This is a genomic window from Brachybacterium sp. SGAir0954, assembly GCF_005490785.1.
Lineage (GTDB): Bacteria > Actinomycetota > Actinomycetes > Actinomycetales > Dermabacteraceae > Brachybacterium > Brachybacterium rhamnosum.
The window spans coordinates 3109705-3164885 of sequence record NZ_CP027295.1 but is presented as its reverse complement, the minus strand read 5'-3'; the positions used below and the strand labels follow the sequence as shown (position 1 = coordinate 3164885).

At 73.3% G+C, this 55181-nt stretch carries 53 protein-coding genes and 3 tRNA genes (2 of these 56 only partly in view); 29 read left to right on the top strand and 27 right to left on the bottom strand.

Annotated features, from left to right (window positions below; translation table 11 throughout):
- A protein-coding gene (locus tag C1N80_RS14250) for a GuaB1 family IMP dehydrogenase-related protein (RefSeq protein WP_137771381.1) crosses the window boundary here: on the top strand, positions 1-42 show its end. The gene continues 1419 nt to the left of window position 1, outside the view; 42 of the gene's 1461 nt are visible here — the last part of the coding sequence; the start codon falls outside the window, past its left edge; the stop codon is at positions 40-42.
- Positions 43-101: 59 nt separating this feature from the next.
- Entirely contained in the window at positions 102-1079 is a 978-nt protein-coding gene (gene galE, locus C1N80_RS14245; RefSeq protein ID WP_137771380.1) for a UDP-glucose 4-epimerase GalE, read from the top strand.
- 85 nt (positions 1080-1164) lie between these two features.
- On the opposite strand, the gene ilvA is transcribed toward galE, so the two are convergent.
- The 3 genes from ilvA to C1N80_RS14230 are packed head-to-tail and all read right to left on the bottom strand — an operon-like array spanning position 1165 to position 3385.
- The gene (gene ilvA, locus C1N80_RS14240; protein WP_137771379.1) at positions 1165-2490 is read right to left on the bottom strand and encodes a threonine ammonia-lyase IlvA; all 1326 of its coding nucleotides are present in this window, start codon (positions 2488-2490) and stop codon (positions 1165-1167) included.
- Positions 2487-3092: a 2-C-methyl-D-erythritol 2,4-cyclodiphosphate synthase gene (gene ispF / locus C1N80_RS14235; protein WP_137771378.1), complete on the bottom strand. Its 606-nt coding sequence runs from the start codon at positions 3090-3092 to the stop codon at positions 2487-2489. The genes ilvA and ispF overlap by 4 nt, the downstream gene beginning before the upstream one ends.
- Entirely contained in the window at positions 3089-3385 is a 297-nt protein-coding gene (locus C1N80_RS14230; protein ID WP_137771377.1) for a PTS sugar transporter subunit IIB, read from the bottom strand. The genes ispF and C1N80_RS14230 overlap by 4 nt, the downstream gene beginning before the upstream one ends.
- Before the next feature lie 112 nt (positions 3386-3497).
- On the opposite strand from C1N80_RS14230, the gene C1N80_RS14225 reads away from it, so the two are divergent.
- Positions 3498-4250 (top strand): 2-C-methyl-D-erythritol 4-phosphate cytidylyltransferase, encoded by a 753-nt coding sequence (locus C1N80_RS14225; RefSeq protein ID WP_137771376.1) that lies wholly within the window; start codon positions 3498-3500, stop codon positions 4248-4250.
- Between the two features lie 10 nt (positions 4251-4260).
- Complete coding sequence (locus tag C1N80_RS14220; protein WP_137771375.1) at positions 4261-4572, top strand: hypothetical protein; 312 nt, start codon at positions 4261-4263, stop codon at positions 4570-4572.
- Between the two features lie 34 nt (positions 4573-4606).
- On the opposite strand, the gene C1N80_RS14215 is transcribed toward C1N80_RS14220, so the two are convergent.
- Both C1N80_RS14215 and C1N80_RS14210 read right to left on the bottom strand, forming a co-directional pair.
- Complete coding sequence (locus C1N80_RS14215; protein ID WP_137771374.1) at positions 4607-5338, bottom strand: 2-C-methyl-D-erythritol 4-phosphate cytidylyltransferase; 732 nt, start codon at positions 5336-5338, stop codon at positions 4607-4609.
- Between the two features lie 28 nt (positions 5339-5366).
- Positions 5367-5849, bottom strand: coding sequence for a CarD family transcriptional regulator (locus C1N80_RS14210; RefSeq protein ID WP_137771373.1), 483 nt, complete (start codon positions 5847-5849; stop codon positions 5367-5369).
- Between the two features lie 221 nt (positions 5850-6070).
- On the opposite strand from C1N80_RS14210, the gene C1N80_RS14205 reads away from it, so the two are divergent.
- Positions 6071-6622 carry a hypothetical protein gene (locus C1N80_RS14205; RefSeq protein WP_137771372.1) on the top strand — a complete coding sequence of 184 codons (552 nt, stop codon included), beginning with the start codon at positions 6071-6073 and terminating at the stop codon, positions 6620-6622.
- Between the two features lie 102 nt (positions 6623-6724).
- Here the strand turns inward: C1N80_RS14205 and C1N80_RS14200 are convergent, their stop codons facing one another.
- Together C1N80_RS14200 and C1N80_RS14195 are read right to left on the bottom strand one after the other, a co-directional pair.
- A complete protein-coding gene (locus tag C1N80_RS14200) occupies positions 6725-7417 on the bottom strand; it encodes a response regulator transcription factor (protein WP_137771371.1) in 693 nt (230 codons plus the stop codon).
- A 1-nt stretch (position 7418) separates the two neighbouring features.
- Positions 7419-8639 carry a cell wall metabolism sensor histidine kinase WalK gene (locus C1N80_RS14195; RefSeq protein ID WP_137771370.1) on the bottom strand — a complete coding sequence of 407 codons (1221 nt, stop codon included), beginning with the start codon at positions 8637-8639 and terminating at the stop codon, positions 7419-7421.
- Between the two features lie 194 nt (positions 8640-8833).
- Between C1N80_RS14195 and phoU the strand changes: the two genes are divergently transcribed.
- Positions 8834-9514, top strand: a complete 681-nt coding sequence (gene phoU / locus C1N80_RS14190) for a phosphate signaling complex protein PhoU (protein WP_137771369.1) — start codon at positions 8834-8836, stop codon at positions 9512-9514.
- 76 nt (positions 9515-9590) lie between these two features.
- On the opposite strand, the gene C1N80_RS14185 is transcribed toward phoU, so the two are convergent.
- The 8 genes from C1N80_RS14185 to C1N80_RS14150 form a co-directional block, all read right to left on the bottom strand.
- Entirely contained in the window at positions 9591-9956 is a 366-nt protein-coding gene (locus C1N80_RS14185; protein WP_137771368.1) for a DUF4235 domain-containing protein, read from the bottom strand.
- Positions 9957-9992: 36 nt separating this feature from the next.
- A complete protein-coding gene (locus C1N80_RS14180) occupies positions 9993-11036 on the bottom strand; it encodes an LCP family protein (RefSeq protein WP_137771367.1) in 1044 nt (347 codons plus the stop codon).
- Between the two features lie 109 nt (positions 11037-11145).
- Complete coding sequence (trmB, locus tag C1N80_RS14175) at positions 11146-11979, bottom strand: tRNA (guanosine(46)-N7)-methyltransferase TrmB (RefSeq protein ID WP_137771778.1); 834 nt, start codon at positions 11977-11979, stop codon at positions 11146-11148.
- 2 nt (positions 11980-11981) lie between these two features.
- A complete protein-coding gene (locus C1N80_RS14170; RefSeq protein WP_137771366.1) occupies positions 11982-12413 on the bottom strand; it encodes a ubiquinol-cytochrome c reductase iron-sulfur subunit in 432 nt (143 codons plus the stop codon).
- A gap of 38 nt (positions 12414-12451) precedes the next feature.
- Positions 12452-13018: a peptide deformylase gene (gene def, locus C1N80_RS14165; protein ID WP_137771365.1), complete on the bottom strand. Its 567-nt coding sequence runs from the start codon at positions 13016-13018 to the stop codon at positions 12452-12454.
- Positions 13015-14163: a YihY/virulence factor BrkB family protein gene (locus tag C1N80_RS14160; RefSeq protein ID WP_137771364.1), complete on the bottom strand. Its 1149-nt coding sequence runs from the start codon at positions 14161-14163 to the stop codon at positions 13015-13017. Before C1N80_RS14160 ends, def begins: the two co-directional genes overlap by 4 nt.
- Before the next feature lie 73 nt (positions 14164-14236).
- Positions 14237-16780, bottom strand: a complete 2544-nt coding sequence (locus tag C1N80_RS14155) for a glycoside hydrolase family 65 protein (RefSeq protein ID WP_137771363.1) — start codon at positions 16778-16780, stop codon at positions 14237-14239.
- On the bottom strand, positions 16777-17559 hold the full coding sequence (locus C1N80_RS14150; RefSeq protein WP_137771362.1) for an HAD family phosphatase: 783 nt from the start codon (positions 17557-17559) through the stop codon (positions 16777-16779). Before C1N80_RS14150 ends, C1N80_RS14155 begins: the two co-directional genes overlap by 4 nt.
- A 190-nt stretch (positions 17560-17749) precedes the next feature.
- Between C1N80_RS14150 and C1N80_RS14145 the strand changes: the two genes are divergently transcribed.
- From C1N80_RS14145 to C1N80_RS14120, 6 genes are all read left to right on the top strand, one after another.
- A complete protein-coding gene (locus tag C1N80_RS14145) occupies positions 17750-18523 on the top strand; it encodes an SRPBCC domain-containing protein (RefSeq protein ID WP_137771361.1) in 774 nt (257 codons plus the stop codon).
- Between the two features lie 79 nt (positions 18524-18602).
- The gene (locus C1N80_RS14140; RefSeq protein WP_137771360.1) at positions 18603-19943 is read left to right on the top strand and encodes an MFS transporter; all 1341 of its coding nucleotides are present in this window, start codon (positions 18603-18605) and stop codon (positions 19941-19943) included.
- 132 nt (positions 19944-20075) lie between these two features.
- Positions 20076-20561, top strand: a complete 486-nt coding sequence (locus C1N80_RS14135) for a VOC family protein (protein WP_137771359.1) — start codon at positions 20076-20078, stop codon at positions 20559-20561.
- 71 nt (positions 20562-20632) lie between these two features.
- Entirely contained in the window at positions 20633-21334 is a 702-nt protein-coding gene (locus C1N80_RS14130; RefSeq protein WP_137771358.1) for an ATP-binding cassette domain-containing protein, read from the top strand.
- Positions 21331-22842, top strand: coding sequence for a hypothetical protein (locus tag C1N80_RS14125; protein WP_137771357.1), 1512 nt, complete (start codon positions 21331-21333; stop codon positions 22840-22842). The genes C1N80_RS14130 and C1N80_RS14125 overlap by 4 nt, the downstream gene beginning before the upstream one ends.
- Positions 22839-23597 (top strand): bifunctional 2-polyprenyl-6-hydroxyphenol methylase/3-demethylubiquinol 3-O-methyltransferase UbiG, encoded by a 759-nt coding sequence (locus C1N80_RS14120; RefSeq protein ID WP_137771356.1) that lies wholly within the window; start codon positions 22839-22841, stop codon positions 23595-23597. The genes C1N80_RS14125 and C1N80_RS14120 overlap by 4 nt, the downstream gene beginning before the upstream one ends.
- 21 nt (positions 23598-23618) lie before the next feature.
- On the opposite strand, the gene C1N80_RS14115 is transcribed toward C1N80_RS14120, so the two are convergent.
- The gene (locus C1N80_RS14115; RefSeq protein WP_137771355.1) at positions 23619-24830 is read right to left on the bottom strand and encodes a PLP-dependent aminotransferase family protein; all 1212 of its coding nucleotides are present in this window, start codon (positions 24828-24830) and stop codon (positions 23619-23621) included.
- Between the two features lie 106 nt (positions 24831-24936).
- Positions 24937-25007 (bottom strand) — tRNA-Gly (locus tag C1N80_RS14110).
- Between the two features lie 216 nt (positions 25008-25223).
- Here C1N80_RS14110 and C1N80_RS14105 point away from each other — a divergent pair.
- The 3 genes from C1N80_RS14105 (at position 25224) to C1N80_RS14095 (ending at position 27664) form a co-directional block, all read left to right on the top strand.
- Positions 25224-25297: transfer RNA gene (locus C1N80_RS14105), tRNA-Pro, on the top strand.
- A gap of 91 nt (positions 25298-25388) precedes the next feature.
- The gene (gene tig / locus C1N80_RS14100) at positions 25389-26942 is read left to right on the top strand and encodes a trigger factor (RefSeq protein WP_137771354.1); all 1554 of its coding nucleotides are present in this window, start codon (positions 25389-25391) and stop codon (positions 26940-26942) included.
- A gap of 134 nt (positions 26943-27076) precedes the next feature.
- On the top strand, positions 27077-27664 hold the full coding sequence (locus tag C1N80_RS14095) for a dihydrofolate reductase family protein (RefSeq protein ID WP_137771353.1): 588 nt from the start codon (positions 27077-27079) through the stop codon (positions 27662-27664).
- Between the two features lie 154 nt (positions 27665-27818).
- On the opposite strand, the gene C1N80_RS14090 is transcribed toward C1N80_RS14095, so the two are convergent.
- Positions 27819-28637 carry a C40 family peptidase gene (locus tag C1N80_RS14090; RefSeq protein ID WP_137771352.1) on the bottom strand — a complete coding sequence of 273 codons (819 nt, stop codon included), beginning with the start codon at positions 28635-28637 and terminating at the stop codon, positions 27819-27821.
- A 376-nt stretch (positions 28638-29013) separates the two neighbouring features.
- Here C1N80_RS14090 and C1N80_RS14085 point away from each other — a divergent pair, with 376 nt between their 5' ends.
- From C1N80_RS14085 to nrfD, 7 genes are all read left to right on the top strand, one after another.
- Complete coding sequence (locus C1N80_RS14085; protein ID WP_137771351.1) at positions 29014-29643, top strand: ATP-dependent Clp protease proteolytic subunit; 630 nt, start codon at positions 29014-29016, stop codon at positions 29641-29643.
- A 115-nt stretch (positions 29644-29758) separates the two neighbouring features.
- On the top strand, positions 29759-30388 hold the full coding sequence (locus C1N80_RS14080; protein WP_137771777.1) for an ATP-dependent Clp protease proteolytic subunit: 630 nt from the start codon (positions 29759-29761) through the stop codon (positions 30386-30388).
- 162 nt (positions 30389-30550) lie between these two features.
- Positions 30551-31927 (top strand): ATP-dependent Clp protease ATP-binding subunit ClpX, encoded by a 1377-nt coding sequence (gene clpX / locus C1N80_RS14075; protein WP_137771350.1) that lies wholly within the window; start codon positions 30551-30553, stop codon positions 31925-31927.
- A complete protein-coding gene (locus C1N80_RS14070; RefSeq protein ID WP_137771349.1) occupies positions 31927-32286 on the top strand; it encodes a chorismate mutase in 360 nt (119 codons plus the stop codon). Before clpX ends, C1N80_RS14070 begins: the two co-directional genes overlap by 1 nt.
- Before the next feature lie 72 nt (positions 32287-32358).
- Positions 32359-35664: a formate dehydrogenase-N subunit alpha gene (fdnG, locus tag C1N80_RS14060; protein ID WP_205750648.1), complete on the top strand. Its 3306-nt coding sequence runs from the start codon at positions 32359-32361 to the stop codon at positions 35662-35664.
- On the top strand, positions 35661-36656 hold the full coding sequence (locus tag C1N80_RS14055; protein ID WP_137771346.1) for a 4Fe-4S dicluster domain-containing protein: 996 nt from the start codon (positions 35661-35663) through the stop codon (positions 36654-36656). Before fdnG ends, C1N80_RS14055 begins: the two co-directional genes overlap by 4 nt.
- Positions 36653-37831, top strand: a complete 1179-nt coding sequence (gene nrfD / locus C1N80_RS14050) for an NrfD/PsrC family molybdoenzyme membrane anchor subunit (RefSeq protein WP_137771345.1) — start codon at positions 36653-36655, stop codon at positions 37829-37831. Before C1N80_RS14055 ends, nrfD begins: the two co-directional genes overlap by 4 nt.
- A 37-nt stretch (positions 37832-37868) precedes the next feature.
- On the opposite strand, the gene selD is transcribed toward nrfD, so the two are convergent.
- Positions 37869-38825 (bottom strand): selenide, water dikinase SelD, encoded by a 957-nt coding sequence (gene selD / locus C1N80_RS14045; protein ID WP_240811317.1) that lies wholly within the window; start codon positions 38823-38825, stop codon positions 37869-37871.
- Positions 38826-39105: 280 nt separating this feature from the next.
- Between selD and C1N80_RS14040 the strand changes: the two genes are divergently transcribed.
- The 4 genes from C1N80_RS14040 to C1N80_RS14025 all read left to right on the top strand — a co-directional run bounded on the left by C1N80_RS14040 (position 39106) and on the right by C1N80_RS14025 (position 43651).
- On the top strand, positions 39106-40224 hold the full coding sequence (locus C1N80_RS14040) for an acyl-CoA desaturase (RefSeq protein ID WP_137771343.1): 1119 nt from the start codon (positions 39106-39108) through the stop codon (positions 40222-40224).
- Between the two features lie 99 nt (positions 40225-40323).
- Positions 40324-40418, top strand: a tRNA-Sec gene (locus C1N80_RS14035).
- Between the two features lie 60 nt (positions 40419-40478).
- The gene (gene selA, locus C1N80_RS14030; RefSeq protein ID WP_137771342.1) at positions 40479-41813 is read left to right on the top strand and encodes an L-seryl-tRNA(Sec) selenium transferase; all 1335 of its coding nucleotides are present in this window, start codon (positions 40479-40481) and stop codon (positions 41811-41813) included.
- Positions 41813-43651: a SelB C-terminal domain-containing protein gene (locus C1N80_RS14025; RefSeq protein ID WP_137771341.1), complete on the top strand. Its 1839-nt coding sequence runs from the start codon at positions 41813-41815 to the stop codon at positions 43649-43651. The genes selA and C1N80_RS14025 overlap by 1 nt, the downstream gene beginning before the upstream one ends.
- 28 nt (positions 43652-43679) lie before the next feature.
- Here the strand turns inward: C1N80_RS14025 and C1N80_RS14020 are convergent, their stop codons facing one another.
- The gene (locus tag C1N80_RS14020; protein ID WP_137771340.1) at positions 43680-44156 is read right to left on the bottom strand and encodes a hypothetical protein; all 477 of its coding nucleotides are present in this window, start codon (positions 44154-44156) and stop codon (positions 43680-43682) included.
- A gap of 122 nt (positions 44157-44278) precedes the next feature.
- On the opposite strand from C1N80_RS14020, the gene C1N80_RS14015 reads away from it, so the two are divergent.
- Positions 44279-44728: a hypothetical protein gene (locus C1N80_RS14015; RefSeq protein ID WP_137771339.1), complete on the top strand. Its 450-nt coding sequence runs from the start codon at positions 44279-44281 to the stop codon at positions 44726-44728.
- A gap of 14 nt (positions 44729-44742) precedes the next feature.
- Entirely contained in the window at positions 44743-45180 is a 438-nt protein-coding gene (locus C1N80_RS14010; protein WP_137771338.1) for a hypothetical protein, read from the top strand.
- A 45-nt stretch (positions 45181-45225) separates the two neighbouring features.
- On the opposite strand, the gene C1N80_RS14005 is transcribed toward C1N80_RS14010, so the two are convergent.
- The 3 genes from C1N80_RS14005 to C1N80_RS13995 all read right to left on the bottom strand — a co-directional run bounded on the left by C1N80_RS14005 (position 45226) and on the right by C1N80_RS13995 (position 49809).
- Positions 45226-45714: a PH domain-containing protein gene (locus C1N80_RS14005; protein WP_168198120.1), complete on the bottom strand. Its 489-nt coding sequence runs from the start codon at positions 45712-45714 to the stop codon at positions 45226-45228.
- A 97-nt stretch (positions 45715-45811) separates the two neighbouring features.
- Positions 45812-48478: a valine--tRNA ligase gene (gene valS / locus C1N80_RS14000; RefSeq protein ID WP_137771336.1), complete on the bottom strand. Its 2667-nt coding sequence runs from the start codon at positions 48476-48478 to the stop codon at positions 45812-45814.
- Positions 48479-48561: 83 nt separating this feature from the next.
- Positions 48562-49809, bottom strand: a complete 1248-nt coding sequence (locus C1N80_RS13995; RefSeq protein WP_137771335.1) for a hypothetical protein — start codon at positions 49807-49809, stop codon at positions 48562-48564.
- Between the two features lie 800 nt (positions 49810-50609).
- Between C1N80_RS13995 and C1N80_RS13990 the strand changes: the two genes are divergently transcribed.
- Complete coding sequence (locus C1N80_RS13990; RefSeq protein WP_137771334.1) at positions 50610-51374, top strand: metallophosphoesterase; 765 nt, start codon at positions 50610-50612, stop codon at positions 51372-51374.
- An 86-nt stretch (positions 51375-51460) separates the two neighbouring features.
- Here C1N80_RS13990 and C1N80_RS13985 read toward each other — a convergent pair whose 3' ends face one another.
- From C1N80_RS13985 to C1N80_RS13970, 4 genes are all read right to left on the bottom strand, one after another.
- On the bottom strand, positions 51461-52054 hold the full coding sequence (locus C1N80_RS13985) for a hypothetical protein (protein ID WP_137771333.1): 594 nt from the start codon (positions 52052-52054) through the stop codon (positions 51461-51463).
- Positions 52055-52124: 70 nt separating this feature from the next.
- Complete coding sequence (locus tag C1N80_RS13980; protein WP_137771332.1) at positions 52125-53210, bottom strand: lipoate--protein ligase family protein; 1086 nt, start codon at positions 53208-53210, stop codon at positions 52125-52127.
- A 65-nt stretch (positions 53211-53275) separates the two neighbouring features.
- Positions 53276-54631 carry a hypothetical protein gene (locus tag C1N80_RS13975; protein WP_137771331.1) on the bottom strand — a complete coding sequence of 452 codons (1356 nt, stop codon included), beginning with the start codon at positions 54629-54631 and terminating at the stop codon, positions 53276-53278.
- 61 nt (positions 54632-54692) lie between these two features.
- Positions 54693-55181, bottom strand: the end of a protein-coding gene (locus C1N80_RS13970; protein WP_137771330.1) for an ATP-binding cassette domain-containing protein. 588 nt of this gene lie beyond the right edge of the window; only the last 489 of its 1077 coding nucleotides appear in the window; its start codon lies off the right edge, out of view; its stop codon occupies positions 54693-54695.

Below are 55181 nucleotides of genomic sequence, written 5' to 3'. Positions count from 1 at the left end.
GGCTACGCCGAGGGCCGTCCGCTGTCCAGCTCCTGGACCTGAGGCGCGACCGGGGAGCGGCGGGACGACCGCTCCCCGGGTGACCCGGTAGGCTCGCGACCATGACGACTCTCGTGATCGGTGGTGCCGGGTACATCGGGTCGCACGTGGTGCGACTCCTCCTCGACAAGGGGGAGCGGGTGATCGTGGTCGACGACCTGTCGACCGGCTTCCGCTCCCGCACGGAGGGGGCCGAGCTGCTCGAGCTCGACGTGACCCTCCCCGACGCGGTCGAGAAGCTCGCCTTCGCCCTGCGCTCCTCGGGCGCCGACTCCGTGATCCACTTCGCCGCCCACAAGCAGGTCGGCGAGTCCGTCGAGAACCCGGAGATGTACTGGCACGACAACGTGGGCGGCCTCGCCAACGTGCTCGCCGCCTGCGCGAGCGCCGACGTGCGCGACGTGGTCTTCTCCTCCTCCGCGGCCGTCTACGGCGTGCCCGACGTCGACCTCGTCACCGAGGACCTCGCCCCGCAGCCCATCAACCCCTACGGCGCGACCAAGTACGTGGGGGAGTGGATGCTCGCCGACGCCGAGCGCGCCCACGACATGCGCACCGTCGCCCTGCGCTACTTCAACGTCGCCGGTGCCGGCTGGCCGGAGCTCGCGGACACCCAGGTCATGAACCTGGTGCCGATCATCCTCAACGCCCTCGAGAAGGGGCGCACGCCCACCGTCTTCGGCGACGACTACGACACCCCGGACGGCACCTGCATCCGCGACTACGTGCACGTGCTGGACCTCGCCCACGCCCACATCGCGGCGCTGGACTACCTGCGCGGCGAGGAGCGCCCGCACCGCGTCTTCAACGTCGGGACCGGCGAGGGCTCGAGCGTGCTCGAGGTGATCGATGCGGTCGCCCGCGTCAAGGGCATCGACATCACCCCGGAGATCGGCCCGCGCCGCGCCGGCGACCCCGCCCGCCTGATCTGCTCCGGCGACCGGATCGCGCAGCACCTGGGCTGGAAGTCCGAGCACGGGCTCGAGGACATCGTCCGCTCCGCGGTCGAGGCCCGCGCCCAGGCCGTCGACCCGTCCTGATCCCCGCACCCGCCGCACGACGACGGCGCCGGTCCCCTCGGGGACCGGCGCCGTCGTCCGTCCCGGGCGGGCCGGGTCGCGGTGATCAGGTGAGGTAGCGGTAGATCGGGTCGTGCGGGTCGATCCGCTCGATCTGCATCTGGGACGCGGCCATCCGCCCCATGAGCGGCTCGAGATCGGCGCGGGAGCCGATCTCGACGCCCACCAGGGCCGGTCCCTCCTCGCGGTTGTTGCGCTTGATGTAGTCGAACAGGACGATGTCGTCGTCCGGCCCGAGCACCCGGTCCAGGAAGCGCCGCAGCGCCCCCGGCTCCTGCGGGAAGGTCACGAGGAAGTAGTGCTTGAGACCCTCGTGGACGAGGGAGCGCTCGACGATCTCCGTGTACCGCGAGACGTCGTTGTTGCCGCCGGAGACGACGACGATGACGTCGCCCTCCCCGTCCTCGTCCGCGGCGAGGTCCCGGACCGCCCCGGTCGCGACGGCCGCGGCGGCGAGGGCCCCGGCCGGCTCGGTGATGATCCCGTCCACCTGGTAGAGCGAGAGCATCTCGGTGCACACGGCGCCCTCGTCGACGCTGAGCAGCTCCGGCTCGATCGCCTGGACCATGCGCAGCGGCCCCGCGCCCACGCGGCGCACGGCGGCGCCGTCCACGAAGCGGTCGAGCTCGCGCAGGGTCACCGGGTGGCCCGCGCGCACGGCGGCCGCCATGGACACGGCCCCGGCGGGCTCGACGCCGACGATGCGCATCGTCGGCGTGCGTTCCCGCAGCCAGGCCCCGCAGCCGCTTAGCAGACCGCCGCCGCCCACGGGCAGCACCATGGTCGACGCCTCGCGGCCGTGCTCGAGGCGCAGCTGCTCGACGGCCTCGAGGGCCACGGTGCCCTGGCCGGCCATGATCGTCGGATGGTCGAAGGGCGGCACCGTCACGGCGCCCGTCCGCTCGGCGTCGTCCGCCGCGGCGGAGGCGGCGTCGTCGAAGGTGTCCCCGGTGAGGACGAGCTCCACGAGGTCGCCGCCGATCGCGACGATCCGGTCCCGCTTCTGGCGCGGGGTCGTGCCGGGCACGTAGATGCGGCCGCGGATGCCGAGCTCGCGGCACGAGCGGGCGACGCCCTGCGCGTGGTTCCCGGCGCTCGCGGCGACCACGCCCGCGGCGCGGGACTCCTCGTCCAGCGCGGCCATGAACAGGTGGGCGCCGCGCAGCTTGTACGAGCGCACGGACTGCAGGTCCTCGCGCTTGAGCCACACGGGGACCCCGGCGATCTCGCTGAGCCGCTCCGAGCGGTGCAGGGGCGTGCGCCGCAGCACGGGGGCGAGGGTCGCCGCGGCGGCCTCGACGTCCTCCGCGGTGAGCGGGAGGGGACCGGTGGCCGGCGTGGCCTGCTGCTCGTGGGGGGAGGGCGTGCTCACGGACGGGGCTCCTCGGGGTCGGGTCGGTCCATGGTCGGCGGGGCCGCGTCGCCGGGGACGGCCGTCGCGGCCGTCGCGGCGTGCGCGGTGGACACGGGGGCGTCGGCGGTGCCCGGGAGCACGGGGACGACGAGCGCGGTCGCGATCGCCGCGACCCCCTCGCCGCGGCCGGTCAGACCCAGGCCGTCGGTCGTGGTGCCCGAGACGGAGACCGGCGCGCCGGCGGCGGCACCCATGGCCGCCTCCGCCTCCGCGCGACGACGGGAGATCGGGGGACGGTTGCCGATCACCTGGACGGAGACGTTGCCGATCCGGAAGCCGGCCTCGGTGACGAGCCGCGCGGCCTCCCTGAGCAGGGCCGTCCCCGCCGCTCCGGCCCACTCGGGCCGATCGGTGCCGAAGTGCGCGCCGAGGTCGCCGATGCCGGCGGCGGCGAACAGCGCGTCGCAGGCGGCGTGGCACGCGACGTCCGCGTCGGAGTGGCCGACGAGACCTCGCTCACCGTCCCACCGCAGCCCGGCGATCCACAGCTGCCGGCCGGAGCCCTCGGGCGCGAGGGCGTGGACGTCCGTGCCGGTGCCCACGCGGGGCAGCGCGGTCATCGCGGCGTGCTCTCGAGACGGTCGAGGAGCGCGTCGAGATCGGTGAAGGTCAGCGCGGGGTTCGTGCCGAGCAGCAGCGGCATCCCGTTGACACGGGGGATGCCGAGGGTCGAGGGGAGGTCCACGGTGGAGACCACGACATCGGCCGTGAACCGGGGGGAGAGCAGGTCGATCACGGTGGACTGGACCACCTCCGCGTCCCCGGCGCGGTGCGCGAGGTGGTCGCGCACCTGCTGGGCGATGAGGGCGGAGGTGGCGACCCCCGCCCCGCAGACGACGGCGATCGTGAGCATGCGTGCTCCTGGTGCTCGAAGGAGGGCGAGAGGTGCCCCGGGACGATCCTCGATTCTTCCATGCCGGGCGGGGTCGGTCCACGCGGCGCCGCTCGCCGTCTACGATGCCGGGGTGAGCCAGTCCCGCCGTCACCGCCCCTCCCGCCTGCGCGGGCGGGCCGCGGGCATCGTGCTCGCCGGGGGATCCGGGACGCGGGTGGGCGCCGGCATCAACAAGGCCTTCCTGCCGCTCGCGGGCCGCAGCATCGCCAGCTGGGGGCTCAACACGCTGGGATCGGTCGACGGGGTGGGGCTGCTGGTCTTCGTGGTCCGGCCCGACGATCTCGAGCACGCGCGCTTCGTCGCCTCGCGGGAGAGCGCGCACCACCTCGAGATCATCACCGGCGGCGACACCCGCCAGGAGTCCGAGCTGCTGGCCCTGCGCCATCTCGCGGACAGGATCGACCACGGCGTCATCGACACCGTGCTGATCCACGACGCCGCGCGACCGCTCGTCTCCCACGGCCTGGCCGCGGCGGTGCTGCACGCGGCCCGCGAGGCCGGGGGAGCGGTGCCGGGCATCCCGGCCGAGGGGGTCGCCCCGGTGGACGGCCCGGACGCCCTCGCGACGGGCGCCTTCTCCCCGGACTCCCTGCTGCGCGTGCAGACCCCGCAGGGCTTCGACGCGGCGACGATCCTGGACGCGTACGAGCAGGCGGCCCGGGACGGCTTCGTGGGCACGGACACGGCGTCCTGCGCCGAGGAGTACACGGACATCCCTGTCACCTGGGTGCGCGGCGAGGAGACCAACTTCAAGATCACCTATGCGCAGGATCTGCTCCTGGCCCAGGACGTCGTCACCGCGCTAGGTTTGAGATCCGTGTGAGGAGGGGATGATGGCCGTCGAGGAGAGCTTCCTGCGCTGCACCGCATGCGACCAGGAGGCGGAGCACGTGGTGATCTATGCCGGTCGCTTCGTCTCCGAGATCCAGTGCACCGGGTGCGGGGCCGTCACCCGTCTCGACGTGAGCGACGAGTACCTGCCGGACCTCCGCCAGCGGATCTCGAGCAAGCCCGGCCGGCTCCTGCGCCGCCTGCGCGCGGATCCCGGTGAGCTCGCGAGCACCCTGCCCGTGCGCACGCTCTCGAAGCCGGTGCGGATGGTGGAGGAGTTCCGGACGGTCTGGCGCTCGCGCCGACGGGGCTGACGGGACGCTCGCGCCGCAGCAGGTGCCGCCGCGCTCAGGCGCGACGGGCGAGACCCTGCCGCGAGGTGGTGTCGCGGGCGAGGCCCAGCGAGATCTGCGCCTGCCAGAGCGTCAGACGGTCCACGACCGCGAAGCCGTCGTGCGAGCCGTGCACGGTGCGCACGTCCCCGCCGCCGGCGAGCACGGCGAGGATCTCGTCCTCCGGGGCGTCGACACCGGTGCCGGCCGCTCCGGCCATGCGGGCCGTCGCCGCGCGGAGCGCCTCGCGGCGCAGCAGCCGGGGGCTCTGGAGGACGGCGAGGGTGCTGCGGTCGATGTTGCGCAGCCCCGCGCTCCCGGCTTCCTTGACGGAGTCCGTCATGGCGACGGTGGGCACGACGGCGTCCACGCCGTCGACGAGCGCCGCCATCACCTCCCGGTGCGCGGAGGCGGGGGTGAGGGCGCGCTCGGCGTCGTGCAGGAGCAGCGCCGGCTCGTCGCACGCGTCGAGCGCGGCGAGGATCCGATCACGGCGGGAGCCGTCGCGGGGGACGAGCACCGCTCCATGCGGGAGCGTGCCCTCGAGGCGGACGGCGATCGCCGAGGGTGCCACCACCACGGCGGGCGGCGGGCACACCTCGGCGAGTGTCCCCAGGAGCCGGTCCACGAGCCGGGAGCCGCCCAGGAGCTGCAGGGCGGGGGCAGTGGTCGCGCCCTGCTGCTCGGGGCCCGACGGGGCCACGAGGACGACGGGGCGCACCGCTGCTCCGGTGCGGGGGACGGGCACGGAGGGAGGCGGGTTCAGGGCCGCGCCTTCAGGAGGCGAGGACCTCGTCGAGGATCGACTCGGCGCTGGACTCGTCGGTCTTCTCGGCGAGGGCGAGCTCGGAGACGAGGATCTGACGGGCCTTGGCGAGCATGCGCTTCTCCCCGGCGGAGAGACCGCGGTCCTGGTCGCGGCGCCAGAGGTCGCGCACGACCTCGGCGACCTTCTTCACATCGCCGGAGGCCAGCTTCTCGACGTTCGCCTTGTAGCGGCGGGACCAGTTGGTGGGCTCCTCCGTGTACGGCAGGCGGAGGACCTCGAAGACCTCGTCGAGGCCCTTCTTGTCGACCACGTCGCGGACGCCGACCATGTCGACGTTGTCGGCCGGGACCTCGATGGTCAGGTCGCCCTGGGCGACCTTGAGCTTGAGGTAGGTGCGTTCCTCGCCCTTGATGGTGCGGGTCTTCACCTCCTCGATGAGGGCTGCACCGTGGTGCGGGTAGACGACGGTCTCGCCGACGACAAAGTTCATGTGTCTGGTCCCCTTTCCGCGGAACAGTCTATCACCGACCACCTGTGCTACTCTTCGCGCGCCCATGCCTGCGAGCAGGTGAGAGTGCCCTGCTCGCCACCCGGCCCAGCACCCGACCCGGCCGGCCCGGTGCCCGGAGGGGGTGCCCGAGTGCGGTACCCTGGCAGGGCTGTCCCTGCCCCTCCCCGTCGTGCCTGCAGTGCACCGAACAGGAGTTCCCCGTGCGTCGTCCCCGCCGACTCGTGCTCTCCGTCGCCGCCCTCGGCCTCGTCGCCGCGGCCTCCGGCTGCTCCTACTTCAACCCGGTGCAGACGCACGACTTCTACCAGGCGGCCGACGGCACGAACGCCAACCTCGAGCAGGACTCCGGCGCCCTCGCGGCGGGCGTCCGCAACGCGATCGTCGTCGTCGACGACTCCGGCAGTGCCGAGCTCCGCGGCTCCGCGGTCAACTACCTCGAGGACGACATCACCCTCGACCTCGAGGGCTCCGTCGACGGCGCCTCCGCCTTCACCGCGTCCGTCGCCGTCCCCGCCGGCGGCTCCGTCGAGCTGGGCCCGGGCGAGGGCGAGCAGGCCGTGGACATCACCGCGCTCGACGTCGCCCCCGGCGACATCATGCAGCTGACGGTCACGCTGGACGGCGAGTCCACCGAGATCTCGCTGCCCGTCACCGACACGACGCTCGCCTACTACCAGGACTCGAGCTCGGACCCAAACGGCGAGGGCGCGGCCTCGGACGGCGGCGGCGCCTCCGACGGCGGCGAGGGCTGACCATCCCCGCACCAGGCATGACGAAGGGCCCCCGGGTGATCCCGGGGGCCCTTCGTCGTCGTCGGCCCCGTCGGTCGGCAGTCGTGCGCCGTCCCTGCGCGGTCAGGCGCCGGTGGACTCGAACTTGTAGCCCAGGCCGCGCACGGTCACGAGGTGCACGGGGTTCTTCGGATCGTCCTCGATCTTCGCGCGCAGGCGCTTGACGTGCACGTCGAGGGTCTTCGTGTCGCCCACGTAGTTCGCCCCCCACACCCGGTCGATCAGCTGACCGCGGGTGAGGACCCGGTCGACGTTCCGCAGCAGCATCTCCAGCAGCTCGAACTCCTTCAGCGGGAGCGCGACGTCCGTGCCGTGCACCTGCACCACGTGCCGCTCCACGTCCATCATGATGTGGCCGGCGGTGAGCGTCGAGGACTCCTCGGACTCCGCGCCGTCGCTCCCGCGGCGCAGCACCGCCTTGATCCGGGCGAGCAGCTCGCGCGAGGAGTACGGCTTGGTGACGTAGTCGTCCGCGCCGAGCTCGAGGCCCAGCACCTTGTCGAACTCGTCGTCCTTCGCGGTGAGCATGATGACCGGCACGGAGGAGGTGCGGCGGATCTCGCGGCACACCTCGGTGCCGCTCATGCCCGGGAGCATGAGGTCCAGGAGCACCAGATCCGCGCCGTGCGCGGAGAAGATCCTCAGGCCGTCCGTGCCGTTGTCCGCCACGGCGACCTCGTACCCCTCCTTCCGGAGCGAGTACGAGAGGGGATCGGAGAACGACTCCTCGTCCTCGACGATCAGGATGCGCGTCATCTCAATGTCCCTTCCGTGGGTTCTGCTGGGGATCCGAGGGCCGTGACGGGGGCGTCGCCCCGCTGACGGTGACGGCGCCGGTGCGCCCCATCTCGGGGAGGCGGAGGGTGAAGGTGGAGCCCTGCCCGGCCATGGACCAGGCGGTCACCTCCCCGCCGTGGTCGGTCGCGATGTGCTTGACGATGGCCAGGCCCAGCCCGGAGCCGCCCGTCGCGCGGGACCGTGCCCGGTCCACGCGGAAGAAGCGCTCGAAGACGCGCTCCAGGTTCTCCTTGGAGATGCCCATGCCCTGGTCCTTCACCGACAGCTCGACCATGCCCTGGTCGCGCCGCACGGAGATCCCCACCCGGGTGTCCGGCTCGGAGTAGCTGATGGCGTTGGAGACGAGGTTCGACAGCGCGGTCGTGAGCATCGAGGCGGAGCCGAACACGCGCAGGCCGCCCGTGCCGCCCGTGACCACCTCGATGCGGGAGCCCAGGGCGAAGTTCCGGTTCAGCGCGACCGCCTCGGCGACGACGTCGTCGATCTCGACGGGCTCGGCGTCCGGCAGCGCGGAGGTGCCCTGCACGCGCGAGAGCTCGATGATCTCCTGGACCAGGTGGCCCAGCCGGCGGGACTCCGTCTGCATCCGCTCCGCGAAGCGGCGCACCGCATCCGGATCCTCCGCGGCGTCCTCCATCGTCTCGGCGAGCAGGGTGATCGCCCCGACCGGGGTCTTCAGCTCGTGGGACACGTTCGCCACGAAGTCGCGGCGGGTCTCCTCGACGCGCACGGCGCGGGTGAGGTCGTCGGCGAGCAGCAGCACGCCCGTCTCGCCGAGCGCACCGATGCGCACGTCGATCACGGCGTCGTCGTCCTCCTGGCCGGAGCGGCGCAGGGAGAGGCGCTCGTCGCGCCAGCCTCCCCCGCGGCCGACGTCGGCCGCGAGCTCGAGCAGCTCGGGGCTCGCGAGGCGCGGGTAGTCGTTCCCGGAGGCGCGGACGATGCCGTACGAGTAGGCCAGCGGCGAGGCGCGCAGCACGTCCCCGCTCGCGTCGAGCACGACGTACGCCGAGCGCAGGATCGTGAGGACCTCGGCGACCTGCTCCGGGAGTGTCCCGGGGGAGTCGGCCTCGGCGCGCTCGCGCTCGCGGCCCTCGGAGCGGTGCATCGCGTACATCGCGGCGCACCCGATCACGAGGCCGGTGAGACCGGCGAGCAGGAGGAGGACGGAGAGCGGCACCGGTACAGCCTATTGCCGATAGGGTGATGACTCGCTCCTGCCCCCGCACCTCGAGCGGGGCAGGGACCAGGAGTTCACCGGGACTCCGCCTCGAGTTCACCCCACGGTGATCGCTGTTCATCCGCCATTGCCAGACTCGACGGTCGGGGAACCCCCTACTTCCCGCTCGGAATCGGCATCAGGAGTGTGCACACATGCGCGAGGCGTACCAGAGCGACCTGCGTCATCTCGTCGACGATCTGCTCGACATGGCGTCCCTCGTCAGCTCCGCGCTCGAGGACGCCACCACGGCGCTGCTCGAGGGCGACCTCGGACTGGCGGAGCGCGTCATCGCCGCGGACCCCCACATCGATCAGCGCCAGTACGACCTCGACACCAAGATCGTCGAGCTGCTCGCGCGCCAGAACCCCGTGGCCGGCGACCTCCGCCTGCTCGTCTCCTCGCTGCGCATGAGCTCCTCGCTCGAGCGCATGGGCGACCTCTGCGGCCACATCGCGCTCACCGCGCGCCGCACCCATCCCGAGCCGGCCGTGCCCGAGCAGCACCACGCCCAGATCCGCGAGATGGCGCGGCTCGCCGGCGAGGCGCTCGCCAACGCCTCGACCGTGATCGCCGAGCGCGACCTCGCCCTCGCCGCACGGGTCGAGGAGGAGGACGAGAAGATCGACGCGCTCCTCCAGGAGGTCGCGCGCGAGCTCGCCAAGGGCGGCGAGGCGTACACCAACGCGCAGATCGCGGACATGACGCTGCTCATCCGGTTCTACGAGCGGATCGGCGATCACGCCGTCTCCCTCGTGCGCCGCATCGGCTTCCTCGTCACCGGCGACTCGATCGACACCCTCAGCGGCGGTGGGACCGAGGTCTCCGAGATCTGACCGCGCCGTCACCGCATGCGGGAGCGCCCGTCCCCGAGGGGACGGGCGCTCCTGCATGCGGGCGAGGTCGCCGGGATCAGCCCCGGTTCGCGCGGGGGCGACGGGAGACGACCCGCTCGGTGCCCTTCTTCGCGTACTGCTGCGCGAGCTGCTTGAAGCCCTGCAGCATGACGCCGGAGATCAGCGTCCACAGCATGACCTTCCAGACGGGCTGCTCGTCCATCGGGTCGCGGATCTCGTCGATCTCCGCCTTGCTCAGGCCGTCCTTCTTCGCCTGCTTGCGGCGGGCGGCGGTGTCCTTCTTCGAGGCGCGGTTCGCCTTGACGGTGGGGGCGTCCTCACCGAAGACCGCGCCCCACCCGGAGCGTGCGGCCCTCGATCCCACCTGCGCGGCGAGGATGCCGGCGATCGGGACGACGATCTTCACGAGCGGATTGGCCACGGGGATCCTCCTGCGGGGTCGGCGGGGTCGGCGGGGTCAGCCGTTGCTGACGTGGTCAGCGTAGTACGAGGACATGGTGTCCTCGCGCAGAGCGGTGCGGAGCAGGTCCATCGCCTCCTCGTCGGTGCCGACCACGCTCGCGCCGCCGCTGGTGGTGTAGGGGCCCGAGTTCGGCACGGCGAGGTAGTGGATGTCGCCGCTGCGGATCGAGCGCAGGGACAGGCCCAGCTCGATCATGGCGCCCGAGTCCAGGCCGTCGTCGGTCGTCATGTAGGGCGCGATCGTCGAGATCGTGTCGCGCAGCTTCGCCGGGTTGGTGAGGGTGTCCGCGCTGATGAGCTTCGAGATGATCCCCTGCAGGACCGCCTGCTGGTTGCGGTTGCGCTGGAAGTCGCCCTCGGAGAACTGCTTGCGGGCGCGCACGAAGGCGAGCGCCTCCTCGCCGTTGAGGTGCTGGGTGCCCTTGGTGTACTGGTGGCCGTCGGCCTCGAAGTCCTCGGGGACGGTCACGTCCACCCCGTCGAGGGTGTCGACGAGGCCCTGGATGCCCTCGAAGTCGATGAGCGCCACGTGGTCGATCGGCACGCCCGTGTAGTTCTCGACCGTGGTCACGGCCAGGCTCACGCCGCCGTAGGCGAGCGCGGAGTTGATGCGGCCCTTGCCGTGGCCCGGGATGTCCACGTACAGGTCGCGCGGGAAGGAGGTCACGTAGACCTCCTTGTTGTCCGCGGAGATGTGCACGAGCATCATCACGTCCGAGCGCTGGCCGCTCACGTTCTCCGCCTTCGCGTCCTCCTCGCTGCGCTTGTCCGAGCCCAGCAGCAGGAAGTTGCGGCCCTGGCCGTCCTCGGGGCGCTCGCCGTCCGAGGCGCCGCGGGAGATGGACACGGTGGTGACCTTCTCGTAGGCCGAGCGCAGCGAGTTGAGGTAGGCACCCACGGCGATGACCGCGCCGAGCACGAGCACACCGGCGAGGCCCAGCGCGATGAGCGCGAAGCGGCGGCTGCGACGGGCGCGGGGATCGGGCTCGGAGTCGTCCTCCCAGTCGGAGGGCAGCTGCAGGTCGTCGGGGGCGTTCATGAGGGCTCGCTCTCGTCCGGTGCCGAAGGGGGAGAAGATCGGATGCGGGTCGGTCCGACCTCGCAACGGCAGTCGGCGCGCTCCCTCGTCGTGGCCGCGGGATCCGCGCTCACGGCGCAGGGGTGTACGCCAGATCCCATACTAGGCGTCCGGCACGGGCGCCCTTGTTCTCGAAGCTGGTCTTCACACGACCCTCGAATCTGGGCGCCCAGCCCTTCACCGGGAGGTCCTCGGGCACGGGATCGGCGGCCTCCCCCTCGGGGCGCGGCCCGTCGGGGTGGAGGCTGCGCAGCCGGGGATCCGCGTCGAGCACCTGCCGCATGTGGTGCGCGTACTGGGCCCAGTCCGTCGCGAGGCGGAGCACGGCCCCGGGCGCCAGCAGCGGGATCATCGCGTCGAGGAACGGCGGGTTCACGAGGCGTCGCTTGTGGTGGCGGGACTTGTGCCACGGATCGGGGAAGAACACCCACAGCTCCTGCACCGACCCGGCGGGCAGCAGCGCGGGCAGCGACCGCTGGGCGTCCAGGGGGAGCAGGCGCACGTTGTCCGGCAGCCCCGCCCGCTCGATCCGGTCGAGGGTCTGGGCGAGCCCCGGCAGGTACACCTCGACCGCGAGGTGGTCCCGCTCCGGATGCGCCGACGCGGCCGCGGCGATGTTCTCGCCGAGCCCGCTGCCCACCTCGATCACGAGCGGCGCGCGCCGCCCGAAGGTCGCCTCGAGGTCGAGCGAGGCGCCCTCCTCCGGGAGCGTGTCCCGCTCCCCGCGCGGGAGGTCCAGCACGTAGCGCCCGGCGAGGCGGTCCCAGGCGTCCTGGCGGCTCGACGAGAGCCGCGCCCCGCGGCGCACGAAGGAGACGATGTCCCGCGACGGGCGCCCGGCCGGTGCGGTGGCCTCCGCAGGAGCGTCCGCGGAGGCGGAGCCCTCGCGGCCGCCGTCGGGCACGGTCACGAGGTTACGCGGCGCACCGCGCCGTCCTCGACGCTCACGGCGACCTCCGGGAGGTGCGTCGTCGCCGGGCCGCGCAGCACCTCGCCGGTGAGGGCGTCGAAGCGCGAGCCGTGGCACGGGCAGTCGAGCTCCTCGTCGTTCTGCGCCAGGGCGCAGCCGTTGTGGGTGCAGTACCCGGAGAACCCGGAGACGTCCTCGCCGTCACCGCGCACGAGCAGCACGAAGGGGCGCTCCCCGCCGAAGTTCACGAGCGCCGCGCCGTTCTCGGGGACGTCGGTCAGCGGGACCGAGCCGTCCTCCTGGGCGCGGATCGGCTCGGCATCGCCGAACCCCTCGTCCTGCGGGGCGCAGGCGGCGAGGGCACCGAGGCCGGCGACGGAGGCGGGGAGGGCGAGCGCACGGCGGCGCGACAGGCAGGGACGATCCATGCCCGCAGGATAGTGCGCCCACCTGAGCGAGGAGGGGCTCAGACCTCCTCGGCGAGGCGCTCCCGCGGGTCCCAGGTGAGGATCCCGCGGGCGCGCCAGGCGCGGGCGGTGACGGCGTCGAGCGCCTCGCGGCGCCGGGCGGGGGAGAGACGGTCCAGGTACAGGGAGCCGTCGAGGTGGTCCACCTCGTGCTGCAGGCAGCGCGCGAGCACCCCGCCCTCGTCCTCGACGACGACCTCCTGACCGTCCAGATCCGTGCCCGTCACGCGGGCGCCGCGATGACGTGCCGTGGCGAAGCCCTCACCGGGCACCGAGAGGCAGCCCTCGAGGGTCTCCTCGTCGAGGTCCAGCGGTCCCCACCGCTCGAGCCGCGGGTTGATGACGACCCCGCGGCGCAGCTCCCCCGAGGCGTCCTTGCAGGAGTACACGAACAGCCGCCAGCGCGAGCCGACCTGGGTGGCCGCGAGTCCCGCGCCCTTCGCGGCGTCGTTGGTCTCGAACATGTCCGCGACGAGGGTGCGGAGGTCCTCGGTGACCTCGCGGACCTTCTTCGTGCGCTGCTCGAGGGCGCGGTGGCCGATGATCGTGATCGGACGGACGCTCATGCGGCGGGGTCTCCTGGTGTGCTCTGGCCGATCCCCTCACGCGGGTCCTCGGCGTCGGTGCTGGTGATGCGGTGGTGCTGGGGCGGGTTGACCGCCGTGATGGCGGTGGACTCGGCCACCCATGCCGATCTCGCGCGGGTCAGCGGCTCGCCGGTCCGGGCGGCGATCGCGACCTCCCGGCCGATCGCCTCCGCCTGCTCCGCGTCCTGGGCGAGGAAGTCGAGGGTGTGGGTCGCGTGGGCGTCCAGCACGATCGTGTGCCACGCGTCGAGGCCCGCGGCGATCTGGCGCGCCCGCAGGAACTCGGCGTCGAGCGCGGCCCCCGCGACGATGACGATGTTCGCGACCCACAGCAGCAGCAGGATGCCGATCAGGCCGTTGAGGACGGTGAGGACCTCCGCGAAGCTCGTCACGAGCGCGGCGAGGCGACCCGCCAGCAGCGCCGCGCCGAAGAGCACGAGGACGGACACCGTCGAGCCGAGCGTCATGAGCCGGTAGCGCGGCAGGCGCACGTTCGGGAACAGGTAGTAGGCCATCGACACCCCGATGACGAGCAGCACGAGCAGGATCGGCCACTTCACGAGGTTCCACGCCTCGAAGGCGAAGCGGGGGATGCCCACGATCTCGCCGAGCGCCTGCGACGCCTCGTTGCCGATCACGAGGATGCCGAGGGCCAGCAGCACGAGGGTGACGATGACGACCGTCTCCCCGAAGACGATCGTGCGGAACCACAGGAAGGGGCGCCCCTCGCGGGTGTCGTACACGCGGTGCAGCGCCCGGTGGAGGGCGGCGACGCCGTTCGAGGCGCTCACCAGGGAGCCGGCGGTGCCGACGACGAGCCCGATCACCCCGCCGTTTGTCGTGGACACCGCGATGATCGCGTCGACGAACGGATCCGGGTCGAAGGTCGGGAAGATCTCCCGGATCGCGACCGCCGCGGCGTCCAGCGGCTCCTGCTCGATGCCGAGCATCGACATGAGGGACACCGCCGCGACCGCCCCGGGGAACAGCGACAGCAGCGTGTAGAAGGTCATCGTCCCCGCGACGTCCCACACCTGGATGTCGAGCAGCCGCATCCGCACCCGGTTCAGGACGTGCCAGATCGTCAGCCGCGGGCGCACGTACTCGCGCTGGTCGGCGGCCATGGTCCTCCTCCGGGGCGTGACGTGCGGGTGCGCTGGGAGCCTACGTCAGCGCGGGCCCGTGGCCGGGGAGCGCTCAGGCCTCCTCGATGATGTCGTCGGGATCGGTGTGCACCGGGTACTCCCACGGGTCCTCGGGGTCGGCGGGCACCGCGGAGGTGACGATGGTGCCGTCCGCGCGCCGGTCCCCGACGCCGACGGGCGTGGCCAGCACGGCGTCGTCCAGCACCGGGCCCTGGTCCGCGAGCGGCACGGTCGCGCCGTCGGCCGTCACGCGCACGCTCTCGCCGCGCACCGTGACCTCGACCTCCTCGCCCGTCTCGAGGGTGAAGGAGATCTCCTCCGGGCGCAGGCGCACCCGGAAGCGGGAGCCGCGCAGGGTGAGCGGGAAGTCCAGCCCCTCCCAGCCCTCCGGGAGGCGGGGGTCGAAGGCGAGCGCGCCGTCCTCCTGCCGCATGCCGCCGAATCCGTGCACGAGGGCGTTCCACACTCCGCCCGCGGAGGCGATGTGCACGCCGTCGCCGGTGTTGTGGTGGAGGTTGCCGAGGTCCACGAAGAGCCCGGCGCGGAAGTAGTCGAGCGCCGCCTTCTGGTGGCCGACCTCCGCCGCGATGATCGACTGCACGACCGCGGAGAGCGAGGAGTCGCCCGTCGTGATCGGGTCGTAGTACTCGAAGTCCGCGCGCTTCTCCTCGGCGGTGAACTCGCTGCCGCGCAGGAACAGCGCGAGCACGACGTCCGCCTGCTTGAGCACCTGGAAGCGGTAGATCACGAGCGGGTGGTAGTGCAGCAGCAGCGGGAACGCCTCGTCCGGGGTCGAGGAGAGGTCCCAGACCTCACGCTCGAGGAAGGCGTCCTCCTGCAGATGGATGCCGAGGGCGTCGTCCTTCGCGATGAACATGCCGTCCGCGCAGGCGTCCCACTGGTCCAGCTCCTTCTCGTCGAGCTCGAGCTCGACCGCGAGCGCCTCGTACGCCGACGTGTCCGCCTCGCGCAGCTCGCGCACGGCGCGGGCCGCCCGGCGCAGGGTGTGACGGGCCATCACGTTCGTGAACATGTTGTTGTTGACGACGGCCGTGTACTCGTCCGGGCCGGTCACGCCGTGGATGTGGAAGATCGCGTCGCCCTGGGCGGTGACCCGCCAGAACCCGAGGTCCGCGAACATCCGCGCGGTCTCCACGAGCACCCGCACCCCGTCGCGGTGCTGGAAGTCGGTGTCCCCGGTGACGTCCACGTACTGGGCGAAGGCGAAGGCGATGTCCGCGTCGATGTGGTACTGCGCGGTGCCCGCCGCGTAGTAGGCGGAGGCCTCCTCGCCGTTGATCGTGCGCCACGGGAACAGCGCACCGCGCTGGTTCAGCTCCCGTGCGCGCTCCCGCGCCTTGGGCAGCAGATGGGTGCGGAAGCGCAGGGCGTTGCGCGCCCACGCGGGGGAGGTGAACGTGAGGAACGGGACCACGTACACCTCGGTGTCCCAGAAGTAGTGGCCCTCGTAGCCGGAGCCCGTGAGGCCCTTCGCCGGGATGCCCCACTGGTCCGACCGCGCCGAGGCCTGGGCGAGCTGGAAGAGGCACCAGCGGGTGGCCTGCTGCTCCGCGGGCTGTCCCGGCAGCTCGACGTCGCTGCGCAGCCAGAAGTCCTCGAGATAGCGGCGCTGGTCCGCGAACTGCGCGTCGAAGCCCTCCTCGCGGATCCGGTCCAGGGTGCGCCGGCAGCGGTCGAAGAGCTCCCGGTGGGGGACCGTGCGGGAGGAGTGGTACGAGATCGCCTTGCGGACCGTGATCCTCTGGCCGGAGCCGAGGTGGGCGCGGGCCACCATCCGCCCGCGGTCCGGCGTGGTCTCCAGGAAGCGGTCCACCTCGACGTCTGCGTCGATGTCGTGGTCCGCGCCCACGGCGAGGGACATGCGGCTCGAGACGGTGCGGTAGCCCAGCAGCATGCGGCGCTCGCTGTGCGTGTCCTCCTGCGGCTCGAGCACCCGGTGGGTGAAGGCGGTCGTCTGGCGCGGGTCGTCCTTGTCGGTGAGCGCGCCGCTCACGCCCTGGCCGAAGTCGTCGGCGGTGTCCTCGCGATTGATGATCTGGGAGGAGATCGCGATCGGCGCGGAGCCGTCGAGCATCTCCACCTCGAGCGTCATGAGCGCGAGGTGGCGCTGGGTGAAGGAGACCATGCGGGAGGTGCGCACCCGCACGCGCTTCCCGGCCGGGGTGCGCCACACGAGATCGCGGCGCAGCACGCCCTCGCGGAAGTCGATCCAGCGCTCGTACTCGAGCAGGTCGGCGGTGTTCAGCAGCAGCGGCTCGTCGTCCACGTACAGCTTCATCACCGTGGAGTCCGGCACCGAGACCATGGTCTGCCCGGTGCGGGCGAAGCCGAAGGCGGACTCCGCGTGGTGGATGTCCCAGGTCTCGTGGAAGCCGTTGAGGAAGGTGCCGTGGGCATGGGCGTCGCGGCCCTCCACGGGCGTGCCGCGCATGCCGAGGTAGCCGTTCGCGGTCGCGAAGAGCGTCTCCTTGAGCGCCTGGTCCCCGCCGGGGCGGGACTCGACCAGGCGCCACGGGTCCACCGGGAGGTGGGTGCGATCCACCGGATCCGCGGGCACGGAGCGCAGGCGGCTCATCGGCCGGCCTCCGTCGCGTCCGACGAGGCGGAGGGGACGAGCGCGTCGAGGTCGTCGACCACCCGGGTCGCGCCCGCGCCGTGCAGCGCCTCGTGGCCCGCCCCGCGGTCCACGCCGATGACGGCGCCGAAGCCGCCCGCGGCGCCCGCGGCGACGCCCGAGACCGCGTCCTCGTAGACGACGGCGTCGCCGACGGCGACGCCCAGCAGCTCGGCGGCGCGCACGAAGGTGTCCGGCGCGGGCTTGCCCGGCAGCCCCTCCGCGGCGGCGACCATGCCGTCGACGACGACCTCGAAGCGGTCGCGCAGCTCCGCGCCCCGCAGCACCTCCTCGGCGTTGCGGGAGGAGGAGACCACGGCGAGGCGCGCGCCGGCGGGCAGCGCGTCGAGGTAGGCGACGGTGCCCGGGTACGGGGCGACGCCCTCGGTGCGGATCAGCGCGAGCACGCGGTCGTTCTTGCGGTTGCCGAGCCCGCGCACGGTCTCCTCGCCGGGGGCCTGGTCCGCGGGGTCCTCGTCGGCGCCCTCGGGGATCGTGATCCCCCGGGAGGCGAGCAGCTCGCGCACGCCGTCGTAGCGGGGGCGGCCGTCCACGTGCGCGAAGTAGTCGCGCTCCGTGTAGGGCTCCACGACGCCGCGGCTGCGCAGGAAGGCGTCGAACATCTCGGCCCAGGCGCGCATGTGCACCTCGGCGGTCGGGGTGATCACCCCGTCCAGGTCGAAGAGGTGAGCGGTGAAGTCGGGTTCGGGGCGGGTCTGCTCGGCGTTCACCCGGTCCATGCTAGGGGCAGTCCGCGCCGCGACGGGAGGCGGGCGCGGCTGTGCGCCGAGCTGTGACCTGCACGGTGCGGGGCCCCTGTGCGCGACGGCACGGGGTCTGTGCGGGAGGTGCGGCCGTGGGCTACTCTCGCTCCGTCCGCGCCCGCGCCACGGCGCCGGTGCGGAGCGGCGACGACTCTTCGAGGAGACCATGACGACCCTGCGGTCGCAGACCGTGACGGACGCGGTGCGACGAGCGCTCGAGATCGACGACCTGGGGGAGCAGCTGCGGCTGCGGCTCTCCCTCTCCACGGCCGTGGACCTGGCCCCCGCACGCCTCTGGCCGCTGCTCACCACACCCGACGGCCTCGCCTCCTGGTACGGACCCGTGCAGGGGGAGCTCGGCGAGGGCGGGCGCTTCTCGCTGCCCGCCGCCGAGGGATCCCTGCTCGCCCTCACCGGCCCCGAGCCCGTCGAGGGCAGCGTGCTCGAGGTCGAGGGCCCCCACCGCCTCGTCCTCTCCTGGGAGCGCGGGGGCCGCACGGACCTCCTGACGCTGCTGCTGGACCCCGAGGACGACGGCACCACCTCGCTCGTGCTCACGCACACCCTCGTGCGGGAGCGCGCCGACGTCGAGGAGCGCGGCCCCGGCGTGTGGGCCGTGGGCTGGGAGCTGATGCTGCTCGCCCTCGCGGCGGAGACCGACGGCTGGCGCGGCACCTGCCGCTCCCGTCCCGATCGTCCCACCGGGACCTGGCTCGCGGGCGAGGGCGGCGGCGACGCCCTCGAGGCCTGGGCCGTCCGCTGGGCGGCCGAGGCGCTCGCCGCGGGGCTCGACGAGGAGCAGGTACGGCGCGGCGAGGAGGCGACCCGCGCGTCCGTGGGTCCCGGCAGCCCTGCCGCCCATGCCGTCCCCGGGCCGCCGGTCGCCGGCGCCGGGCGGACCGCGCTCCCGCTCACCGCCGCCCGTCGCCCCGGCGCCTGAGGAGGCCGCCGGGGAGGCGTGCGTCCCACCGGGCGGGAGATCGTTGCCCGAGCTCACGACCCGGTGACAGACTGCCCGCGTGACCGCTGCGCCCCCGCCCTCCCGATCGGCGGAGGAGCGCACCACCGCCCAGGTCATGCGCCAGCTCGTGCCGTCCGTGTACGTGCCCACGCTGCTCGAGTTCAGCGGCAACTCGGCGCTGCTGCCGGTCATCCCGCTCATGGCCCTGGCCCTCGGCTTCGACGTCCCGCAGGCGGCCGCCCTGAGCCTCGTCTTCGGGATCTTCTCGTTCCTCGGCCCGATCCCCGCGGCCCGCCTCATCTCCCGGATGGGCGCCCGCCCCGCGCTCGTGCTCACCGGTGCGCTGCTCGTCGTCTCCAACGTCGTCGCCTATCTCCTGATCACCCCGGGGCTGCAGGGAGACCCTGCGCTCCGCCACCGGCTCGCGCTGATCGCCGCCCTCGTCGTCATGGCCGCCTGCTCGCAGGTGTGGACGCTGGGCCGGCAGGCCTACCTCGGCAGCGCCCTGCCGCCCGGGATGCGGGCCCGCGGCATGACCGCCTTCGGCGGCATGATCCGGATCGGCCAGGTGGTCGGTCCGCTGCTCGGCGCGATCGTGCTGGGCCTCGGGCAGGACTCCGTCGTCTTCCTGCTCTACGCCGTGACGACCGCCGCCGCGACGGTCATGGTCGGCATCTTCCTGCCCGTCGGCGAGACCCGGGGGAGCGCCCGCACGATCCCGCGCGGGCGGAGCCGCAGCCCGCTGCACCGCCGGCTCGACCGCGCCGTGCTGCTGCGCATGATCTCGATCGGCTGCGGGATCGCGCCCGTGATGATCTCCCGTGTCAACCGACCGGTCATCGTGCCGCTGCTCGGGGCCTCCCTGGGCCTGGACTCGACCCTCATCTCCCTCGTGTTCGGGGCGAGCGCGGTGCTCGAGATCATCATGGTCATCCCCGCCGGGGTGCTCATGGACCGGTTCGGGCGGGCCGCGGTCGCCGTGCCCTGCGGCCTGATCATGGGGGCCGGCTACGTGCTGCTCGCGGTGCTCGCGGCCGCCCTCGAGGGGCACGGCCAGGCGGCGGCGCTGGTCGCGCTGCTCGTGCCGAGCGCCCTCATCGCCCTCGGCAACGGGCTGGGCTCCGGCATCGTCATGACCCTCGGCATCGACGTGTCCCCGGTGCACGGCCGCACCGGTTACCTCGCCTGGTGGAACACGCTCATGGGCGCGGGGCGGCTCGTCGCCCCGCTCGTCGTCTCCGGCGTCACCCTCGTCGCGCCGGTCGCCGCCGCGGGCGCCGCGACCGGGGTGCTGTGCCTCGCCGGCGGGTTCTGGCTGCTGCGGGCGCTGCCCCGCCTCACGCCCTCGGGCGGCACCCGCGCGGGCGGTGGGCGTCCCGTCGCCGCCCGCCGCGGCTGAGGTCCCCGGCGCGTCCCCTCACCCCCTCCCGTCCGTCGCCCGGCGCCCCTACGATGAGCGCGGCGCCGGCCCCGGCGCCGCCCGTCGCACGCCCGGCCCGTCGGCCCGGCCGACCGCTCCCAGGAGGACCCGATGACCGTCCAGCTCCGCGCGTACCTCAACTTCCCCGGCACCACCCGCGAGGCCCTCGAGACCTACCGCGACATCTTCGGCGGCGAGCTCATCCTCAGCACCTTCGGCGAGTTCCACGCCGTTCCCGAGGGCCACGAGGCCGCCGGGAAGATCATGCACGCCGAGCTCACGACCGAGCACTTCGTGCTGAACGCGGCCGACGCCATCCCCGACATGCACCCCGTGACCATCGGCGACAACGTCAACCTGGCCCTCATGGGCACCGGCGAGGAGGACCTCGCCGCGCTCACGGCGATCTTCGACCGCCTCGCGGAGGGCGGCGAGGTCGAGATGCCGCTCCAGAAGCAGATCTGGGGCGACGTCTACGGCGCCGTGGTGGACCGCTTCGCCATGCACTGGATGATCAACGTCGGCGGCGTGGGCGGAGACCGCGGGGACGCTGCCGGCGAGGAGCAGGCCGCCCCGGTCGCCGACCCCACCCGCTGAGCGCCCCTCGACACCGGATCGTCGACGGAGGTCGGGTGCCGAGGGTCCGGGAGCAGGGGTTCCATGGACCCATGGCCCGCCGCTCGCGCACCCGATCCCTGCCGTCCCCCTCCGGGGGCGGGCCCGTCGTGCGCGCCGAGGAGGTCGGCGCCGCGGAAGGGGAGGTCGAGCTGCTCAGCCCCGTCTCCCTCCGGGTCGACGCGGGCGAGGTGCTCGCGCTGAGGGGCCACAACGGCTCCGGGAAGACGACCCTCCTGCGCCTCCTCGCGGGACTGCGACGCCCCTCCACGGGCAGCATCGAGGTGCTCGGCCACGCCCCCGACGACCGCGACCCCGCCCTGCGCGCCGCGCTCGCCGCGCTCATCGGCCCCCCGCAGACGGCCCGCGACCTCACCGTCCGCGAGCACCTCCGATTCCTCGGCGCGACCTGGGGCCGGGCGGCCGGCCCCGCGCAGGAGGAGGCCGACGCCCTGCTCGAGGAGCTCGCGCTGTCCTCGCTCGCCGCGCGCTTCCCGCACGAGCTCTCGAGCGGGCAGTCCCAGCTCCTCGCCCTCGCCCTGACCCTCGGGCGCCCCTCCCGGGTGCTGCTGCTCGACGAGCCCGAGCAGCGGCTGGATCCCGACCGTCTCACCCTCGTCGCCGACGCCCTGCGCGCACGGGCGGGGGCCGGCGCCGCGATCGTCCTCGCGAGCCACAGCCCCGCGCTCGTCGACTCCCTCGCGACCGCCGAGCTCACGCTCACGGCGGCCGGCACGGTGGGCGCCGCCCGATGAGCGGTGATCTCGCCGGGGTCCGTGAGGTCTGGGCCGGTCGCTCCACCGCCCGCGGCACCTGGGCGCAGGTGGAGCTCCTCTACCTCGTCGTCATCTCGGTCCTCGTGCTCGTCGTCCCCGCCCTGGGGAGCGTCGGCGGCCTGCTCGCGCGGCCCGACGTGCTCCCGCTGCTGCTCGCCCCCGCCGCGCCCACGATCGCCGTGCTCGCCGTGGCCGTCGCCGCGGCGGGCGCCGTGCTCGTGGGCGGCACCCGCGGCCCGGCGCTGCTGGACCCCTTCCTCACGACGACACTCGCCGGCAGCGCGCTCCGCCGACGCACCGTGCTGAGCCGTCCCGCCGCCCGCGCCCTGCTCGTCCCGCTCGGGGCGTGCCTCCTGACCGCCGCGGTCGTGGGCACCGTGCTGCTGGATGCCGACGTCGCCTCCGGCGCGGAGCTCGCCGCGCTGCTGGTCGCCGCGACCGGCACCGGCCTGCTGCTCGGCCTGTGCTGGCTCACCGGGGAGCTGCTGGCCCCCGCCGCGCGACCGCTGCTTGCGGTCGGGGTGCTCGCCCTGGGTCTCGTGCTCGCACTGCCGGGGCAGGCCGGACCGGCCGCCCTGATCCCCGGACCGGTGCCGGCCGGTGCCCTCCCCTGGCCGTGGGCCCTCGGGATCGCGGCCGCGGGCCTGCTCGCCGCCGTCATCGGGTGGGCGCTGCTGGACCGCCTGCGCGGCGCGGTGCTGCTCGAGCAGTCCCTGCGCTGGGACGCCGCCCGCACGAGTGCGGACGCGGGCGACCTCGCGGGCGCCGCCGCCGGCTTCCGCAGCCCGCCCCGTGCGGGGCGCCGGCTCCCGGCCGTCGGCCCCGGCCCTCTCGCGCTGGTCTACGCGCGCCGCGACGCCGTGGCGTGGCTGCGCAGCCCGGGGCGCAGCGCCCACGGCGCGATCGGCGTGATCGCCGGCGCCGCCCTGCTCACCGCCGGGGCGACCCTCGTGACGGGGCCCGCCGCGGTCGTCGCCGTGCTCGTCGGCACGCTGGGCGTGTGGCTCGGCAGCGGGCCCTTCGTGGACGGGCTCCGCCATGCGGTGCACACCCTCGGCGCGCCCGCCCTGTTCGGGCAGTCCGCCCCGGTGCAGGCGGTCCTCCACCTCATCGCCCCGACGTCGCTGATGGTCCTGCTCGCGGCGGCCGGGAGCGTGCCCGTCGCGCTCCTCTACCCCCTTCCCCTCGAGCACCTCGCCCCGGCGCTGCTGCTCGCCCTCCTGCTCGTCCCGGCCCGCCTGCGGGACGCCGCGAAAGGTCCCATGCCGCTCGCCCTCACCGTCCCCCTGCCCACCGCCCAGGGGGACGCCTCCGTGCTCCCCCTGCTCGCCTGGCAGTCCGACGCGCTCCTCCTCGCCCTCGCGACCGGGGGAGCGCTCGTCCTGGCCGCCGGGCTCGGGCTCCCCGCGGCGCTCGCCGCCGCCGCGCTGATCGGCGCGCTGCTCGCCCTCATGACCGCCCTCCGGCTCCGGGCGCTGCGCGCATGACCGCCGACGGCCCCCGCGAGCCCTTCGACCTGCGCACCACGAGGAACGCCCTCGTGCGGGCCGCGGGGAGGCAGCTCGGACGCTGGAACGCCCGCCGCCCGTGGGACCACAACGCCCACTTCCACCGCTGGGTCCTCGCGGGCGTCCCCGCCGGTGCCCGGCGCGTGCTCGACGTGGGCAGCGGCCGCGGCGACCTCGCCCGCGCGCTGCGAGGCGTCGCCGCCGAGGTCGAGGGCATCGACCCCGACGCACGCATGGCCTACGCCGCCGCGAGCGCGCTGCGGGACCTCGACGGCGTGCACATCGCCCGCCGCACGCTCGCCGAGCACGCCGCGGACCCGTCCCGCCACGGCGCCTACGACGCGGTCTCGATGATCGCCTCGCTCCACCACCAGGACCCCGTCGCCGCCTTCGCCCAGGCCCGGGCGCTGCTGCGCCCGGGAGGACGGCTGCTCGTCGTGAGCCTCGTGCGGCCCGTCGGCCCGGCGGACCGGATCTGGGACCTCACGAACGTGCTCACCAACCCGCTGATCGGTCTCGTGAAGCACCCGTGCCCCGTGCGGGCGCTTCCGCCGGCCGACGCCGCCGGGCCGGGACGGCGCGAGGACGCGATGACGATCACGGACGCGGCCTTCTCGACGGCGGAGCTGCGCGAGCTCGCCCATGGGCACCTGCCCGGCGCCCGCGTGCGCCGCCGCACGGGGTTCCGGGTGACGCTGCGGTGGACCGCGCCCCCGGGACAGGACGCCCGCTGAGCAGGCCCTGATGCGGAGGGCTCAGCGGCCGCCGTGGCGCGCGATGACCTCGCCGAGCCGGCCGATCGCCTCCGCGATCACCGCGGGGGAGTGGGTGACGAAGCTCAGCCGCATCGTCGAGCGGTCCGGGTCCTCCGCGAAGAACGACCAGCCGGGCAGGTAGGCGACGCCCGCGGCGACCGCGTCCGCGAGCATCTCCTGCGCGTCGTACCCCTCGCCGAGCGCGGCCCACAGGAACATGCCGCCCTCGGGCCGGGTCACGTGCGCGCCCGCGGGCAGCACCGGCGCGAGGGCCTCGGCGAGCGCGTCCCGCCGCTCCCGGTAGACCGCGCTGACCGTCCTCACGTGCGCGTCGAGCTCCGCCGTCTCGAGATACCGGGCGACCATCAGCTGGTCCACCACGGAGGACTGCATCGAGATCGCCGCCTTCGCGACGGCGAGCGTCTCCAGGACCGGCCCTTCGCCGCGGATCCAGCCGATCCGCACGCCCGGGCTCATGAGCTTGCTCATGGAGTTCAGCAGCAGGGTGCGCTCCGCCATGCCGGGGAGCGAGGCGATCGGCGGCATGACGACGCCCGTGAAGGACAGCTCGCCGTAGGGGTCGTCCTCGATGAGGGGGACCTCGTGGCGCAGCAGCACCTCGGCGACCGCGCGACGACGCTCGAGCGGCATCGTCCGGCCCGTCGGGTTCTGGAAGGAGGGGATGAGGTAGACCATCCGCGGGTGATGCGTGCGGATCGCCTCCTCGAGCGCTGCCGGGTCCACGCCGTCGTCGTCCGTCGCGACGCCCACCATCCGCGCGCCGTGCACGGCGAAGGCCTGCACCGCCGCGAGGTAGGTCGGGGACTCCACGAGCACCACGTCACCGGGCTCGAGCAGCGCCTCCGCGACGACGAACAGCCCCTCCTGGGAGCCGGAGGTGACCCGGATCTGCGAGGCGTCGGTGGGCAGGGTGCGGGAGACGCGCCGCGCGGCCTGCACACGCAGCTCGGGCTCGCCCTCGCTCACCCCGTACTGGAGCGCGCGGGACCCCTGGTGGGAGAGCACCCAGTCGTAGGCGGCGGTGACGGTGCCGAGGTCGAACAGCTCCGGGTCCGGGATGCCGCCGGCGAAGGAGACCACGCCGGGTGCGGCGGCGAGGTCGAAGATGCTCTTCAGCGGCGAGGACGCCATACCGGCGTAGCGGCCGGCGACGGGGAAGCGGAACGGGGCGGTGGTCTCGGGCACGGTCATGGTGCCCATGGTTCCACGCCCGGGCGTCCGCGCCGGGCAGGGAGGGCCGACGTGCCGGGACGGCGAAGGGCCCCGGTCGGAACCGGGGCCCTTCGGTGCTGCAGCGAGCGGATGACGGGAATCGAACCCGCGTAATCAGTTTGGAAGACTGAGGCTCTACCATTGAGCTACATCCGCGTGGCCTGCACCGATGCCGTGAGGCGGGGGACAGGCCCGGGCCGTGGGGCGGGCATCTCTCGATGGTCCCGCTCGTGCGGCGAGGCCTATTGAACCAGATCCCGGCGCCCCCGGCCGTGCCGCGCGCCCCGTCGCGGGCATGGGTCTCCTCACAGCGCGGAGGGACGGCGAGCGCGGCCCCGCGCGTGAACCGGTAGTATCTGGCGGGTTGCCCTCCGGGGTGTAGCTCAGCTTGGTAGAGCACCCGCTTTGGGAGCGGGAAGTCGCAGGTTCAAATCCTGTCACCCCGACTCCGCCCGCCGGGTCGCCGCCTGCGGCCGCGCCGGGGGCGCCCGTGACAACACACGTCCTAGACCACCGATGAACAGGGAGACCTGACCAGTGAAGACCGCGTCCGAGAAGCTCGGCCCCACCCGGGTGAAGCTCACCGTCGAGGTGCCGTTCGACGAGCTGAAGCCGGCCGTCGAGGCCGCCACCGTCAAGATCGCCGACCAGGTGCAGATCCCGGGCTTCCGCAAGGGCAAGGTCCCCAGCCGTCTGGTCGAGCAGCGCTTCGGCCGTCCGGCGATCCTGCAGGAGGCCGTCAACGACTCCCTGCCGGACTTCTACCAGAAGGCCGCCGCGGAGGCGGAGATCAAGCCCGTCGGCCGCCCCGAGGTCGAGGTCGTCGAGATCCCCGGCCTGGACGGCAAGGACGAGGGAGACCTCGTCTTCACCGTCGAGCAGGACGTCCGCCCCGAGTTCGATCTCCCGGAGTTCTCCTCCGTCGAGCTCGAGATCGAGGAGCCGACCGTCGACGACGACGCCGTGCAGGTGCGCCTGGACCAGCTCCGCGAGCGCTTCGGCACCCTCGTGGGCGTCGACCGTCCCGCCGCGGACCGCGACTTCGTCTCGCTCGACATGAAGGCCACCATCGAGGGCGAGGAGATCGAGTCCGTCGAGGGCGTCTCGTACCAGATCGGTGAGGGCAACATGCTCGAGGGCCTGGACGAGGCGCTCATCGGCCTCTCCTCCGGCGAGTCCACCACCTTCGTCTCGCAGCTCGCCGGTGGCGACCGCGCGGGCGAGGACGCCCAGATCTCCGTGACCGCGCAGTCCGTCAAGGTGCGCGAGCTCCCCGAGGCCGATGACGAGTTCGCCGAGCTCGCCTCCGAGTTCGACACCATCGACGAGCTCAAGGACGACCTCAAGAAGCAGGCCGAGGCGGACGCCACCTCGAACCGCGTGGGCCTCGCCCGCAACGCGCTCCTCGAGAAGCTCCTCGAGGACCTCGAGATCCCCGTGCCCGAGCAGCTGGTCGAGGACGAGATCCTGTCCCACCTGCAGAACGAGGGCAAGGAGGCGGGCGACCCGCACGCCGAGGAGATCCGCGAGGACACCGTCAAGGCGATCCGGACCCAGTTCCTGCTCGACGAGATCCACGCGACCCGCGAGGTCTCCATCGAGCAGAACGATCTCATGGACTACATGACGCAGCTCTCCGCGCAGTACGGCATCGAGCCGAACCAGCTGCTGCAGATGCTCGCCCAGTCCGGCCAGCTCGAGCAGATCTTCTCCGAGGTCCAGCGCTCCAAGGCCCTCGACGTCGCCCTCTCCGAGGTCGTCGTGAAGAACGAGAAGGGCGAGGTCCTCGACCTGGGCCTGGCGAAGGCCGAGGAGTCCGCCGAGTCCGAGGACGCCGCCGCTGCCGACGAGGCCGCTGAGGAGAAGGCGCCCGCGAAGAAGGCCCCGGCCAAGAAGGCTCCGGCCAAGAAGGCTCCCGCGAAGAGAGCCCCGGCGAAGAAGGCCGCCGCTGCCGACGCCGAGGAGCCGGCCGCCGCCGACGCCGCCGAGAAGAAGCCCGCCGCCAAGAAGGCCCCGGCCAAGAAGGCGCCCGCCAAGAAGGCGCCGGCCAAGAAGGCCGCCGAGGCGACCGAGGCCACCGAGGCCGAGTGATCACCGCTCGCTGACCCGCCGCGCGCGGGCTCCGCGAGCACAGGAACGGGCCGTCACCCTCCGGGGTGGCGGCCCGTTCCGTCGTCCCGGCGGCCGTGGCAGACTCGGGGCCCACCGCCACGAGGAGGAACGGGATGGGTACGGTCGTCTGGGGATTCACCGCATCGATCGACGGTTTCCTCGCCTCCCCCGGTCACGACATGAGCTGGCTCGAGGAGATCGCCGCGCGCGAGGCCGCCGCCCCGGAGCCCGAGGGGCCCGATCTGACCGCGACACTTGCGGCGCCGGTCGCGGTGATCATCTCCGGGCGCCGCGGCTACGACGCCGCCCTCGCCCAGCGGGAGACCCGCGGGGAGCTGACCTCCGAGGCGTACGGCGGGGCGTGGTCCGGGACGGAGATCATCCTGACCCACCGGCCCGAGGAGCTCGCCGGGGACGACACGGTCCTCGCCTGGGACTGCGACGTCCGGGAGGCGCTGCGGCGGGCGCAGGAGATCGCCGGCGAGGGCGAGATCCAGATCATCAGCGCGGACATCGCGCGGCAGGCGCTCGAGGCGGGTCTCGTCGACGAGATCCAGGTGATGTGCGCGCCCGTCCTGCTGGGGGACGGGACCCGTCTGTTCGAGGTCCCGGGCGGGCGCCGCGTCGACGTGCAGCTCGTGGGGCCGATCCCCGGGGCGGAGCGGGCGTTCGGCCGCGTGTATCGACCGCTGCGCCGGTGAGCCCGACGGGGGCGGGGCATGTGCTCGCCCGTCCCTCGTGGATGTCCCGTGCACCTGTCCCACGGGACCTGCCCGCACGACGGAGGACCCGGCCCCCGCAGCTGCGGGGACCGGGTCCTCTCGGTGGTGATCGGCGGCGCGGTGGCCGCGCGGATCAGCGGTAGGTGACGAAGCCCTTGGGGGAGCCCCAGATGTCGCGCTCGACGACCTGCTGCTTCGAGCCGGAGGCGTCGATGATGCGGCCGTTGCCGACGTAGATCGCGACGTGGCCCGAGTAGACGACGAGGTCGCCCGCCTGGGCCTCGGACTGGGAGATCCAGCGGCCGCCGGAGCCCTGCGCGCTGCTGGAGTGGGGCAGCGAGATGCCGGCAGCCTTGTAGGCGTACTGGGTCAGGCCGGAGCAGTCGAAGCCCTCGCTCGGGGAGTTGCCGGCCCAGGTGTACCGGGTGCCGATGACGGAGCGGGCGCGGTCCACGATCGAGCTGGAGGAGCTGGAAGAGCTCGAGGTGCTGGCGGAGGCGCCGGAGGTGCGGATCGACTCGCCGCCGTTGAGGGACGCGCGGGTCTTGGAGCCCACGACGCCGTCCACGGCCAGGCCGTGCTCGCTCTGGTACTCGCGCACCGCGGAGTTGGTCTTCTTGCCGAAGACGCCGTCCTCGGCGAGGTTCGCGCCGTTGTCGTTGAGGGCGCTCTGCAGGTCCTCGACGGCGTTGCCGCGGTCGCCGGAGCGCAGCTTCTGGGTGCTGGTGAGCTTCGCGGCGGAGGCCTCGGTGGGCGCGGCGGGGGCCGCGGTGGCGGCGGCAGGGGCGGCCGGCGCGGCGGGGGTCGCGTTGGCGGCGGTGCCGGCGAAGGCGGTGCCGACGAGGACGGTGCCGAGGACGGCGGCGCCGCCGAGACCGCGGGCGGCGCGGTTCGCGGAGACGAGGGGGGTGACGGCGCGGCCGGCGGCGCGGTGCGAGTTGTGCTGAGCCATGATGAGCAGTGGTTCCTTCCGACCCCGAGCGGATCGGGGGTACGTGCAGTACGTCGTGCATCCCAGGGCGGTGGCGCTCCGTGGGGGGGCGGTACCAACGTAGGGGTGGGGGACAGCCCGGGGTAGTGGTCTTGAAGCACCTCGTCCGGGTCCTTGCCCGGAGCTTTACCCGGAAACAGTCAAGGTGACCGAAACGGGGGGAGGCTTGACCATCGGGAAGGGTGTGAACCACATCCGCGGCGCCCCGCGAGGGGATTTCGGGGCCTCGCCCCTCGGCTGCCGACGAGTGTGCGCCCGCGGCGAACAGCACCCCGGAGGCCCCGGGGCACCGCCTAGAGTCGACCCCATCGCACCACCCGCCACGAAGGAGACACCCGTGACCTCCCAGAGCACCGAGAACCGGCCCCGTGCCGCGGCCGGGGACTACCCCCTGGGCCTCGACGACAACGTCTACCAGCGCCTGCTGCGCGAGCGCATCGTCTGGCTGGGCTCCGAGGTCCGCGACGAGAACGCCAACGCGATCTGCGCGAAGATGCTGCTCCTCGCCGCCGAGGACCCCGAGAAGGACATCTACCTCTACATCAACAGCCCCGGCGGCTCCATCACCGCGGGCATGGCCATCTACGACACGATGCAGTTCATCCAGCCCGACGTCGTGACCGTGGCCATGGGCATGGCGGCGTCGATGGGGCAGTTCCTGCTGTCCTCCGGCACGCCCGGCAAGCGATACGCGACCCCGCACACGCGCGTGCTCCTGCACCAGCCGCTCGGCGGCCTGGGCGGCACCGCCTCGGAGATCAAGATCCAGGCCGAGCTCATCCTCTCCATGAAGCAGCAGATGGCCGAGCTGACGGCGCAGCAGACGGGCAAGTCCCTCGAGCAGGTCACCGCCGACGCCGACCGCGACCACTGGTTCACCGCGCCGGAGGCCCTCGAGTACGGCTTCATCGACCAGATCGTCACCCGCGCCGGCGACGTCACGGGCGGCGGCGGCACCGAGGGCTGATCCCCTCGGCGCCTCCTGCGCCTCCTGCGTCCTCTCCGACCCACTCGACCTCACCTCATCAGGAGAACCCGTGACCTTCGATCCCCGCCTCGCCGGCTTCGCCCAGGCCGGCCCGATGCCCACCAGCCGGTACGTGCTGCCCCAGTACGAGGAGCGCACCGCCTACGGCTTCAAGCGCCAGGACCCGTACACCAAGCTCTTCGAGGACCGCATCATCTTCCTCGGCGTGCAGGTGGACGACGCCTCGGCCGACGACGTCATGGCGCAGCTGCTCGTCCTGGAGTCCCAGGACCCCGACCGTGACATCACGCTCTACATCAACAGCCCCGGCGGCTCCTTCACGGCGCTGACGGCCATCTACGACACGATGCAGTACATCAAGCCGGACATCACCACGGTGTGCCTCGGCCAGGCCGCCTCCGCGGCCGCCGTGCTGCTCGCCGCCGGCAGCCCCGGCAAGCGCCTCGCGCTGCCCAACGCCCGCATCCTCATCCACCAGCCCGCCATGGGCGGCCAGGGCGGCGGCGGTCAGGCCTCGGACATCGAGATCCAGGCCAACGAGATCCTGCGCATGCGCGAGTGGCTCGAGCAGACCCTCGCCCATCACACGGGACGCGCCGCCGAGGAGATCAGCCGCGACATCGAGCGCGACAAGATCCTCACCGCCGCGAGCGCACGCGACTACGGCCTGGTCGACCAGGTCCTCGCGAGCCGCAAGGACGTGCCGGGCCAGATCGCCCGCTGATCCGGACGCGCGGCCCCGACCTCCCCCGCGGAGGTCGGGGCCGCGCGCCTCCGTCCCCGCCCGGCCGTGCTGGGCTACCGTGGTCCAGGCGGTCCTGGCCCGCACCGGAACTTCCCCCCCCGAGACCCCACCGCTCCCCGTCGGGAGAGAAAGAGGACGGTCATGGCGCGCACGAGCGACGGAGCCGACGTGTTCAAGTGCTCCTTCTGCGGCAAGTCGCAGAAGCAGGTGGAGCGGCTGATCTCGGGCCCGCAGGTGTACATCTGCGAGGAATGCATCGAGCTGTGCAACGAGATCATCGCCGAGGAGATCCAGGCCGCGCAGCCCGCTCCCGAGAAGCAGGAGCCGCTGCCGTCCCCGAAGGAGATCTTCGACTTCCTCGAGCAGTTCGTGGTGGGGCAGGAGCCGGCCAAGCGCTCCCTCGCGGTCGCCGTCTACAACCACTACAAGCGGGTGCGCGCCCAGGAGGCCCAGGCCGCCGCCGGTCCCGCGCCGGCCGGCAAGGGCGGTCGCCCCGGACCCGCCGCGGTCCATGCGGAGGAGGACGGCGAGGCCGAGGCGCCGGACGAGCTCGACGGCGTCGAGGTCGCGAAGTCCAACGTGATGATCGTGGGCCCCACCGGCTGCGGCAAGACCTACCTCGCCCAGACCCTCGCCCGGATGCTCGACGTCCCCTTCGCGATGGCGGACGCGACCGCCCTCACCGAGGCCGGGTACGTGGGCGAGGACGTCGAGAACATCCTGCTCAAGCTCCTCCAGGCCGCCGACTACGACGTCGAGAAGGCGCAGCGCGGCATCATCTACATCGACGAGGTCGACAAGATCGGCCGCAAGGCGGAGAACCCGTCGATCACGCGCGACGTCTCCGGCGAGGGCGTGCAGCAGGCGCTGCTGAAGATCCTCGAGGGCACGGTCGCCGCGGTGCCGCCGCAGGGCGGCCGCAAGCACCCCCACCAGGACTTCATCCAGATCGACACGACGAACGTGCTGTTCATCGTCGCCGGCGCGTTCGCGGGCATCGAGGACATCATCGGCAACCGGATCGGTCGCCGCGGCATCGGCTTCGGCGCGGACCTCCACACCCCCATGGAGCAGGAGCAGATCTACGGCGAGCTGCTGCCGGAGGACCTCCTGAAGTTCGGGCTGATCCCCGAGTTCATCGGCCGCCTGCCCGTGATCACGAGCGTCTCGAACCTGGACCGCGAGGCCCTCATCTCGATCCTCACCGAGCCCCGCAACGCGCTCGCCCGCCAGTACCAGAAGATGTTCCGCCTGGACGGCGTGGAGCTCGACTTCGACCGCGGCGCCCTCGAGGCGATCGCGGAGAAGGCGATCGCCCGCGGCACCGGCGCCCGCGGACTGCGGGCGATCCTCGAGGAGTCGCTGCAGCCGGTCATGTTCGAGGTCCCCTCCCGGGACGACGTCGCCAAGGTGGTCATCACCGAGGGCGTCATCACCGAGGGGCGGCCCCCGCTCATGCTCACCACCTCGGAGGCCGAGCGCGACGAGGCGGGCGACCGCCGCGATCGGAGCGCCTGATGGCCGAGGCCCCCACCGCGCCGGGCTCGGACCCGGAGGACGTCGCCCGGGCGCGTGAGGTGCTCGCGCTCGAGCGGCGCAGCATCGACAACATCGACGCCGCGCTCGTGCATCTCCTGGCCGAGCGCTTCTCGCACACGCAGCGTGTGGGCCGGCTGAAGGCCGAGCACGGCCTGCCGCCGGCGGATCCCAGCCGCGAGCAGGCCCAGATCGACCGCCTGCGGGCGCTCGCGGACGACGCCGGCCTCGACCCGACCTTCGCGGAGGCGTTCCTGCGCTTCATCGTCACCGAGGTCATCCGCCACCACGAGCGGATCCGCGAGGAGGAGGCGGGCGCCCCGTCGGGCGACGAGGTCTGAGCCCTCGACCGCTGATCCCCGGCCGGGCCGTCGTGACCCCCCGCCGGTCATCGGACTGTTAGCATCGATCCCATGGCTCGACCTGTGCTCCTGAACTGGCCGGTGCTGCGCCAGCTGCGCGGCGCCGATCGGACGGGCCGCGGCGTCGCGGTGATGTCGCCGGTGACCCGCGCCACCACGCCGCGCACCGCTACGGCGGACGGCATGACCGAGAGCGTCTGCCCCTACTGCGCGGTGGGCTGCAGCCAGCGGGTCTACCATCGTGACGGCAAGGTCGTGCATATCGAGGGCAACCCCGACTCGCCGGTCTCCCGCGGCCGGCTCTGCCCCAAGGGCGCCGCGAGCGAGCAGCTCGTCAACTCCCCGCTGCGGCAGACGACGGTGCGCTATCGCGCCCCCTACGCGAGCGACTGGCAGGACCTCGACCTCGACACCGCGGTGGACATGATCGCGGACCGCTTCCTCGAGGCGCGCCGGAACCACTGGCAGGACGAGGACGAGCACGGCCATCCGCTGCGGCGGACGATGGGCATCGCGAGCCTCGGCGGCGCGACCATCGACAACGAGGAGAACTACCTCGCGAAGAAGTTCTTCACCGCCGCGGGCGCCATCCAGATGGAGAATCAGGCGCGCATATGACACTCCGCGACGGTTCCCGGTCTGGGAGCCTCGTTCGGACGCGGCGGCGCGACGCAGTCGGTGCAGGACATCGCGAACGCTGATTGCATCGTCATCGAGGGATCCAACATGGCGGAGGCGCACCCGGTCGCCTTCCAGTGGGTCATGGAGGCGAAGAAGCGCGGCGCGCGCGTGATCCACGTGGACCCGCGGTTCACCCGCACCTCCGCCAACGCGGACCGCCACGTGCCGATCCGCACGGGCACCGACGTCGTGCTGCTGGGCGGGCTGATCCGCCACGTGCTCGAGAACGACCTGTGGTTCGAGGAGTACGTGCGGCTGTTCACGAACGCCTCGACGATCCTCTCCGAGGAGTACGCGGACGCCGAGGACGGCGAGGGCCTGTTCTCCGGCTACGACCCGGAGACCGGCACCTATGACAACGCGACCTGGGCGTACGCGGGCGAGCACGAGCAGGTGCGGCGCGGCCTGCCCGAGCGGGACGAGTCCCTGCAGCACCCGCGCAGCGTCTTCCAGGTGCTGAAGCGCCACTACGCCCGGTACACCCCGGAGATGGTGGAGGCCACCTGCGGCATCTCGCCGGAGGACTTCGCCTACCTCGCGGAGTCGATCACCTCCGCCTCCGGCCGCGAGCGCACCACCTGCTTCGTCTACGCGCTGGGCTGGACCCAGCACCAGGGCGGCGCGCAGATGATCCGCACCGCGGGCGTGCTGCAGCTCCTGCTCGGGAACGTGGGCCGGCCCGGCTCCGGGATCATGGCGATGCGCGGCCACGCCACGATCCAGGGCTCCACGGACATCCCGACGCTCTACCACATCCTCCCCGGCTACCTGCCGATGCCGAAGGCCGGTCAGGACGACTTCCGGGAGTACGTCGACGCGATCGGCCACAAGGAGCAGAAGGGCTTCTGGGCGAACGCGGAGACATACACGGTGAACCTGCTGAAGGCCTGGTGGGGTGACGCGGCGACCGCCGAGAACGACTGGGCCTACGACTACCTGCCGAAGCTGACCGGCGCCCACGGCACCTACCAGACGACGATGCGGATGCTCGAGGACGGGGTCGACGGCTTCTTCCTGCTGGGCCAGAACCCGGCGGTGGGCTCCGCGAACGGGCGGCTCCAGCGGGAGGCGATGAGCCACCTCAAGTGGCTCGTGGTGCGCGACTTCCACATGATCGAGTCGGCGACCTTCTGGAAGGACGGCCCGGAGATCGAGACCGGGGAGATGCGCACCGAGGACATCGGCACCGAGGTCTTCTTCCTGCCCGCCGCGAACCACACCGAGAAGGCCGGCTCCTTCACGCAGACCCAGCGCATGGTCCAGTGGCGCGACAAGGCCGTCGACCCGCCGGGCGATGCCCGCAGCGAGCTGGACTTCCTCTACGAGCTGGGCCGGCGCGTGCGCGAGAAGCTCGCCGGCTCCACCGACCCGCGGGACCGGCCGCTGCTCGACCTCACCTGGGACTACCCGACGGACGAGCACGGCGAGGTCGAGGCGGAGGCGGTGCTCGCGGAGATCAACGGCCGCCACCTCACGGGGGAGAAGGCCGGGCAGCCGCTCTCCGCCTTCGCGGAGATGACGGCCGACGGCTCGACCGACGGCGGCTGCTGGATCTACGCCGGCGTCTTCGCTGACGGCGTCAACCAGGCCCGCCGCCGCACCCCCGGCGCCGAGCAGGACGAGATCGCCGCGGACTGGGGCTGGGCATGGCCCGCGAACCGCCGGATCCTCTACAACCGCGCCTCCGCGGACGCCGAGGGCAGGCCGTGGAGCGAGCGCAAGAAGCTCGTGTGGTGGGACGAGGAGCAGGGCCACTGGGTCGGGGACGACGTCCCCGACTTCCCGGCGACGAAGCGCCCCGACGATCCCGGCGAGCCGGGGAAGGGCGGCGCCGCGGCGCTGGCCGGCACCGACGCCTTCATCATGCAGGCCGACGGCCGCGGCTGGCTCTTCGCCCCGACCGGCCTGGTCGACGGACCCCTGCCCACGCACTACGAGGCGCCCGAGTCCACGGTCCCGAACCCGCTGTACCTCCAGCAGTCCAACCCGACCCGGGTGGGATTCAAGGCGGGGGAGGACAACCTCAACTCGCCCGGCGCCCTGGGCCTCGGCGGGCGCGTATACCCGTACGTGTTCACGACCTACCGCATCACCGAGCACCACACGGCGGGCGGCATGAGCCGCTTCCTGCCCTACCTCTCCGAGCTGCAGCCCGAGCTGTACATGGAGGTCTCCCCGGAGCTCGCCGCCGAGGTCGGCCTCGAGCCGTACGGCTGGGCGACGGTGATCTCCGCCCGCTCCGCGATCGAGACGAAGGTCCTGGTCACCGAGCGGATGACGCCCCTGCGGATCGGGGACCGCACGATCCACCAGGTGGGCCTGCCCTACCACTGGGCCCGCGGGGACCAGGCGATCGTCACGGGCGACGGGGTCAACGACCTCATCGGCATGAACCTCGACGCCAACACCCAGATCCAGAACTCCAAGAACAACGCGTGCGCGATCCGGCCGGGGCGCCGCCCGCGCGGCCCCGCGCTGCTCGAGCTCGTCGAGGAGTACCGTCGCCGGGCGGGCATCGTGGACGCCGAGCACCACGTGCTCGAGCGACCGGAGACCCCGCGCGACGCGCAGCTCGACCCGACCGACGAGTCCGTCGCGCACCACGCGCGCGGACCGGAGGAGGCGCCCGCCGTGCCCGTCGCCCAGCCGTCCCAGCGCGAGATGAGGAACCGATGACCCCGCCGCTGCCGCCCCTGCTCGCCGGACCGGAGGGCCCCGCGGCCGATGCCGGCTGGGGCGCCGGTACGGAGCGCAAGGGGTTCTTCACCGACACGTCGATCTGCATCGGCTGCAAGGCCTGTGAGGTCGCCTGCAAGGAGTGGAACCGCAACCCGGTCGACGGCGACCTCGAGATCCTCGGCTCGAGCTACGACAACACGGGCGCCCTCGGTGCGAACACCTGGCGCCACGTGGCCTTCGTCGAGCAGACCAAGGACCGCATCGAGGAGGCCCGCGAGTCCGGCCGGAAGCTCGTGAGCCTCGGGATGCCGAGCATCGGCCCCAAGGAGCGGGCGGTGCCCGCCGCGGGAGCGGACACGACGCCGCCGGACACCCCCGAGTTCCGCTGGCTCATGTCCTCGGACGTGTGCAAGCACTGCACGAACGCGGGCTGCCTGGACGTGTGCCCCACGGGCGCGATCTTCCGCTCCGAGTTCGGATCGGTCGTCGTGCAGTCCGACGTCTGCAACGGCTGCGGCACCTGCGTGGGCGCCTGTCCCTTCGGCGTCATCGAGCGTCGCGACGACGGCACCGTCTCCGCGAAGGTGGACCGCGAGGAGCCCGTCCCGCACCGCGGCACGGCGAACAAGTGCACGCTCTGCTACGACCGGCTCGTGGACGGCGAGCAGCCCGCCTGCTCCGCCACCTGCCCCACCCAGTCGATCACCTTCGGCGACCGCGAGGACCTCGTCGAGGAGGCCCGGGACCGGCTCGCGCAGATGCACTCCCAGGGCCGCACCGAGGCCCGGCTCTACGGCGCGAACAGCGCCGACGGCGTGGGCGGCACCGGCTCGGTGTTCCTGCTTCTGGACGAGCCCGAGGTCTACGGCCTCCCGCCGGACCCGCAGGTCCCCACGAAGGACATGCCGATGATGATGCGGCAGGTGGGCGTCGCCGCGCTCGGCATGGCCGCCGCGACGGCCCTCGCCTTCCTGGGGGCACGCCGATGACCCTCACGCCCTTCGACGCGGACCGCCCGCCCGAGCGCCCGCGCCGCCGCCGTCGGCCGGCCTCCTCCGGCAGCACCGAAGGCCGGCGCCCGCTCGACGCCGCCGGGAAGCGCCGCGGCGCGGGAGCGGATGCCGGCGACCGCGAGATGTCCCTCGTGGGGGACATGGAGTTCGAGTCCTACTACGGGCGGCCCATCGTCAAGGCGCCGCCGTGGGAGGAGCCGATCGCGCTGTACCTGTTCGTGGGCGGCGTCGCCGGCGGCTCCGGCCTGCTGGCGCTCGGCGCGCACGCGAGCGGTCGCCCCGGCCTGCGCCGCGCGGCCCGGCTCACGGCCCTCGGCGCGATCGGGGTGGGCACCCCGGCCCTGGTCGTCGACCTCGGCCGCCCGGAGCGCTTCCTCAACATGATGCGCACCGTGAAGATCACAAGCTTCATGAGCATGGGCACCTGGATCCTCTCCGCCTCCGGAGCGGTCGCGGGCGTGAGCGCCCTCATCGAGGTGGACCGCCTGAGCAGGGAGCGGCTGCCGCTGGGCCCGCTGCGCCCCGCTCTGCACGCTCTCGACACGCCCGCCGCGATCGCCCAGGCGGGCACCGGCGCGCTGCTCGCCACCTACACCGGCGGCCTGCTCGGGGACACGGCCGTGCCCACCTGGTCCGCCGGCCGGCACGACCTGCCGCTGCTGTTCGGCTCCTCGGCGACCCTCGCCTCCGCGGGCGCCGCCCTCGTCCTCGCCCCGGGAACCGAGCTGGGGCCCGCACGGGCCCTCGCCGCGGCGGGCGTCGCGGGGGACCTGCTGAGCATGCACCGCATGAAGGCGTCGATGCACCCGCTCGAGGCGGAGCCGCTCGAGACCGGCCGGGCGGGGCGCCGCCTGCGCTGGGCGGAGCGGCTCGCCGTGGCCGGCGGCGTGGGGGCCGTGGCCTCCGGGCTGCTGTCCGCGGGCGCGGGCACCGGCGTGGGGCGCTCCCGGGTCCGGACGGCCGGTCGGGTGCTCACGGCCGCGAGCGGCCTCGCCCTGCTGGGCGCCTCCGCGCTCACCCGCTTCGGCGTGCTCGAGGCGGGGCTCGAGTCGGTGAAGGATCCCCGCCGCGTGGTCGAGCCGCAGAAGGCGCGGCTCGCGGCCCGACGGGCGGCCGGCACGTTCGACGACTCGATCACCACCGGCGCCTGAGCCCGCGCCCGGTGCCGCGGCGCGGCACCACGGCGGGTCAGCGCACGCGGATCCCGGAGCCCTCCACGGTCTCTCCGATCACCGGGTAGCCGGGGACCTCGCCGATCACGAGCAGCCCGCCCGAGGTCTGGGCGTCCGCGAGCAGAAGCAGGTCCTCCTCGGTGCGGCCGGCGTCGGCCGTGACATGGGGGCGCACCCAGTCGAGGTTCCGTCGGGTGCCGCCGGAGACGAAGCCGTCCCGCAGCGCCTCGGCGGCGCCGTCCACGAGCGGCACCGCGGAGCGGTCGACCACGGCGCCCACCCCGGAGGCCCGGGCCATCTTGTGCAGGTGCCCCAGCAGGCCGAAGCCCGTCACGTCCGTCGCGGCGCGCGCCCCGGCCTCGAGCGCGGCGAGCGAGGCGTCGCGGTTCAGCTGCGTCATCGTCGCGATCGCCGCCTCGAACACCTCGCCGGTGCTCTTGTGGCGGTTGTTCAGCAGGCCCACGCCGATCGGCTTGGTCAGCGTGATCGGCAGGCCGGCCTCCGCGGCGTCGTTGCGCAGCAGGCGCTCCGGGTCCCCGATGCCCGTGACGGCCATGCCGTACTTGGGCTCGGGATCGTCCACGCTGTGCCCGCCGATCACCGGGACCCCCGCCTCCTGGCCCACGGCGAGGCCGCCGCTGAGCACCTCGCGGAGCAGGTCGAAGGGGAGCACGTCCCGCGGCCAGCCCACGAGGTTGATCGCGACGACGGGGGTGCCGCCCATCGCGTAGACGTCGGAGAGCGCGTTCGCGGCGGCGATGCGACCCCAGTCGTAGGGGTCGTCGACGACGGGGGTGAAGAAGTCCGCGGTGGAGAGCACCGCCCGGCCGCCGTCGATCCGCACCGCGGCCGCGTCGTCGCCGTCCTCGAGCCCCACGACCACCTGCTCGTAGGACTGCCCGGCGAGACCCGCTACGACCTCCTCGAGCTCGCCCGGCGGGATCTTGCATGCGCACCCGCCGCCGTGGGCCATCGTCGTCAGACGGACGGCCGGGGCCGACGGCGCCGACGGGGCGGGGGAGGAGGCAGGAGAAGAAGCTGGGGCGTCGCTGCTCGTCATGCTCCCGAGTCTAGGCCTGCCCGTGGACAGGGGGGGGCGAGCAGAGGAGCGGAACGCCCGGCCCGGACCCGGCGGGCATGCGTGGGGCTCCCAGGCGGCGCCCGTATCCTCCTCGCGTCGGGACACTCCTCGGCACCTGCGCCCCGCGCAGCCGCGATGGCGCCACCGGCGTCCCACCGAAGGCAGGTGCCCGATGACGGCCCTCACCCCCGCCCGAGCCACCGCCCCTCCCGGCGCCCCCACCATCGGCGCAGCCGGGACCGGCCAGATCGATGCCTCCTCGTTCCCTCCGCAGCTGCGTGCCTTCGTGGAGGTCTCCCGGCTGGTGAAGGCGGAGGGTCTGCTCGAGCGCGCCCGCGGCTACTACGCCGTGGTCGGCGTGGTGCTCGCGCTCGCGCTCGCCGCGTGCGGCGCGGGGATGATCCTGCTGGGGGAGAGCTGGTGGCAGCTGCTGATCGCCGCCGCCCTCGGCGTGATCTGCACCCAGATCGCCTTCGTCGCCCATGAGGCCGGGCATCGTCAGGTTCTCGCCGGCGGGCGCGCGAACACCCGGCTCGCGCGGCTGCTGGCCGGCGTGGTGGGCCTCAGCTTCAGCTGGTGGGACTCCAAGCACTCCCGTCACCACGGCAACCCCAACCAGGTGGGCAAGGACCCGGACATCGAGGTGGACACGATCTCGTTCCTCCCGTCGGACGCCGCCGAGGCCCGCGGCCTGCGGCGCTGGATCACCCGGCGCCAGGGCTGGCTGTTCTTCCCCCTGCTCACCCTTGAGGGTCTGAACCTCCACCTGCACAGCGCCCGTCACCTGCTCTCCCGCCGCCCCACGACGCGCCGCTTCACCGAGATGGCGCTCATCCTGGGGCGCACGGCCGTGCTCGCCGTGCCCGCCTTCCTGCTGCTGCCGCCGCTCATGGCGGTCGCCTTCCTCGCGGTCCAGGTGGCCGTGTTCGGCGTGTGCATGGGGGCGTCCTTCGCCCCGAACCACAAGGGGATGCCGGTCGTGGCGCCCTCGGCCCGCCTCGACTTCTTCTCCAAGCAGGTGCGCACCTCCCGCAACATCGCCGGCGGATGGTGGGCCACGCTGCTCTACGGCGGCCTGAACTACCAGATCGAGCACCATCTGTTCCCGTCGATGCCGCGCCCGCACCTCGCGCGGGCCCGCGAGATCGTGCGCGAGCACTGCGCCCGGCTCGAGGTCCCCTACGCGGAGGTCCCGCTGCACCGCTCCTACCTCATCGTGGTGCGCCACCTCAACGAGGTCGGCCTCGCCGCCCGCGACCCCTTCGAGTGCCCGATGCTCGGCGCGCGCTGAGCGCTGAGCGCCGGGCGCCGGATGCCGGGCGCTCCCGCGGGGAGCGATAGTCTTCCCGAGGGACGGGATGCCCGGCGCGAGTCGACGGCCTCGTCCCAGGGAGGCGTCCGTGTCCTGGTGGGCGCCGTGGTCTTCAAAACCATCGAGCCCGAGCATCTCGGGCTGGCGGGTTCGATTCCCGTCCGCCTCCGCCAGTCCGGGCCGCGTGCCCGGTCCATCCCGCCGGGTCCGGCCCGGCCGTGCGAGGAGAGTCGATGACGCAGGGGAGCGCGCCGCAGGGCGCCGAGCACGAGGACCCTCGCCGTCGGATCCCGCGCACCGACGCGCTGCTCGCGCTGCCGGCCGTGGAGCGGGCCCGCGCGAGCCTCGGCGAGACCGTGATCCGCGGGATCGTGCGCGCCGCCCAGGACCGTGCCCGTGCCGGGGAGATCACCCCCGAGCAGGTGGAGGACGCGGTGCTCGGCGCGATCGGCGACCACCCCGCCGCCTCGATGCGGCCCGTCCTCAACGCGACCGGCGTCATCGTCCACACGAACCTGGGACGGGCGCCGCTCTCCGCGCCGGCCCGCGCCGCCCTGCAGGACGCCGCCGGGTACACGGACGTCGAGCTCGACCTGGTGACCGGGGCCCGCTCCCGCCGCGGCGCCGGTGCCCGGGCCGCGCTGCTCGCGGCCTGCCCCGCCGCGGAGGACGCCCTCGTCGTCAACAACGGTGCCGCGGCGCTGCTGCTCGCGACGACCGCGCTCGCCGCCGGGTACGAGGTGGTGTGGAGCCGCGGGGAGATCGTCGAGATCGGCGCCGGGTTCCGCCTCGCGGACCTCGTCTCCTCCGCGGGAGCGCGCGTGCGCGAGGTCGGCACCACCAACCGCACCCACGCCGCGGACTACACCGCCGCCTGCGAGGACGGGCAGGTGGGAGCCCTGCTGAAGGTCCACACGAGCAACTACCGCATCGAGGGCTTCACGAGCGAGGTCGGCATCGACGAGCTCGCCGGGATCGCCCACCAGCACGGCCTGCCGCTCATCGCGGACCTCGGCTCGGGGCTGCTGCACCCGGAGCCCGTGCTGCCCGGGGAGCCCGACGCGGCCGCGGCCCTCGTGGCCGGGGCCGACGTCGTCATCACGAGCGGCGACAAGCTCCTGGGCGGCCCGCAGGCCGGGATCCTGCTGGGCACCGCCGCGACCATCGCCCGCCTCGCCCGGCACCCCCTCGCCCGCGCCGTGCGGGCGGACAAGCTCGCCCTCGCCGCCCTCGAGGCGACCCTCACCGGCCCCGTGCCGCCCGTCCTCGCGGCGCTGCGCACCGAGCCCGCCGCGCTGCGCCGACGCACGGAGGCCCTCGCCGCGCGGATCGGCGGGGAGGTCGTCGCGCACGACGGCCGCGTGGGCGGGGGAGGCGGCGCCGAGGTGCCGCTTCCCGGCTGGGCGATCGCCCTCGAGCCCGAGCTCGCCCCCGCCCTGCGCACGGGAGAGCCGGCCCTCGTGGGCGTGCTCTCCCAGGGGAGGCTGCTGCTGGACCTGCGCTGCGTGCCCGAGGAGCAGGAGGACGCGCTCGCGGCGGCGGTGGACGCGGCGAGGGAGCACCGCTGATGCAGGTCGTCGCGTCCGCCGGGCACGTGGACCACGGCAAGTCCACGCTGGTGCGCGCCCTGACCGGCATCGAGCCGGACCGCTGGGACGAGGAGCGCCGCCGCGGGCTCACGATCGACCTCGGCTTCGCCTGGACGACCCTGCCCTCCGGCGCGGAGGTCGCCGTCGTCGACGTCCCCGGCCACGAGCGCTTCCTCGGCAACATGCTCGCGGGGATCGGCCCCGCCCCGATCGTCTGCTTCGTCGTCGCGGCGGATGCCGGCTGGCAGGCGCAGTCCTCCGACCACCGCGACGCGATCGCCGCCCTCGGCATCGACCAGGGCCTGCTCGTCGTCACCCGCAGCGACCTCGCCCCGGACCGCGTCGAGGAGGTCACCGCGCAGGCCCGCGCCGAGCTCGCCGGGACGGGCCTCGCCCACGCGCCCGCCGTCGCCGTCTCCGCCCGCACCGGCGAGGGCCTGGACGTGCTGCGCGCCGCCCTCGACGACGTGCTCGCCGCGGCCCGCCGGCCCGAGCCGGAGGCGCCCGTGCGGCTGTGGGTGGACCGCGCCTTCACGATCACCGGCGCCGGGACCGTCGTCACCGGCACCCTCAGCGGGGGCACCCTGCGCACCGGCGACACCCTCGAGCTCGCCGGGGCGGGGGAGCCGCGGCGCGTCCAGGTGCGCGGGCTGCAGTCCCGCGGCGGTCAGGTCCCCGAGCTGGGCCCCGTGAGCCGCGCCGCCGTGAACCTCCGCGGCGTGGACGCGGACGACGTGACCCGGGGCGACGCCCTGCTCACCCCCGGGGCGTGGACGGCGACGGAGGTCCTGGACGTGCGGGCGACGGTCCCCGGCGCCTTCGCCGACGCGCCCGGGGAGCTCGTCGCCCACGTCGGCACCGCGGCCGTCCCGGTGCGCGTGCGACCGCTCGGCGAGGACCATGCGCGCCTCACCCTCGCCCGCCCGATGCCGCTGCGGGTGGGCGACCGGATGGTGCTGCGCGGCACGGGGGAGCAGACCCTCCGCAGCGGTGCCCTCGTGCTCGACGTCGACCCGCCCGCCCTCGCGCGCCGTGGGGACGCCGCCCGAAGGGCCGCCGCGCTCGCCGCGACCGGCGACGGCGGCGACCTCGCCGCGGAGGTCGCCCGACGCGGCGCGATGCCCTCGGCCGTCCTCGCGCGCCAGGGGGTGCAGGTGCCGGCCGTGCTGCCGGAGGGCGTGGCGCGGGTGGCCGACGGCCGCGGCGGCGAGGTCCTCGCCGCGGAAGCGGCGCTGCAGGACTGGACCGCGCGGCTGCGCGATCTCGTCGAGACCGAGCACCGGGAGCACCCGCTCTCCGCCGGACTGCCCCGGAAGGCCGCGCTCGACGCCCTGGCCCGGGAGCCCGCGCCCCGCGGTGGAGGCGCACCGCCGCTGCCGGCACCCGCGCTGCTCGATCTCCTCGTGAGGCGCGCCGGCCTCGAGGAGCAGGACGGCCGGCTCCGCGATCCGGCACGGCAGGACGGCCTCGGCGACGCCGAGGGAGCCGTCGCCGAGCTCGAGCGGCGACTGCGTGCGGAGCCCTTCCGGGCGCCCGAGGCGGACGACCTCGCCTCCCTGCACCTGGGCTCCGAGCAGCTCGCCGCCGCGGCGCGCCTGGGCCGCCTGCTGCGCCTGCCCGGCGAGGTGATCCTGCTGCCCACGGCGGCGGCCCTCGCCATGCGAGAGCTGTCCCGGCTCGAGCAGCCCTTCACGACCTCCCAGGCGCGGCAGGCACTCGGCACCACACGGCGGGTCGTCATCCCGCTGCTCGAGCATCTCGACGCGCGGGGCTGGACCCGCCGCCTCGACGCCGGGCACCGTCAGGTGGCCCGCTGAACGGGAGTCCTCATCTCGAGGTGTGCGTTCAGCCCCGGGCGGCCAGCCACCGCTGGTGCGCGGTGACCAGTGCGTGCTGCACCGCCGAGTGATCGGGGCCGCCGCTCAGCATCGAGGGCACCGTCGCGGGCTCCCACAGCGCCTGGACGGGCACGGCCGTGCCGTCGTGCAGCAGCGCGAACGCCACGAGCCGGCGATCCCCCGGGGTGGGCGGCGCGATCCGCTGCAGCTGCTCCCAGCGCACCGACTGCTCCGCGCCCACGAAGCCCGCCCAGCGGAAGCCGGCGGCGTCGATCCGCAGCCGCGAGCGCCGGGCACCCCACAGCACGAACGCCCCGCCGCCCAGGGCGAGCACGGCAGGGATCAGCAGGGCGAGGAAGCCCGGCTCGCCCAGCACGAGCGTGAGCACCACCGCGGTGATCGCCGTGCCCACCCCGATCAGCATCACCGCAGGGCCGACGACGACGTTCACGTGGGAGCCGGCGGAGCGGAAGGTCGAATCCATGGCCGCCAGCCTAGGGGAGAGCCCGCATGGGGAGTCCTCCCCATCGCCGTGCCGAGCAGGGCGGCCTAGTCTCGGGAGCACGTCAGGGACAGTGGGGCAGGACAGACAGGGACGGTGCCGCGATGAGCGGGTTCTACGGTGCGGACACGGAGCAGCTGCGCGAACAGGCGGGGGCCTGCCTGCGCGGCTCGGGCACCCTCAGGGACCTCATCGGGACCACCTCCGCGATGGTCGGCGCGGTCGAGTGGACGGGGCCCGACGCGGACGCCTTCCGCGAGCGCTGGCAGTCCGAGGTGCGCGCCCAGCTCACCGCGCGGGCCGACGCCCTGCGCGCCCGGGCGGACGAGCTGACCGCCCAGGCCGAGGAGCAGGACGGCGCCTCCGACGGCGACGGCAGCGGCGGCGGGCCCTTCGGCAGCCCCCTGCCCTTCCCCTTCCCGTTCCCGTTCGAGCTGCCGGGGCCGTGCGGGGTCCCGGGGACGGGTACTCGTTCGGGGCCAAGGCGGGATCGGGTCTGTATGCGTCGCAGAGCGCCACGGTCGACGGACCGCTCGGAACCTCGGGCACCCTGACCCAGGACTACTTCGTGGGTGCCAACGCGGATGCCTCGCGGTACGCGCACCTGACGCGCAACGAGGATGGTCAGGCCAACGGGGTGACGTTCGGAGGCGGGGCGAACGCCTTCGCGGGCGCGCAGGTCACGCAGAAGTTCGAGCAGACGGGCCCGTTCGGCTGGTTCTCCGGGTCGACGTCGATCAGCGGGAAGGCGGGGGCGGGCGCCAGGGCCTCGGGAGGGGCGACGATCTCCACGGATGAGGTCTCGGTGAACGTCGGGGGCCAGCTCGCCGTCGAGCTCGGGCTCGGGGGCACGACCAGTCTCGCCGTTCATCCGAACGCCATCGTCAACACCTTCACCCCTGGGGATTACGACCTCGACGACGCGATCTCCGACGCCTCCGGGGCCTTCGACGGCGCTCGTGATGCCGTGGGCAGCACGGTGAGCGCGATCAACCCCTTCGACTGAGCCCGAGACGGGGCCCACGCTCAGCGCACCCGCGTCCTGGCGGCCTCAGCGCCTCTGGCCGTGATGCATCCACCATCTGCGGTGCGCGTCCGTGATCGCCTGAGCGGTACGGAGGTATCCGGCATCGGCGCTGTTGCCGCCCTCGCCCCCGGACATGCTCACCGCGGTGACCGGGACGACGGCGCCGTCCCGCAGGTGCAGACGGACGCTGCGCGGACCGCGGCGAGCGGTCGGGACCTCGACCCCTTGGATCGCGGAGAAGGGAACAGTGCGCGGGGCGCTCGTGAGCGTGCGCCAGGTGACGGCGTCCCCGGCGAGCTCGACCCGGCTGCGCCGTCCCGCGAGATGCAGGAGCAGCCCGGCGACCAGGCCGACCGGCACGAACAGCAGCATCAGCAGCACCGCTGCGTCCCCGCTGGTCGCCCAGAGGACCAGGGGGAGAGGGACGAAGAGCAGCACCGCGATCAGGGCGACGAACGGGCCGATCCACATCATCATCGTCGCGGCGCCGGAGCGGAACGTCTGGGTCTGCATGAGGTCGAGTCTGTCAGAGCACACGGAGCAGCACATGCCGACGGCGCCCCCTGTGGACAGGAGGCGCCGTCGGGACGCTCAGAGGTGCTGGCCCTGATCAGCCCTTGTTGCGGGGCTGCTTCACCGGCGGCTCGCCCAGCTCGGCGTCCTCGGTGCTGATCGCGTCGACCTCGCCGCCGGCGATCTCGAGCGCCTCGATGCGGCCCAGCGCCATGAGGTCGCCGCGGGCGGCCTCGAGGTGGCCGGCGGCGGCCTCCGGGGCGCGGAGGGTCACCGAGAGCACGGGCGTCTTCTGGGAGACCTTCGCGTCGGACTTCAGGCGGCGCACGACGATCGCGGCCTGGGCCACGGTGTCCAGCAGTGCGGCGTCCTGTCCCTGGGCGGCGGCGCGCAGCGGCTCGGCGACGGGCCAGGGCTGCGTGTGCACGCTGCCGCCGCGCCACCACGACCACACCTCCTCGGTCGCGAAGACGATCACGGGCGCGAACAGGCGCAGCTGCACCTCGAGCGCGATCGCGAGCGCCGCGCGCGCCGAGTCGGCACCGGCCTGGCCGGAGGGGGCGTTGCCGTGGGCACGCTCCTTGACCAGCTCGATGTAGTCGTCGCAGAACGCCCAGAAGAACGGCTCCACGAGCTCGAGCACCCGCGCGTAGTCCATGTCCTCGAAGGCGGTGGTGGACTGCTCGACGACCTCGGCGAGGTTCGCCAGCAGCGCCCGGTCCAGCGGATCGGTGACCGCGGCCGGGTCGGCCGCGAGGGCGCCCGAGGGGTCCGCGGGGGCCTCGCCGAAGCCGAGCGCGAACTTCGAGGCGTTGAGGATCTTGATCGCGAGACGGCGACCGATCTTCATCTGGCCCTCGTCGAACGCGGTGTCCACGCCCTGACGGGCACGGCCGGCCCAGTAGCGCACGCCGTCGGAGCCGTGCTGCTCGAGCAGACCGATCGGGGTGACGACGTTGCCCTTGGACTTCGACATCTTCTTGCGGTCGGGATCGAGGATCCAGCCGTTGATCGAGGCGTGCTTCCACGGCAGGGCGTCCTGCTGCAGGTGCGAGCGCACGATCGTGGAGAACAGCCAGGTGCGGATGATGTCGTGGCCCTGGGGGCGCAGGTCCATCGGGTACACCTTGGAGAACAGCTCCGGATCGGAGTTCCAGCCGCCCGCGAGCTGCGGGGTGAGCGAGGAGGTCGCCCAGGTGTCGAGGATGTCGGGGTCCGCGACGAAGCCGCCTGCCTGGCCGCGCTGCTCCTCGGTGAAGCCCTCGGGCACGTCGATCGTGGGGTCGATCGGGAGGCGGTCGACGGACGGGGTGAGCACCGTGTCGTAGTCGGTCTCGCCGTCCGCGCCCACGCCGTACCAGACGGGGAAGGGGACGCCGAAGAAGCGCTGCCGGGAGATCAGCCAGTCGCCGGCGAGGCCCTCGACCCAGTTGCGGTAGCGGGACTCCATGTGCGCCGGGTGCCAGGTCAGCTCGCGGCCGCGGGCGATGAGCTCGTCGCGCAGGCCGCCCTCGGAGCCGTCGCGGCCGCCGTTGGTGAGGTACCACTGGCGGGAGGTCACGTACTCGAGCGGCTTGTCGCCGTTCTCGTAGAACTTCACCGGGTGGGAGATCTTCTCGATCTCGCCGGTGAGGTCGCCGGACTCCGTCGCCAGCTCCACCACGCGCTTCTGCGCGCTGAACACGGTGAGACCCGCGAGCTCGGCGTAGTTCGCCTGCCCCTCGGGGGAGGTGATCCACGGCGTCTCCTGGAGGAAGCGGCCGTCGCGGCCGATCACCGAACGGGTGGGCAGCTCGAGCTCGCGCCACCAGGTGACGTCGTTCGCGTCGCCGAAGGTGCAGATCATCGCGATGCCGGCGCCCTTGTCGGGCTGGGCGAGGGGATGGGCGAGCACGGGCACCTCGACGCCGAACAGCGGCGAGGTGACGGTCGAGCCGAACAGGCCCTGGTAGCGCTCGTCGTCGGGGTGGGCGACGAGGGCCACGCACGCGGGCAGCAGCTCGGGGCGGGTGGTCGCGATGACGACCTTCTCGCCGGAGCCGTCCGTGCGGGTGAAGCCGAGGCGGTGGTACGCGCCGTCGCGGTCGCGGTCCTCCTGCTCCGCCTGGGCGACGGCGGTGCGGTAGGTGACGTCCCACATGGTGGGGGCCTCGGACTGGTAGGCCTGGCCGGCGGCGAGGTTCTCGAGGAACGCGCGCTGGCTCGTGGCGCGGGAGTGGGCGTTGATGGTCTGGTAGCCGTGCTTCCAGTCCACCGAGAGGCCCAGGGTGCGGAAGACGTCCTCGAAGGACTTCTCGTCGATCTCGGTGAGGCGCTCGCACAGCTCGATGAAGTTGCGGCGGGAGATCGGCAGCTGGTTCGCGGCCTTCGCGGACTTGTTGTCGCCGCCCTCCTGCGGGGGCGTGAAGTCCGGGTCGTAGGGCAGCGACGGGTCGCAGCGCACCCCGTAGTAGTTCTGCACGCGGCGCTCGGTGGGCAGGCCGTTGTCGTCCCAGCCCAGCGGGTAGAAGATGTTCTTCCCGCGCATGCGCTGGTAGCGCACGATCATGTCCGCCTGCGAGTAGCCGAACACGTGGCCCACGTGCAGGGAGCCCGAGGCCGTGGGCGGCGGGGTGTCGACGCTGAACACCTGGTCGCGGGTGGTCTCCGGATCGAACGCGTAGAGCTTCTGCTCGCTCCATACGCCGTCCCACTTCTCCTCGAGCCCCTCGAGGGAGGGCCGATCGGGGATGGCGGCGGGCTGGCGTGGTGCGGTATCGGTCATGGGGGCCATTGTTCCAGGCCCGCGCCCGCACGCAACGTCGATCCCGCTCCCTGGAGCGTCAGGTGCGCCACGCCCGGGCCGGGTCAGCGATCCCGGCGCCCGAGGCGGAAGAACCTGATGCTCATCATGAGATGCACCAGGGTCGCCACCGCGAAGACAGCGGTCGCCACCCGATCCTCGATCGTGGAGCCGTGTTCGTCGACGACGGTCCCGTCAGTGGCGAGGACGGCGATCCCGAGCGCGAGCATGACGGCGAAGACGCCGGTGACGACCAGGGCCAGCGCCCCGAACCCGATCGCCCATGAACGCGGGATCCTCTCCGACGAGTCGGCACCGTTGAGAAGTGCCCAGAGGTACCTCCAGAACCCAACGGGGGCGGGCGTCTCTCGGGCCGGCGCCGAAGGCGTCCGGTCCAGCGCAGCGATCGCCTCAGGAGGCACCCCGAGGACGTCCACGAGTGTCGTGAGCGGATCGCCGGGTACGTCGTCCGAACGGAACAGGGCGCGGAGCCGCGCCGAATCGACGGGGCGGTCCCGACTCAACCGCGCGAACTCCTCGGTGATCTCGTCCCGAACCTCCCACCCGCTCAGGGCAGGCTCGGTCCACGACGAGCTCCAGACCATCGAGGCGAGCATGCGAGATCGATGGAAGACCATGGCGCCGCTGGTTGCTCCCTCACCGCGCCACAGGAGGAGCACCCGCCGCCTGCGGTGTCCGAGGTTTCCTGCTTGGAGCGCCGTCCCGACAATGATCGCGAGCTCGTCGGATGTCTCGGCGTCGGTGGTGGGCTGCAGAAGGGACCAACCGTCGTCGAGGGCGGAGAGCTCCACGGGGACGAGAGTCGCCGTGACCAAGGACCCCGCTGCACGCATCCGCTTCTCGGGGATCCGCGCCAGGACGACGGCCGTGCGGGGCTGCGGCGGGTCGATGTCCGGGAGACCGACCGCGGATCCCAGATCCTGTGCGAGGTCGTCGGGGTCGGGGCGAGCCGCGATCCGGGAGATGAGCACGTCCCGATGGTCGGGGCTCAGCTCCAACACATCGGTGAGTGCATCGACGATCGTCAGTGGCACGGTCAATTCGTCCGCGCGAGGAATCTCTGACGCCGGGACCCATCTCAGCGCGGTTGATCGTGAGTCTGTCCTGACGACCAGCGTGACCTCGACGTCCAGATCGAGGAGGATCGATGGGAGGTTCGAGGGAAGGGCGTCCTCGTCCTCTACGACTGCCGCCGTCCACCCGCGCTCTGAGCCCGGCGACACCGATGCGGTCGGATCCTCGGCGAGGAGCCGGAGCACATCAGCTTGCGGAAGGCGGATGAGAGCGAGCACCAACGGATACTAGGCGAACACGCCCATCAGAGCGCCGAAGGGGCCCCGCCCACGGGGGCTCGGGCTGGAGGAGACGGAGGGAGAGACGGGAATGCGTACGGAGATGACGCGGCGCGAACGCGAAGCGGCCGCGCAGACGGACTCAGACCTGAAGCTGGTCGCCCGCGAGATCGCGCCGTTCATGCGGTCCCGGGGCTTCGCGAAGGCGGGGCCCGTCACCTGGCGCCGTGATCGCCCGGAGCTCCAGAGCCGGCTCTCCCTCAGAGCAGGCACTCCTGCGCAGGGCCCTTTCGCCAAGATCAGCGGCACAGTCCACGTCGAGCTCGTCGCCTCGCCCCCGGGGCCACGGTTCCGGGAGAGCATCATCCGCACGCATCCCGAGATCATGAGCCGCGACGACGCGTACCTGATCCGTGACGCCGACGATCGAACCGCCCTCCTCGAGGATCTGACGACCCAGCTCGTCCCCTGGCTCCTCCACTACGACTCCTTCGACGCGATGTGGAGAGCGCTTCTCCACGGCGAGCCGCCTGCTGCCGGGGAGGGCGCAGCGAGGGCGGGAAGAGACGTTCCTGGGCCTTCCGCGCGCTCGAGATCGCTTGCTTCGACTTGGACGATCCGAGGTACGTCGACGAGGCCATCGAGTACTGCAACACGGAAGGATTCGTGTTCGACCTCGACCGGTTCGACGGGCCCATGGCAACGATCGGTGCACGGGTCGCCACCCGTCGGTGACACCGGTCCCCACACCTCGAGCTGACGCCCTGCCCACGTCTGTCGCCCCGCCGTACCGTGGGCGCATGGCCCTCACCCGCATCGCCCTGGTCTCCGACGTGCACGGCAACCTCACCGCCTACGAGGTGGTCCTCGCTGACATCGCCTCCCGCGGCATCACCCGCGTGATCAACCTCGGCGACGTCGTGGGGAAGGGCCCGCGCGGCGCGGCCTGCACGGACCTCACCCGGGAGCGCTGCGAGGCGACGGTGCGTGGGAACTGGGAGGTGTTCGTCGCGAGCCCCGAGGCGCCGGAGGGGGAGGGGCCCGCGTGGTGGCACGGCGAGCTCGGCGCGGAGCGGCGCGACTGGCTGCTGGGCCTCCCGGGCAGCCTCGATCTGCGGCTCTCGGGCCGGATCGTGCGGCTCGTGCACGCCTCGCCGATCGACGAGTTCACCCGGGTGCACCGCGACCCGGACCCGCAGACCTTCGCGATGATGTTCGAGCCGACGCCGTTCACCGGGGACGGCCCGTCGGCGGACGTGCTCGTCTACGGCGACATCCACGACGCCTTCCTCGAGGTGCAGGGGGAGCGGACGCTCGTCAACGTCGGCAGCGTCGGCAACCCGCTCGACGGCCCCGTCCCCTCGTACGTGATCCTCGAGGGGGACGACGGGGCCGACGGGGCCGCACCGTTCGGCGTGCAGTTCGTGCGCGTCCCCTACGACGTGGAGGCCGAGATCGCCGTCGCCCACGAGTGGGGCATGCCCGCCGCGGAGGCCTGGGAGATCGAGCTGCGCACGGGGATCTACCGCGGGCGGCACGCGGCGCTCGGGCTCACGGCCGCCTGATCCTCGCGAGCCCGCTCGTCCTGCGCTGTCGCCGGCGACCCCTCCGGGGTCTCACCGGTCGGGTGCCCACGGGACGCCGGCGGAGCTCAGTCGCCGACGACGTGCAGCGCCTCCGCCCCCTCGCCCGGGGTGGGGAAGCTCGGGCTCAGCGGCACGGCGGCGGCCGGCACGGTGGTGCCGTCGTGGTCGAGCACGCGGAGCGTCGGACCCCAGGACAGCGCGCCGGTCGCCATCACGACCGCTTCGCCGTCGGGTCCCATGAACAGCGCGAACGTCGCGGGGAGGTCCTCGTCGAGCGGCTCGGGCGCGGTCCGGGCGAGAGCGGCGGCGTCGGCGTGGCGGAGCCAGAACGACGAGTCGCAGGGCCAGCACGCGACCCCGGCAGGGGTGGACAAGCTCTGCGGGTTGAGGAGGACATCGGCGCCGCCCCGTACGCAGTTCCGCGCGTCCTCCGCGATGAGGCCCGCCTCCCGCAGGGCGCACAGCGCCCCGTCGAGATGGCGGAGGTAGAGGTGCGCGCCGTTCTCGGCGAGGTCGCCCGGTGCCAGGTCCCCGTAGGCATCGCCGGGTGAGGCGTGCGTCGAGGCAGGGACGGTCAGACCCGCGAAGGAGTCGGGCGAGAGACAGCGGCTCAGCTCGTAGGTGCGGGACCCGCGCGGGAGGAACCGCCGAGTGCTCACGTGCACCTCTCCTGTCGGTCGAGCACACCCCGAGCGGGGTGCGTGGTGGCCCGGTGCGGCTGCCCGCACCTCAGGGGATGCGCGCGGTCCACTGCTCGGTCCCGAACTTGGTGCGCACCAGCTCGCGGGCCGTCTCGAGCTCCGCCTCGGTGTACGCGGAGTCCGTGGTCGCGTAGCGGGAGCGGAAGACGTCCAGGAAGCCGGCGATGATCTCGTCGCGCGGCAGGCCCGTCTGCGAACGGATCGGGTCCACGCGCTTGTTCGCGCTCTTCGTGCCCTTGTCGGAGAGCTTCTCCCGACCGATCCGCAGCACCTCGCCCATCTTCTGCGCGTCGATGTCGTAGCTCATGGTCACGTGGTGCAGCAGCACCCCTCCCGCGAAGCGGCGCTGGGCGGCGCCGCCGATCTTTCCCTGCTCCGAGGCGATGTCGTTGAGCGGGACGTAGCGGGCCTGCACGCCGATCTCCGCGAGCGCCGCCATGACCCAGTCGTCGAGGTAGGCGTAGGCCTGCTCGAAGCTGAGGCCCTCGACGAGCGAGGTGGGGACCACGAGCGAGTAGGTGATGCAGTTGCCGTGCTCCATGAACATCGCGCCGCCGCCGGTGATGCGCCGCACCACGTCGATGCCGTGGCGGGCGGCGCCCTCCGCGTCGATCTCGTTGCGCAGCGACTGGTAGGAGCCGATCACCACGCACGGCTCGTCCCAGTCCCAGATCCGGAACAGGGGCGGCCGGCGGCCCGCGGCGACCTCGTGGGGGAGCACCTCGTCGAGGGCGACGTGCATCGCGGGCGGCAGCACCTGCGGGCCGATGACGTCGAAGGTGAGGTCGTCCCAGGAGCTCGCCTGGCCCAGGGCCCGGCGCGCCGCGATCGCGACCGCCTCCGCGTCGAAGCCGATCATCTGCACGCCGCCGGGCAGCGCCTCGAGGCGGGTGGTGATCGCGGCGGTCGCCGCGGGGGAGGAGACGTCCGAGGGCAGGCCCACGAGCGCCGCGCCGATCTCCTCGAGCGCATGGTCCGGCTCGAGGAAGAAGTCGCCGAACACGTGCGCGGAGGCGATCCTGCCCTCGTCGATGGTGAGGTCCACCGAGACGAGCTTCCCGCCGCGGACCTTGTACTCCCCGTGCCGCACCGCGGCCCCTGCGCTCTCCGTCATGGCACCATCCTGGCGCACCGGGGCGGCAGGTGGCGGCGTGAGATCGCCGACGGCCGCGCGGACCCTCAGCCGCGCAGGTCCCGCAGGGGGATCGTCAGCGAGCGCAGCGCCCGGTGCACCTCCCACACGAAGTCGGAGGTGGACTGGCCCTTCCCGGGCGCGACCGCATAGGACTCGGGGGCCAGCTCCGCGGTCGCCTCGCGGGTCACGCGCGGCACGAGGGAGGTCCACGGCGCGGCGCCGCCCACCGAGATCCGGTACAGCACCTCCGGGTCGCCGTCGGCCTCGACGAGCCGCAGGGCGAGGGTCGTCGAGGTGAGCGCCGGCTGGCGGCGCGCAGGTGCCAGGGCGAAGCCGCGCTCGGCGAGCAGGGTCGGATGGAACAGGGCCCACAGCAGCAGGCGGGCACCCTCCGCCTCGGGGGAGACGGCCGTGCCGATCAGCTCCGGGGGGTCCGGGAGCAGGGACGGATCGGCCCGCCAGGCGGCGGCGTCGCGGGCGAGCGCGTCGAGCCGCTCGTCGGCCTGCGCGGTCTCCGCAGGGTCCTCGAGGGAGCCGATGCCGAGCGGGATCGGGGTCTGCGTGCCGCGCCGGGCGTGCACGAGGGTGCCGCGATCCGCCTCGCCCAGCTCGAGCCCCGCACGGGCGCGGGCCACGCCGGCCTGCAGGTGCGCGCCCACCTGACCGCGACGGGTGGAGAAGCGCGGCGAGGTGTTCAGCAGCTCGCGGCTCGCGCGGCGCAGCAGCTCGAGGTGGCCGTGGAGCTCCTCCGCGACCCGCGGGGAGGTGAGCAGGGCGCGGGCGTCGAGCGGGTACTGGACCACGGGCGAGCCGGCGTTCTCCCCGATCTCGCCGATCGTCTCCCAGAGGTCCTTGTGGCCGGGATCGGCCTTCGCGAGCTTCTTCCCGATGCGGCTCCAGGTGGAGACCACGATCGCGGGCACCGCGGGGGTGGTCGCCTCGAGCTGGGCGGTGGCCTCCGCGGCGGTGCGGCGCTGGGCGTCAGCGTCGTGGCTGCGCACGATGCTGACGATCGCGTCCTGCGGGTCCGGGCCCAGCGCGGCGGCGATGCGCACGAGGCGCGCGGTGCTCAGCGGCGACTGCACGCGCACGGCGACGCCGAGGCGGGCCGCGTCCTCCGCGGCGCCGTCCTCGGGCAGGAGGTCCGCGACCAGGTCGGGGGAGGAGCGGCGGGGGCGGGGGTCCGCGACGATCGCGCCGGTCTCCCGCTCGCTGCGCGCGATCGTGCGCAGGAACGCCTCCCGGCTGCGCGGCGCCATGAGCACGAACTCGAGCATGTGGCTCAGCATGAGCTCCACATGGGCGGTGTGGTCGCGGTGGGAGGCGAGGTCCGGGGAGGAGACGGCCTTGTCCACGGCATAGGTCGTCATCTGGCCGACGGTCGCATAGGAGCGGGCCATGGTCCTCCTTCAGGGGGCGCGGGCGGGGAGTCGTCCATCATCCCACCACCCGGGGTGTCCCCTATGCCCGGTCCGGCCCCTGGTCGGGCTCGTCCCCTGGCCCCGCCCCGCGGGCGGGTTCCTTCCCCCGCGCGTACACCTGCCGCACGAGGTCCTCGATCGCGGGCTCGGTGAGGGCGAGGTCCCGGATGCTCGCCTGCGCACCGATCGCCTCGAGCAGCGCGGGCACGGTCAGCGCCGTGCCCGAGAAGCGGATGCGGTGGCGGATCCCCTCGGCCTCGACGGCGTCGGTCGCGGCCCCGGCGGGCAGGGCCAGGGTCTCCCTCGGCTCGGCGAGGTCCACGATCAGCTCGCGCGGGGAGTCGAGGTGCTCGCGGAACGCGGTGATCGTGCCGTCGAAGGCGACGCTGCCGTGGTTGACGACCGCGATCCGCTCGCACAGCCGCTCCACGTCGCCCATGTCGTGGGTCGTGAGGAAGAGCGTGGTGCCGCGCTCGGCGCGGTCCTCCTGCAAGAAGCGGCGCAGTCCCTCCTTGGAGACCATGTCCAG

Excerpts from the sequence above, each read along its gene's own strand:
- galE (WP_137771380.1), top strand. The coding sequence starts at position 102 with ATGACGACTCTCGTGATCGGTGGTGCCGGGTACATCGGGTCGCACGTG.
- ispF (WP_137771378.1), bottom strand. The coding sequence starts at position 3,092 with ATGACCGCGCTGCCCCGCGTGGGCACCGGCACGGACGTCCACGCCCTC.
- C1N80_RS14230 (WP_137771377.1), bottom strand. The coding sequence starts at position 3,385 with ATGCTCACGATCGCCGTCGTCTGCGGGGCGGGGGTCGCCACCTCCGCC.
- C1N80_RS14220 (WP_137771375.1), top strand. The coding sequence starts at position 4,261 with ATGGCCGTCGAGGAGAGCTTCCTGCGCTGCACCGCATGCGACCAGGAG.
- C1N80_RS14210 (WP_137771373.1), bottom strand. The coding sequence starts at position 5,849 with ATGAACTTTGTCGTCGGCGAGACCGTCGTCTACCCGCACCACGGTGCA.
- C1N80_RS14200 (WP_137771371.1), bottom strand. The coding sequence starts at position 7,417 with ATGACGCGCATCCTGATCGTCGAGGACGAGGAGTCGTTCTCCGATCCC.
- phoU (WP_137771369.1), top strand. The coding sequence starts at position 8,834 with ATGCGCGAGGCGTACCAGAGCGACCTGCGTCATCTCGTCGACGATCTG.
- C1N80_RS14180 (WP_137771367.1), bottom strand. The coding sequence starts at position 11,036 with ATGAACGCCCCCGACGACCTGCAGCTGCCCTCCGACTGGGAGGACGAC.
- C1N80_RS14170 (WP_137771366.1), bottom strand. The coding sequence starts at position 12,413 with ATGGATCGTCCCTGCCTGTCGCGCCGCCGTGCGCTCGCCCTCCCCGCC.
- def (WP_137771365.1), bottom strand. The coding sequence starts at position 13,018 with ATGAGCGTCCGTCCGATCACGATCATCGGCCACCGCGCCCTCGAGCAG.
- C1N80_RS14160 (WP_137771364.1), bottom strand. The coding sequence starts at position 14,163 with ATGGCCGCCGACCAGCGCGAGTACGTGCGCCCGCGGCTGACGATCTGG.
- C1N80_RS14155 (WP_137771363.1), bottom strand. The coding sequence starts at position 16,780 with ATGAGCCGCCTGCGCTCCGTGCCCGCGGATCCGGTGGATCGCACCCAC.
- C1N80_RS14150 (WP_137771362.1), bottom strand. The coding sequence starts at position 17,559 with ATGGACCGGGTGAACGCCGAGCAGACCCGCCCCGAACCCGACTTCACC.
- C1N80_RS14145 (WP_137771361.1), top strand. The coding sequence starts at position 17,750 with ATGACGACCCTGCGGTCGCAGACCGTGACGGACGCGGTGCGACGAGCG.
- C1N80_RS14135 (WP_137771359.1), top strand. The coding sequence starts at position 20,076 with ATGACCGTCCAGCTCCGCGCGTACCTCAACTTCCCCGGCACCACCCGC.
- C1N80_RS14130 (WP_137771358.1), top strand. The coding sequence starts at position 20,633 with ATGGCCCGCCGCTCGCGCACCCGATCCCTGCCGTCCCCCTCCGGGGGC.
- C1N80_RS14125 (WP_137771357.1), top strand. The coding sequence starts at position 21,331 with ATGAGCGGTGATCTCGCCGGGGTCCGTGAGGTCTGGGCCGGTCGCTCC.
- C1N80_RS14120 (WP_137771356.1), top strand. The coding sequence starts at position 22,839 with ATGACCGCCGACGGCCCCCGCGAGCCCTTCGACCTGCGCACCACGAGG.
- C1N80_RS14115 (WP_137771355.1), bottom strand. The coding sequence starts at position 24,830 with ATGACCGTGCCCGAGACCACCGCCCCGTTCCGCTTCCCCGTCGCCGGC.
- C1N80_RS14095 (WP_137771353.1), top strand. The coding sequence starts at position 27,077 with ATGGGTACGGTCGTCTGGGGATTCACCGCATCGATCGACGGTTTCCTC.
- C1N80_RS14090 (WP_137771352.1), bottom strand. The coding sequence starts at position 28,637 with ATGGCTCAGCACAACTCGCACCGCGCCGCCGGCCGCGCCGTCACCCCC.
- C1N80_RS14080 (WP_137771777.1), top strand. The coding sequence starts at position 29,759 with ATGCCCACCAGCCGGTACGTGCTGCCCCAGTACGAGGAGCGCACCGCC.
- clpX (WP_137771350.1), top strand. The coding sequence starts at position 30,551 with ATGGCGCGCACGAGCGACGGAGCCGACGTGTTCAAGTGCTCCTTCTGC.
- C1N80_RS14070 (WP_137771349.1), top strand. The coding sequence starts at position 31,927 with ATGGCCGAGGCCCCCACCGCGCCGGGCTCGGACCCGGAGGACGTCGCC.
- C1N80_RS14055 (WP_137771346.1), top strand. The coding sequence starts at position 35,661 with ATGACCCCGCCGCTGCCGCCCCTGCTCGCCGGACCGGAGGGCCCCGCG.
- nrfD (WP_137771345.1), top strand. The coding sequence starts at position 36,653 with ATGACCCTCACGCCCTTCGACGCGGACCGCCCGCCCGAGCGCCCGCGC.
- selD (WP_240811317.1), bottom strand. The coding sequence starts at position 38,825 with ATGGCCCACGGCGGCGGGTGCGCATGCAAGATCCCGCCGGGCGAGCTC.
- C1N80_RS14040 (WP_137771343.1), top strand. The coding sequence starts at position 39,106 with ATGACGGCCCTCACCCCCGCCCGAGCCACCGCCCCTCCCGGCGCCCCC.
- selA (WP_137771342.1), top strand. The coding sequence starts at position 40,479 with ATGACGCAGGGGAGCGCGCCGCAGGGCGCCGAGCACGAGGACCCTCGC.
- C1N80_RS14025 (WP_137771341.1), top strand. The coding sequence starts at position 41,813 with ATGCAGGTCGTCGCGTCCGCCGGGCACGTGGACCACGGCAAGTCCACG.
- C1N80_RS14020 (WP_137771340.1), bottom strand. The coding sequence starts at position 44,156 with ATGGATTCGACCTTCCGCTCCGCCGGCTCCCACGTGAACGTCGTCGTC.
- C1N80_RS14015 (WP_137771339.1), top strand. The coding sequence starts at position 44,279 with ATGAGCGGGTTCTACGGTGCGGACACGGAGCAGCTGCGCGAACAGGCG.
- C1N80_RS14005 (WP_168198120.1), bottom strand. The coding sequence starts at position 45,714 with ATGCAGACCCAGACGTTCCGCTCCGGCGCCGCGACGATGATGATGTGG.
- valS (WP_137771336.1), bottom strand. The coding sequence starts at position 48,478 with ATGACCGATACCGCACCACGCCAGCCCGCCGCCATCCCCGATCGGCCC.
- C1N80_RS13990 (WP_137771334.1), top strand. The coding sequence starts at position 50,610 with ATGGCCCTCACCCGCATCGCCCTGGTCTCCGACGTGCACGGCAACCTC.
- C1N80_RS13980 (WP_137771332.1), bottom strand. The coding sequence starts at position 53,210 with ATGACGGAGAGCGCAGGGGCCGCGGTGCGGCACGGGGAGTACAAGGTC.
- C1N80_RS13975 (WP_137771331.1), bottom strand. The coding sequence starts at position 54,631 with ATGGCCCGCTCCTATGCGACCGTCGGCCAGATGACGACCTATGCCGTG.